Annotated in this window: 69 protein-coding genes and 1 other annotated feature (1 of these 70 only partly in view); of the genes, 67 read left to right on the forward strand and 2 right to left on the reverse strand. The window is 46.0% G+C overall.

The features are described from left to right. Positions 1-220: 220 nt before the first annotated feature. From H7T88_RS01565 to pssA, 8 genes are all read left to right on the forward strand, one after another. A complete protein-coding gene (locus H7T88_RS01565; protein ID WP_221786559.1) occupies positions 221-1405 on the forward strand; it encodes a GNAT family N-acetyltransferase in 1185 nt (394 codons plus the stop codon). A 496-nt stretch (positions 1406-1901) separates the two neighbouring features. Then, entirely contained in the window at positions 1902-2363 is a 462-nt protein-coding gene (locus H7T88_RS01570) for a CtsR family transcriptional regulator (protein ID WP_090924702.1), read from the forward strand. 31 nt (positions 2364-2394) lie between these two features. Next, complete coding sequence (mcsA, locus tag H7T88_RS01575; RefSeq protein WP_090924701.1) at positions 2395-2913, forward strand: protein-arginine kinase activator protein McsA; 519 nt, start codon at positions 2395-2397, stop codon at positions 2911-2913. A gap of 28 nt (positions 2914-2941) precedes the next feature. Then, a complete protein-coding gene (mcsB, locus tag H7T88_RS01580; RefSeq protein ID WP_154892124.1) occupies positions 2942-4012 on the forward strand; it encodes a protein-arginine kinase McsB in 1071 nt (356 codons plus the stop codon). A 195-nt stretch (positions 4013-4207) separates the two neighbouring features. Continuing rightward, positions 4208-6670, forward strand: coding sequence for an ATP-dependent Clp protease ATP-binding subunit (locus H7T88_RS01585; protein WP_090924699.1), 2463 nt, complete (start codon positions 4208-4210; stop codon positions 6668-6670). A gap of 303 nt (positions 6671-6973) precedes the next feature. Continuing rightward, positions 6974-8341: a DNA repair protein RadA gene (radA, locus tag H7T88_RS01590; protein ID WP_090924698.1), complete on the forward strand. Its 1368-nt coding sequence runs from the start codon at positions 6974-6976 to the stop codon at positions 8339-8341. A gap of 13 nt (positions 8342-8354) precedes the next feature. Continuing rightward, positions 8355-9431: a DNA integrity scanning diadenylate cyclase DisA gene (gene disA / locus H7T88_RS01595; protein ID WP_090924697.1), complete on the forward strand. Its 1077-nt coding sequence runs from the start codon at positions 8355-8357 to the stop codon at positions 9429-9431. Between the two features lie 41 nt (positions 9432-9472). Continuing rightward, on the forward strand, positions 9473-10204 hold the full coding sequence (gene pssA / locus H7T88_RS01600; protein WP_090924696.1) for a CDP-diacylglycerol--serine O-phosphatidyltransferase: 732 nt from the start codon (positions 9473-9475) through the stop codon (positions 10202-10204). 147 nt (positions 10205-10351) lie between these two features. Here pssA and H7T88_RS01605 read toward each other — a convergent pair whose 3' ends face one another. Then, positions 10352-10747 (reverse strand): nucleoside triphosphate pyrophosphohydrolase family protein, encoded by a 396-nt coding sequence (locus tag H7T88_RS01605; protein ID WP_090924695.1) that lies wholly within the window; start codon positions 10745-10747, stop codon positions 10352-10354. Between the two features lie 173 nt (positions 10748-10920). Here H7T88_RS01605 and H7T88_RS01610 point away from each other — a divergent pair, with 173 nt between their 5' ends. The 59 genes from H7T88_RS01610 to rpsI all read left to right on the forward strand — a co-directional run bounded on the left by H7T88_RS01610 (position 10921) and on the right by rpsI (position 54880). After that, positions 10921-12006: a PIN/TRAM domain-containing protein gene (locus H7T88_RS01610; protein WP_090924694.1), complete on the forward strand. Its 1086-nt coding sequence runs from the start codon at positions 10921-10923 to the stop codon at positions 12004-12006. Positions 12007-12108: 102 nt separating this feature from the next. Further along, on the forward strand, positions 12109-12801 hold the full coding sequence (gene ispD / locus H7T88_RS01615; protein WP_154892118.1) for a 2-C-methyl-D-erythritol 4-phosphate cytidylyltransferase: 693 nt from the start codon (positions 12109-12111) through the stop codon (positions 12799-12801). Then, entirely contained in the window at positions 12798-13274 is a 477-nt protein-coding gene (ispF, locus tag H7T88_RS01620; protein WP_154892117.1) for a 2-C-methyl-D-erythritol 2,4-cyclodiphosphate synthase, read from the forward strand. Before ispD ends, ispF begins: the two co-directional genes overlap by 4 nt. A 33-nt stretch (positions 13275-13307) precedes the next feature. After that, positions 13308-14762, forward strand: coding sequence for a glutamate--tRNA ligase (gene gltX, locus H7T88_RS01625; RefSeq protein ID WP_221786560.1), 1455 nt, complete (start codon positions 13308-13310; stop codon positions 14760-14762). A gap of 521 nt (positions 14763-15283) precedes the next feature. Beyond that, positions 15284-15937 (forward strand): serine O-acetyltransferase, encoded by a 654-nt coding sequence (gene cysE / locus H7T88_RS01630; RefSeq protein WP_090924690.1) that lies wholly within the window; start codon positions 15284-15286, stop codon positions 15935-15937. A 65-nt stretch (positions 15938-16002) separates the two neighbouring features. After that, positions 16003-17403, forward strand: a complete 1401-nt coding sequence (gene cysS, locus H7T88_RS01635) for a cysteine--tRNA ligase (protein WP_221786561.1) — start codon at positions 16003-16005, stop codon at positions 17401-17403. Beyond that, on the forward strand, positions 17400-17921 hold the full coding sequence (locus H7T88_RS01640) for a Mini-ribonuclease 3 (protein ID WP_260510659.1): 522 nt from the start codon (positions 17400-17402) through the stop codon (positions 17919-17921). Before cysS ends, H7T88_RS01640 begins: the two co-directional genes overlap by 4 nt. 51 nt (positions 17922-17972) lie before the next feature. Beyond that, a complete protein-coding gene (gene rlmB / locus H7T88_RS01645; RefSeq protein WP_090924688.1) occupies positions 17973-18719 on the forward strand; it encodes a 23S rRNA (guanosine(2251)-2'-O)-methyltransferase RlmB in 747 nt (248 codons plus the stop codon). 5 nt (positions 18720-18724) lie between these two features. After that, a complete protein-coding gene (locus H7T88_RS01650; protein WP_145336486.1) occupies positions 18725-19246 on the forward strand; it encodes an NYN domain-containing protein in 522 nt (173 codons plus the stop codon). Positions 19247-19418: 172 nt separating this feature from the next. Next, complete coding sequence (gene sigH, locus H7T88_RS01655) at positions 19419-20063, forward strand: RNA polymerase sporulation sigma factor SigH (RefSeq protein ID WP_024633601.1); 645 nt, start codon at positions 19419-19421, stop codon at positions 20061-20063. 310 nt (positions 20064-20373) lie between these two features. Then, positions 20374-20523, forward strand: coding sequence for a 50S ribosomal protein L33 (gene rpmG / locus H7T88_RS01660; RefSeq protein ID WP_072735843.1), 150 nt, complete (start codon positions 20374-20376; stop codon positions 20521-20523). Positions 20524-20544: 21 nt separating this feature from the next. Then, on the forward strand, positions 20545-20736 hold the full coding sequence (gene secE / locus H7T88_RS01665; RefSeq protein WP_024633600.1) for a preprotein translocase subunit SecE: 192 nt from the start codon (positions 20545-20547) through the stop codon (positions 20734-20736). 22 nt (positions 20737-20758) lie between these two features. After that, complete coding sequence (gene nusG / locus H7T88_RS01670) at positions 20759-21292, forward strand: transcription termination/antitermination protein NusG (RefSeq protein WP_024633599.1); 534 nt, start codon at positions 20759-20761, stop codon at positions 21290-21292. Positions 21293-21360: 68 nt separating this feature from the next. Next, positions 21361-21786 (forward strand): 50S ribosomal protein L11, encoded by a 426-nt coding sequence (gene rplK, locus H7T88_RS01675; RefSeq protein ID WP_017692062.1) that lies wholly within the window; start codon positions 21361-21363, stop codon positions 21784-21786. Between the two features lie 94 nt (positions 21787-21880). Continuing rightward, positions 21881-22573 carry a 50S ribosomal protein L1 gene (gene rplA, locus H7T88_RS01680; RefSeq protein WP_090924686.1) on the forward strand — a complete coding sequence of 231 codons (693 nt, stop codon included), beginning with the start codon at positions 21881-21883 and terminating at the stop codon, positions 22571-22573. Positions 22574-22641: 68 nt separating this feature from the next. After that, positions 22642-22788 (forward strand) — a sequence feature (ribosomal protein L10 leader region). Positions 22789-22811: 23 nt separating this feature from the next. Beyond that, positions 22812-23315 carry a 50S ribosomal protein L10 gene (rplJ, locus tag H7T88_RS01685; protein ID WP_090924685.1) on the forward strand — a complete coding sequence of 168 codons (504 nt, stop codon included), beginning with the start codon at positions 22812-22814 and terminating at the stop codon, positions 23313-23315. A 71-nt stretch (positions 23316-23386) separates the two neighbouring features. Continuing rightward, on the forward strand, positions 23387-23749 hold the full coding sequence (gene rplL, locus H7T88_RS01690; RefSeq protein ID WP_090924684.1) for a 50S ribosomal protein L7/L12: 363 nt from the start codon (positions 23387-23389) through the stop codon (positions 23747-23749). Positions 23750-23847: 98 nt separating this feature from the next. Continuing rightward, the gene (locus H7T88_RS01695; RefSeq protein ID WP_090924683.1) at positions 23848-24450 is read left to right on the forward strand and encodes a class I SAM-dependent methyltransferase; all 603 of its coding nucleotides are present in this window, start codon (positions 23848-23850) and stop codon (positions 24448-24450) included. A 411-nt stretch (positions 24451-24861) separates the two neighbouring features. Beyond that, complete coding sequence (gene rpoB / locus H7T88_RS01700) at positions 24862-28407, forward strand: DNA-directed RNA polymerase subunit beta (RefSeq protein ID WP_090924682.1); 3546 nt, start codon at positions 24862-24864, stop codon at positions 28405-28407. 112 nt (positions 28408-28519) lie between these two features. Continuing rightward, entirely contained in the window at positions 28520-32134 is a 3615-nt protein-coding gene (rpoC, locus tag H7T88_RS01705) for a DNA-directed RNA polymerase subunit beta' (RefSeq protein ID WP_154892114.1), read from the forward strand. A gap of 201 nt (positions 32135-32335) precedes the next feature. Then, positions 32336-32584, forward strand: a complete 249-nt coding sequence (locus tag H7T88_RS01710; protein WP_090924680.1) for a ribosomal L7Ae/L30e/S12e/Gadd45 family protein — start codon at positions 32336-32338, stop codon at positions 32582-32584. 150 nt (positions 32585-32734) lie between these two features. Further along, positions 32735-33157: a 30S ribosomal protein S12 gene (gene rpsL, locus H7T88_RS01715; RefSeq protein WP_017692070.1), complete on the forward strand. Its 423-nt coding sequence runs from the start codon at positions 32735-32737 to the stop codon at positions 33155-33157. 87 nt (positions 33158-33244) lie between these two features. Then, positions 33245-33715, forward strand: a complete 471-nt coding sequence (rpsG, locus tag H7T88_RS01720; protein WP_056697679.1) for a 30S ribosomal protein S7 — start codon at positions 33245-33247, stop codon at positions 33713-33715. Between the two features lie 48 nt (positions 33716-33763). Next, a complete protein-coding gene (fusA, locus tag H7T88_RS01725; protein ID WP_154960498.1) occupies positions 33764-35842 on the forward strand; it encodes an elongation factor G in 2079 nt (692 codons plus the stop codon). 94 nt (positions 35843-35936) lie between these two features. Next, positions 35937-37127 (forward strand): elongation factor Tu, encoded by a 1191-nt coding sequence (gene tuf, locus H7T88_RS01730; protein WP_090924678.1) that lies wholly within the window; start codon positions 35937-35939, stop codon positions 37125-37127. Positions 37128-37560: 433 nt separating this feature from the next. Then, on the forward strand, positions 37561-37869 hold the full coding sequence (rpsJ, locus tag H7T88_RS01735; protein WP_017692074.1) for a 30S ribosomal protein S10: 309 nt from the start codon (positions 37561-37563) through the stop codon (positions 37867-37869). 47 nt (positions 37870-37916) lie between these two features. After that, entirely contained in the window at positions 37917-38540 is a 624-nt protein-coding gene (gene rplC, locus H7T88_RS01740) for a 50S ribosomal protein L3 (RefSeq protein ID WP_090924677.1), read from the forward strand. A 25-nt stretch (positions 38541-38565) separates the two neighbouring features. Continuing rightward, positions 38566-39189 (forward strand): 50S ribosomal protein L4, encoded by a 624-nt coding sequence (gene rplD, locus H7T88_RS01745; protein ID WP_090924676.1) that lies wholly within the window; start codon positions 38566-38568, stop codon positions 39187-39189. Beyond that, positions 39189-39479, forward strand: a complete 291-nt coding sequence (gene rplW / locus H7T88_RS01750) for a 50S ribosomal protein L23 (protein ID WP_090924675.1) — start codon at positions 39189-39191, stop codon at positions 39477-39479. Before rplD ends, rplW begins: the two co-directional genes overlap by 1 nt. Positions 39480-39510: 31 nt before the next feature. Beyond that, positions 39511-40341, forward strand: a complete 831-nt coding sequence (rplB, locus tag H7T88_RS01755; protein WP_076292169.1) for a 50S ribosomal protein L2 — start codon at positions 39511-39513, stop codon at positions 40339-40341. A 71-nt stretch (positions 40342-40412) separates the two neighbouring features. After that, the gene (rpsS, locus tag H7T88_RS01760) at positions 40413-40691 is read left to right on the forward strand and encodes a 30S ribosomal protein S19 (protein WP_056697694.1); all 279 of its coding nucleotides are present in this window, start codon (positions 40413-40415) and stop codon (positions 40689-40691) included. A 35-nt stretch (positions 40692-40726) separates the two neighbouring features. Continuing rightward, entirely contained in the window at positions 40727-41059 is a 333-nt protein-coding gene (gene rplV / locus H7T88_RS01765; RefSeq protein ID WP_090924674.1) for a 50S ribosomal protein L22, read from the forward strand. Between the two features lie 15 nt (positions 41060-41074). After that, on the forward strand, positions 41075-41740 hold the full coding sequence (gene rpsC, locus H7T88_RS01770) for a 30S ribosomal protein S3 (protein ID WP_090924673.1): 666 nt from the start codon (positions 41075-41077) through the stop codon (positions 41738-41740). A gap of 2 nt (positions 41741-41742) precedes the next feature. Continuing rightward, positions 41743-42177: a 50S ribosomal protein L16 gene (rplP, locus tag H7T88_RS01775; protein ID WP_076292170.1), complete on the forward strand. Its 435-nt coding sequence runs from the start codon at positions 41743-41745 to the stop codon at positions 42175-42177. Next, positions 42167-42364, forward strand: a complete 198-nt coding sequence (gene rpmC / locus H7T88_RS01780; protein ID WP_017692083.1) for a 50S ribosomal protein L29 — start codon at positions 42167-42169, stop codon at positions 42362-42364. The genes rplP and rpmC overlap by 11 nt, the downstream gene beginning before the upstream one ends. Positions 42365-42412: 48 nt before the next feature. Continuing rightward, positions 42413-42679 (forward strand): 30S ribosomal protein S17, encoded by a 267-nt coding sequence (gene rpsQ, locus H7T88_RS01785; RefSeq protein WP_056697701.1) that lies wholly within the window; start codon positions 42413-42415, stop codon positions 42677-42679. A gap of 36 nt (positions 42680-42715) precedes the next feature. Next, positions 42716-43084, forward strand: coding sequence for a 50S ribosomal protein L14 (rplN, locus tag H7T88_RS01790; protein ID WP_024633579.1), 369 nt, complete (start codon positions 42716-42718; stop codon positions 43082-43084). A 41-nt stretch (positions 43085-43125) separates the two neighbouring features. Then, positions 43126-43479 carry a 50S ribosomal protein L24 gene (rplX, locus tag H7T88_RS01795; RefSeq protein ID WP_090924672.1) on the forward strand — a complete coding sequence of 118 codons (354 nt, stop codon included), beginning with the start codon at positions 43126-43128 and terminating at the stop codon, positions 43477-43479. A gap of 32 nt (positions 43480-43511) precedes the next feature. Next, positions 43512-44054: a 50S ribosomal protein L5 gene (rplE, locus tag H7T88_RS01800; protein WP_090924671.1), complete on the forward strand. Its 543-nt coding sequence runs from the start codon at positions 43512-43514 to the stop codon at positions 44052-44054. 74 nt (positions 44055-44128) lie between these two features. Beyond that, complete coding sequence (locus H7T88_RS01805) at positions 44129-44314, forward strand: type Z 30S ribosomal protein S14 (protein WP_013312154.1); 186 nt, start codon at positions 44129-44131, stop codon at positions 44312-44314. Positions 44315-44346: 32 nt separating this feature from the next. Beyond that, positions 44347-44745 (forward strand): 30S ribosomal protein S8, encoded by a 399-nt coding sequence (rpsH, locus tag H7T88_RS01810; RefSeq protein WP_090924670.1) that lies wholly within the window; start codon positions 44347-44349, stop codon positions 44743-44745. Positions 44746-44775: 30 nt separating this feature from the next. Beyond that, positions 44776-45318, forward strand: coding sequence for a 50S ribosomal protein L6 (gene rplF, locus H7T88_RS01815; protein ID WP_090924669.1), 543 nt, complete (start codon positions 44776-44778; stop codon positions 45316-45318). Between the two features lie 117 nt (positions 45319-45435). After that, positions 45436-45804, forward strand: a complete 369-nt coding sequence (rplR, locus tag H7T88_RS01820; protein WP_017692090.1) for a 50S ribosomal protein L18 — start codon at positions 45436-45438, stop codon at positions 45802-45804. A 27-nt stretch (positions 45805-45831) separates the two neighbouring features. Next, positions 45832-46329, forward strand: coding sequence for a 30S ribosomal protein S5 (gene rpsE, locus H7T88_RS01825; RefSeq protein WP_024633574.1), 498 nt, complete (start codon positions 45832-45834; stop codon positions 46327-46329). Positions 46330-46341: 12 nt separating this feature from the next. Continuing rightward, entirely contained in the window at positions 46342-46527 is a 186-nt protein-coding gene (gene rpmD / locus H7T88_RS01830; protein ID WP_090924668.1) for a 50S ribosomal protein L30, read from the forward strand. A 45-nt stretch (positions 46528-46572) separates the two neighbouring features. After that, on the forward strand, positions 46573-47013 hold the full coding sequence (rplO, locus tag H7T88_RS01835) for a 50S ribosomal protein L15 (RefSeq protein WP_090924667.1): 441 nt from the start codon (positions 46573-46575) through the stop codon (positions 47011-47013). Beyond that, on the forward strand, positions 47013-48311 hold the full coding sequence (gene secY / locus H7T88_RS01840; RefSeq protein WP_090924666.1) for a preprotein translocase subunit SecY: 1299 nt from the start codon (positions 47013-47015) through the stop codon (positions 48309-48311). Before rplO ends, secY begins: the two co-directional genes overlap by 1 nt. Before the next feature lie 90 nt (positions 48312-48401). Next, the gene (locus tag H7T88_RS01845; protein WP_090924665.1) at positions 48402-49046 is read left to right on the forward strand and encodes an adenylate kinase; all 645 of its coding nucleotides are present in this window, start codon (positions 48402-48404) and stop codon (positions 49044-49046) included. A gap of 3 nt (positions 49047-49049) precedes the next feature. Beyond that, on the forward strand, positions 49050-49802 hold the full coding sequence (map, locus tag H7T88_RS01850) for a type I methionyl aminopeptidase (RefSeq protein WP_221786562.1): 753 nt from the start codon (positions 49050-49052) through the stop codon (positions 49800-49802). Between the two features lie 10 nt (positions 49803-49812). Then, the gene (locus H7T88_RS01855) at positions 49813-50121 is read left to right on the forward strand and encodes a KOW domain-containing RNA-binding protein (protein ID WP_154960499.1); all 309 of its coding nucleotides are present in this window, start codon (positions 49813-49815) and stop codon (positions 50119-50121) included. A gap of 3 nt (positions 50122-50124) precedes the next feature. Further along, positions 50125-50340: a translation initiation factor IF-1 gene (gene infA, locus H7T88_RS01860; RefSeq protein WP_017692098.1), complete on the forward strand. Its 216-nt coding sequence runs from the start codon at positions 50125-50127 to the stop codon at positions 50338-50340. A 152-nt stretch (positions 50341-50492) separates the two neighbouring features. Next, positions 50493-50606, forward strand: a complete 114-nt coding sequence (rpmJ, locus tag H7T88_RS01865) for a 50S ribosomal protein L36 (protein WP_003333770.1) — start codon at positions 50493-50495, stop codon at positions 50604-50606. Between the two features lie 20 nt (positions 50607-50626). Continuing rightward, positions 50627-50995: a 30S ribosomal protein S13 gene (gene rpsM / locus H7T88_RS01870; protein ID WP_056697730.1), complete on the forward strand. Its 369-nt coding sequence runs from the start codon at positions 50627-50629 to the stop codon at positions 50993-50995. 19 nt (positions 50996-51014) lie between these two features. Further along, a complete protein-coding gene (gene rpsK / locus H7T88_RS01875) occupies positions 51015-51410 on the forward strand; it encodes a 30S ribosomal protein S11 (RefSeq protein WP_068537278.1) in 396 nt (131 codons plus the stop codon). Between the two features lie 136 nt (positions 51411-51546). Further along, positions 51547-52491 carry a DNA-directed RNA polymerase subunit alpha gene (locus tag H7T88_RS01880; RefSeq protein ID WP_024633566.1) on the forward strand — a complete coding sequence of 315 codons (945 nt, stop codon included), beginning with the start codon at positions 51547-51549 and terminating at the stop codon, positions 52489-52491. Positions 52492-52525: 34 nt separating this feature from the next. Next, entirely contained in the window at positions 52526-52891 is a 366-nt protein-coding gene (gene rplQ, locus H7T88_RS01885) for a 50S ribosomal protein L17 (RefSeq protein ID WP_017692102.1), read from the forward strand. Positions 52892-53051: 160 nt separating this feature from the next. Further along, entirely contained in the window at positions 53052-53825 is a 774-nt protein-coding gene (gene truA, locus H7T88_RS01890; RefSeq protein WP_090924662.1) for a tRNA pseudouridine(38-40) synthase TruA, read from the forward strand. Positions 53826-54030: 205 nt separating this feature from the next. Beyond that, positions 54031-54468: a 50S ribosomal protein L13 gene (gene rplM / locus H7T88_RS01895; RefSeq protein ID WP_024633564.1), complete on the forward strand. Its 438-nt coding sequence runs from the start codon at positions 54031-54033 to the stop codon at positions 54466-54468. 19 nt (positions 54469-54487) lie between these two features. Beyond that, positions 54488-54880, forward strand: a complete 393-nt coding sequence (gene rpsI, locus H7T88_RS01900) for a 30S ribosomal protein S9 (protein ID WP_090924661.1) — start codon at positions 54488-54490, stop codon at positions 54878-54880. A gap of 104 nt (positions 54881-54984) precedes the next feature. Here rpsI and H7T88_RS01905 read toward each other — a convergent pair whose 3' ends face one another. Further along, positions 54985-56076 carry the 3' portion of a site-specific integrase gene (locus tag H7T88_RS01905; protein ID WP_221786563.1) on the reverse strand. 63 nt of this gene lie beyond the right edge of the window, so the window shows 1092 of its 1155 coding nt (coding positions 64-1155); its start codon lies off the right edge, out of view; the stop codon is at positions 54985-54987.

The raw sequence follows: 56076 nt of genomic DNA on the forward strand, positions 1-56076 counted from the left end.
GGACGCCGCCAAGCAAAGAACCACTGCCGATGTAATTCGGTGGTGGTTTTTATTTTATATATTAAAATTCAGAAGACATTATGATTTAGGAGATGTGAACGTTACATCTCTTGTTTGACTTTAAAGGGAACCTCTGAGACACTCAAATGTAAGAAAAGGGCACAAGCAGCCTTTTGTACAGAATGAACTTACATTAGAAGAAAATGAGGTGCAGATTAGTATGGAACTTCGCAAATTAACGATCGACGATTATGAGGCTTGTATGGCGCTCTCCGAGTATGCTTTTCAATTTAAATTAACAGAGGATCAGTTAGAGAAGCGGCGCCAGGAATTCGCTAAGCATAATGTATTGGGGGTTTATGCGGATGGTCAGGTTGGAGCCAAGCTGCAGATTATTCCTTTTCAGACCTATATCCACGGAAGGTCCTTTGAAATGGGTGGAATTGCAGGTGTAGCGACTTGGCCGGAATATAGACGTAAGGGCTGGGTAGCAGGATTGCTGAAATACGCACTAGAAGAAATGAATCGGAATAAACAAAGTGTATCTTTCCTGCATCCGTTTTCGTTTTCTTTTTATCGAAAGTATGGCTGGGAAACCTATGTTGAATATAAGAAATACAAATTGTCTACGGCTCAACTGCCTGCCAAGCAACTGACACCAGGCACGATCAAACGTGGTAATGCTGAGCTTGCAGAATTGAAGCAGGTGTATGACGCTTATGCAGCGCGCTATAATGGGACTTTGAATCGTGATGATGCGTGGTGGGAAAATTCCGTTTATGTCAAAAAAGGAAGCCAGCGTGCTGTATACTATGATGAGGCAGGAGTGCCGCAAGGGTATGTCCTCTACGAAGTCAAGGAAAGTAAGTTTACCATCGGTGAGTTCATTCATTTGAATGAAGAGTCCAGACGAGGGCTTTGGACGTTCATTGCTAATCACGATTCCATGATTGACGAAGTAACTTTACAGGCACCTGCAAGTGATCTGCTTGCATTTCAATTGGACAATCCACGGATTGGGCAAGAGGTAGTGCCTTACTTTATGGCACGAATCGTGAGCGTGGAGCAGTTCATTTCGCAGTATCCTTTTGCCAGTCAAGACTCGCCCGTTCAGATTTGGCTTGACGTCGAAGATGCTTACGCTCCGTGGAACGAAGGTGTATGGGAATTAAACGTGGCGATGAACGGAACCGCTTCAATATGGAAAAAGGCAAAATCGGATGGCGAGGGTCAGCTAAATCAGCCGATTCGTCTTAGTATTCAATCCCTTTCAGCCGTGTTAATGGGTTATCGTAGACCCGCAGAGATGGCACAGATCGGTAGATTGGAAGGGCCAGTTAGCGCAATCCAAGCGCTGGAAAAGGCAGTTCCCAAACGCGAAACCTATTTGCTTGATTTCTTTTGAGCGATTATCTATATCGAGTACGACTTCATTCCAACAGATATGAAGCGCAATTGGAAGCAATGAGAACTTCTCCCGAGGTCCGGGAGAGGTTTTTTTGTGTCAGGCGAATATTTCGTGTAAAATCGTAAAAAATGAATAGTGCCCCCACTTGGCAAAACAGTAAAATATGCTATAATGTATATAAAGTCAAAGAAAGTCAAAGTCAACTCAAGGTTAAATACGCAGGATTATATTTCTGGAATACGTGCTATTTACCTATGATATGACGTTAGCTTTCTTACTGTTCTCTGATGAAAAGTACCGTAAGTCGGAACACATCATTGGAAGATCAAGGGGATATTCAAGGACCTTCGTGCTTCCTTTGTTCTCCTGTTTAACACTTGTATCAGCAAGATTCGCTGTTTCTCTGAGTGGTTAAATGGGTGGAGAAGGTGTACTCTGTGGGGGGCGTGTGGTCCTTATTGACTTAACGTTTCAGACAGTGGAGGATGATTGGATGCGTAATATCTCTGATATTATTGAACGATATCTGAAGGGTATTTTGCATGAAAGTCCCGAAGGAATGATTGAAATTCAGCGTAATGATCTGGCAGATCAGTTTTCATGTGTACCTTCCCAGATCAATTATGTCATCAGCACCCGTTTCACTCTTGAAAAAGGGTATCTCGTCGAGAGTAAACGTGGCGGTGGTGGATATGTTCGTATACAACGCATTGAATTACCTGCCCAATCGGCGCTGCACAACCATCTGCATCACAGTATCGGTGACGAGATTGGACAGACTGCTGCGGAAGGCTTGATTTATCAATTGGAAGAAGCGCGTTTTTTAAGTAAGCGGGAAGCCGGGTTGATGCGTGCGGCTGTGTCGAGAGAAGTTCTTATGGTCAAACTTCCTTACCGGGATCAAATTCGTGCCAGAATGTTGAAGGCAATGCTAATATCTTTGCTCGGTAAATGAAAACTATCGGGATCAAAGGAGGTACATCTATATGCTGTGCCAAGAATGTAACAAACGTCCGGCTACACTTCATTTTACGAAAATTGTAAATGGCGAGAAGACGGAATTTCATATTTGTGAATCATGTGCCCGAGAGAAGGGGGAGATGATTCCTGGAACAGCAGGAGGATTCTCTATTCACAACCTGTTATCAGGAATACTCGATTTTGATCCGGCAGGCAAAAGTTCAGGTGCTGCTCCTGCTAAAACGCTGCAATGTGAAGAATGTGGCATGACGTATGCTCAGTTCAGCAAAGTTGGTCGTTTTGGCTGCAGTTCCTGTTATAAATACTTTGACAGCCGTCTGGACCCTTTGTTCAAGCGAGTGCATGGTAGTACATCGCATGTAGGTAAAGTTCCTGCCAGAGCAGGCGGGCGTATTAAGGTGAAACGGCAAATTGCCGATCTGAAGCAAAATCTGCAGCAGAGCATTGCTCAAGAAGAGTTTGAAGAGGCCGCTCAGATTCGTGACCAGATCCGGGAACTTGAAAAAGAAATAGCTCAAGAGTAAAGTTTGTCATAAGTAGGAGGGAAGCATGATGCCTAATCTGCGTTTTACAGAGAAGGCGCTCAGTGACTGGATGCGCAGTGATGCAACTGATTCGGAGATCGTAATCAGCAGTCGTGTCCGGATCGCACGTAACCTTCAGCATATCCCGTTTCCAATGCTGGCTTCGAGTGAGCAATCGGAAGAGGTGCTGAATAAGCTGAGCGAAGTACTTCAGTACGATGACGTACACGCCTTTGGTGATTTTACTACACTCGATCTGATCGATATTGACGAACTCGACAAGCGTGTGCTGGTGGAAAAACATTTGATTAGTCCGAGTCTGGCGAATGAATCGACCAACGGAGCCGTAATTCTTAGTGAGGATGAGTCGGTAAGTATTATGATCAATGAAGAGGATCATTTGCGTATCCAGTGCCTCTATCCGGGGTTCCAGGTCAAAGAGGCCTGGGAGAAAGCTTCCGCTATAGATGATGCTTTTGAAGCGCACGTGGATTATGCGTTTGATGATCGCAGAGGGTATCTGACCAGTTGTCCAACCAACGTTGGAACAGGTGTCAGGGCATCGGTTATGATGCACCTTCCCGCATTGGTTATGACTCAGCAGATTGGCCGTATCCTCAGTGCCGTGTCTCAAGTGGGATTAACGGTGCGAGGGATTTATGGAGAGGGTAGCGAGGCAATGGGCAACTTGTTCCAGATTTCCAATCAGATTACACTTGGACAGACGGAGCAAGAAGTGATCGACAACCTCCACGGTGTTGTTTTACAGATGATTGGTCATGAGCGTACCGCAAGAGAACGGCTCATTACTGATTCCAGACTGCGTATTACGGATCGAGTGATGCGTTCATACGGGATTTTGTCTCATGCAGCGATTGTAGATACGAAGGAAGCAGCGCAACGTTTGTCGGATGTGCGGCTCGGCGTAGATCTTGGTTTGTTGGAAGGATTGTCGATTCCAGTGATGAATGAGTTGAATGTAATGACTCAGCCAGGGTTTTTACAAAAAACATTTGGGGATATGCGTACAGATGAGCGCGACATCTACCGTGCTCAGTTAATTCGTGATACGATCAATGCAGCTAAAAGTTCTGGTTAAACTTTCCTTTAAGCGTTAATATGGGTTTCATGCCGCATCTGCGGCTTTTATATAATAAGCTTCCATCTAGACTGAAGCTACCAATGATTTTATTCGCAGCATGGCTGCAAACAAAAGTGATATGAAGAATACGAAGGGGCATTCAAATAGAATGGAATCCCTCGTTTTATCCAAAACCATGGAGGTGCAGGAGATATGATGTTTGGAAGATTTACGGAACGGGCCCAAAAGGTGCTCGCACTCGCGCAGGAAGAAGCTGTCCGTCTCGGTCACAATAACATCGGTACGGAGCATATTTTGCTCGGCCTCATTCGTGAAGGTGAAGGCATTGCTGCCAAAGCACTGATCGGCCTGGGACTCGGATTGGAAAAAATTCAGGATGAAGTAGAAACGCTGATTGGCCGTGGCCAAGAGCAACCTACGAACATTGCATATACGCCACGTGCGAAAAAAGTAATTGAATTGTCGATGGATGAGGCGCGTAAACTCGGTCACACCTATGTTGGCACAGAACACATTCTTCTCGGATTGATCCGTGAAGGTGAAGGCGTTGCGGCACGTGTGCTCAATAACCTTGGCATCAGCTTGAACAAAGCACGTCAGCAAGTACTGCAATTGCTCGGTAGCAGTGAAGCAGTTTCCAGCCACAACGGCACACCTGCCAATGTAAGCACACCAACACTGGACAGCCTCGCTCGTGATTTGACGGCGTATGCCAGAGAGAATAACCTTGACCCGGTTATTGGCCGTAGCAAGGAAATTGAGCGTGTGATTCAGGTATTGAGTCGTCGTACCAAAAATAACCCGGTATTGATCGGTGAACCGGGTGTAGGTAAAACAGCAATTGCCGAGGGTCTTGCTCAAAAAATTATTGCAAACGAAATTCCCGAAACATTGCGTGATAAACGTGTAATGACGCTGGATATGGGTTCGGTTGTTGCTGGAACCAAATATCGTGGTGAGTTCGAGGATCGATTGAAAAAAATCATGGATGAGATTCGTCAGGCGGGCAACATTGTCCTGTTCATTGATGAGTTGCACACACTGATTGGTGCGGGTGGCGCAGAAGGCGCGATTGATGCATCGAACATCTTGAAACCGGCTCTTGCTCGTGGAGAATTACAGTGCATCGGTGCAACGACACTGGATGAGTACCGCAAATATATCGAGAAGGATGCTGCGCTAGAGCGTCGTTTCCAACCGATTACAGTGGATCAACCATCTCCGGAAGAAGCCATTCAAATTTTGCATGGTCTGCGTGATCGTTACGAAGCGCATCACCGTGTGAAAATTACGGACGAAGCGATTGTGCAAGCTGTCAAATTGTCGGATCGGTATATTACAGATCGTTTCTTACCGGATAAAGCGATCGACTTGATCGATGAAGCAGGATCAAAAGTAAGATTGAACTCCTATACGATTCCGCCAAACCTGAAACAATTGGAGAGCCGTCTGGAAGATATCCGTAAGGAAAAAGACGCCGCGGTTCAAAGTCAAGAGTTCGAAAAGGCAGCGGCACTGCGTGATACGGAACAAAAAATCCGTGAAGAGCTTGATACAACGAAAAATCAATGGAAAGAAAAACAAGGTCGTACCGATTCCGAAGTCACTCCGGAAGATATCGCTCAAGTGGTAGCCAACTGGACAGGAATTCCGGTGAACAAGCTGAAAGAAGAAGAGACACAGCGTCTGATGAATCTGGAGTCCATTCTTCATGAACGTGTAATCGGTCAGGATGAGGCTGTTAAATCGGTCAGCCGCGCCGTTCGCCGTGCACGTGCAGGACTTAAAGATCCAAAACGCCCAATGGGTTCATTCATCTTCCTCGGTCCTACCGGTGTAGGTAAAACCGAGCTGGCTCGTGCACTTGCTGAAGCAATGTTTGGTGATGAAAATGCCGTAATCCGGATTGATATGTCCGAGTATGGTGAGAAACACTCCACAGCACGACTGGTCGGAGCGCCTCCAGGTTATGTTGGATACGAAGAAGGCGGACAGTTGACAGAGAAAGTTCGTCGCAAACCGTACTCCGTTGTCCTGCTGGATGAAGTGGAAAAAGCTCACCCCGAAGTTTTCAACATCTTGTTGCAAGTGCTGGAAGATGGTCGTCTGACGGATTCCAAAGGCCGTGTTGTTGACTTCCGTAATACACTGATCATTCTCACATCCAACGTGGGTGCAGAAGCGATCAAACGTAATTCTACTCTTGGATTCACAGCTGTTGTGGATGCAGGTGCAGATTACGATAATATGAAGGGCAAAGTGATGGATGAGCTGAAGAAAAGCTTCCGTCCTGAGTTCTTGAACCGGATCGATGAAATCATCGTATTCCACTCGCTCGAAGAGAAACACATTGCTGAGATTGTTACTCTTATGAGTGAGGACTTACGTAAACGTCTTAATGAGTACGAGGTTGATTTTGAGCTCACAGATAACGCTAAGGCCTTCTTGGCGAAAGCTGGATTTGATCCTGCTTACGGTGCACGCCCACTTCGCCGGGCGATCCAGAAGCATATTGAAGACAAATTGTCTGAAGAGTTGCTTACAGGTAATGTGACTAAAGGGGATTCCTTACTCATCGACGAAGAGAATGGTGCATTGTCTGTAACGAAAAAGGAAGTAGCAGTTCCATCCAATGAGGAAATTGAAACAAAATAAATATGATGTATGTGGCTGAATGAATTCAGCTACCCGCATATATAGAACCTCATATATAGAACCTCCCTGGCTTTGGCCGGGGAGGTTTTTTTCGTATGTACGAATATATAAAGGGATGTGTGAAGATTTGATTGAGATGAAGCGATATTGATGAGGAACATGTGTAAAGTTTGCGATAATCCTTTACGAAAAATCTCAAACAATGGTAAACTTTTAGTATCCCTGTATGTCAGGCAATGAGTAAATTTTGTCGAATAATGCAAAATGCTGCTATAAAATAAAAAAATCAATAGGAGTGCTGAAGTGGCCAAAGTAAAAACTAAGTTTCAATGTACGGAATGCGGCTATGAAGCCCCCAAATGGTACGGGAAATGTCCTGGCTGTCAGTCCTGGAATTCGATGATAGAAGAAACTGAAACGGTAGTCAAAACACAAGGAAGAAATTCTCCTCTGTTTGACAGTAAAGATAAACCGCTTCCTATCATAGATATAGATAGCGGTCAGGAGCCGCGTGTACAGACTGGAATCGGTGAACTGAACCGTGTATTGGGCGGCGGCATTGTGCCAGGTTCGCTTGTTCTGGTGGGGGGCGACCCGGGGATTGGAAAATCAACGTTGATGTTACAGACTTCTCATGCGCTGACCCACTCGGGGCTACGCGTGTTATATGTGTCTGGAGAAGAATCCGTAAAGCAGACGAAGCTGCGCGCAGACCGTCTTGGTGCACTTTCGCCGGAGCTGTATGTGCTCTGTGAAACCAATATGGAGCGGGTTGAGGAAGCGGTGGATCAGATCCAGCCGCATTTTCTTGTCATCGATTCCATTCAGACCGTATATCTGCCCGAAGTTACCAGCGCACCAGGAAGTGTAGCACAGGTAAGGGAATGTACGTCCAGATTCATGCGGATTGCGAAAGGCCGAGGCATTGCAACGGTTCTTGTAGGGCATGTTACCAAAGAAGGTGCCATTGCTGGTCCGCGTATGCTGGAGCATATGGTGGACTGTGTGCTTTATTTCGAAGGAGAGCGGCATCATACGTATCGTCTCCTTCGTGCGGTGAAGAACCGTTTCGGTTCTACTAACGAGATTGGCATATTTGAAATGGGGGAAGATGGCCTTCGTGAAGTCGGTAATCCCTCCGAGTTATTTTTATCTGAACGTCCACTAGGGGTAGCTGGATCTACCGTTGTGGCGAGTATGGAAGGCACACGTCCGATGCTTGTAGAATTACAGGCTTTGATTTCAACGACCCACTTCCCTTCTCCTAGGCGGATGGCAACAGGTATCGACCATCATCGATTAAATCTAATTATAGCGGTGCTTGAAAAACGCATGGGTATGTTCCTGCAGACACAGGATGCCTATCTGAATGTGGCTGGTGGGGTGAGGCTGGATGAGCCAGCGGTCGATCTGGCTGTGGCAGTTAGCATTGCCTCCAGCCTGAGAGATGTGCCAACGAAGCCGGATGATGTCATCTTTGGCGAGATTGGACTGACCGGTGAAGTTCGTGCCGTATCCAGGGCAGAACAACGTGTGAAAGAAGCCGCGAAGCTGGGCTTCAAACGAGTTATTTTACCAGAAAAAAGCTTAAAGGGCTGGAAACATCCTCGCGGGATACAACTGATCGGTGTGAATACCGTGGCAGATGCACTAGCGGTTGCTTTAGATTAGGGGGCATAACAAGATGAAGGATTCAAGCCAACTGGACAATATGAATGATTTGTTAAGGCTGATCGCACCAGGTACACCTTTCCGCGAAGGTCTGGAAAATGTGCTACGCGCCAAGACGGGCGCACTGCTTGTTGTAGGATACAGCCCTGAAGTAATGGAAGTGGTGGATGGGGGATTTTCGATTAACTGTGATTTCTCCCCGAACTACCTGTATGAGCTTGCTAAAATGGACGGAGCCATTATTCTGAGTGAGGATTTGAAGCGGATTTTGTATGCCAACACACAGCTGATTCCGGACTCATCCATCTCTTCCTCAGAGACGGGCATTCGTCACCGGACAGCAGAGCGAGTGGCAAAACAAACGGGTAAGTTAGTTGTTTCCATCTCACAGCGCCGGAATATTATTACCCTGTATCAGGGAACACTTCGATATTCGCTTAAGGAAATCGGGGTGATTTTGACCAAAGCCAATCAGGCGATTCAAACGCTCGAAAAGTATAAAGCGGTGCTCAAGCAATCCCTTACGAATCTTAGTGCTTCCGAATTCGAGGAACTCGTTACGATTCCCGAGGTGGTTAATGTTATTCAGCGCACAGAAATGGTACTGCGGATCAAAACCGAGATTGAACGTTATATCGATGAGCTAGGTAATGAAGGAAGGCTCATTTCGATGCAAATGGAAGAGCTCGTGGGTACTACAGAGGAAGAAGCGTGGTTACTGTATAAAGACTATGCTCGTGATGACAGCGATGACAAGATTCGCGATATTATCGTGGGATTAAAAAGATTGTCGGACGATGAGTTGCTTGATGCACATCATATTGTACGGTTGCTTGGCTATCCTTCATCTGCGGCAACTTCTGAAGATTCGGTTGCCCCGCGCGGATATCGGGTATTAAATAAGATCCCTCGTCTGCCTAATGTAATTATCCATAACTTGGTAGATCAATTTGAGCAATTACCTCATGTCATCATGGCAACGATTGAAGAACTCGATGAAGTGGACGGCATTGGCGAGGTTCGTGCCCGCACCATCAAAGAAGGTCTCAAACGTCTACAAGAGCAGATGTTTATTGACAGACAGATGTAGAGATCGCTTATAACGGCTTTTTATGGATGAGGTGAAACAACATGTTAACCAGATTCATTCCAAATCTTTTTACCTTAGGTAATCTGTTTCTGGGTATGCTGGCCATTTTGCTGGCAATCAACGGAAAGTATAGCTCGGCCGCGATTATGGTTATCGTTGCGATGCTGCTCGACGGTCTGGATGGACGGGTGGCCAGAGCACTGAATGCACAAAGTGAATTCGGCAAGGAACTTGATTCCCTATCGGATATGGTTTCATTTGGTGCGGCGCCTGCGTTGATTATTTTCATGGTGTCTTTTCAGGATTCCATGCCGATCTTTGCCTGGATCGCAACGGCGGCTTTTCCGATCTGTGGTGCGATTCGTTTGGCGAGATTTAACGTGCGCCCGGGCATTCCGGGGTATTTCACAGGCTTGCCCATTCCCGCTGCAGGCGGTGTATTGGCTACGCTATCCCTGTTTCACAAAGATATCGGACCCATTAGCATGATGATTGCTACGTTGCTGTTGTCTTATCTGATGGTCAGCTCACTGAAATATCCCAATTTCAAAAAAGTCGGACTACCCCGCAAGGCGATCTGGATCGCTCCGTGGGTTGTGTTACTTGCGGTTGCACTGGCTGTTTTATTCCCGGATCAACTCTCCAAGCTGATTTTTATTCCGCTGGTGTTATATGCCCTATATGGCATGAGATACAGTGTAAGAACGGCAGCTTCTCGCAATCGTGCTAAGAAACGCAAGGACAAGAAATCATCGCGATCTTCTGACAACTAGAATGGTAGGGTACGTAAGTACCAACCACTCGGCAAACTCTAAGGTCCCTATGAGTTCAAAAAAAAGCACGTACATTTCCTAACAAGGAGTGTACGTGCTTTTTGCTTGTATTCTTTGATATATGACGAAGTAGCGGGGACGGATTAGCTAAGACAGATTAAACATCCCAAGCGTCGAACATTTCTGTGATTCGTGATTCACGACCTCTTCCATGTTGATGTCCAGCAGATTGCAAAGTGCAGACATATAGAACAGGTTCCGCCCCAATTCGGAGCTGATCACCTCTTTGCAATTCTCACACAATTCACCTTCCACATGCGTTTCCAGCAGGCCCTTGGCTTGAGAAATATCACTCTCGGGGGCATATTTCTGTTTGGTGGCGTGCAGCTCAATACAGCCGCATTCGGTAATGGCTTTGGACACAGCGCGGTTAACAGAGGCTCCGGCTTGTCCCGTTTTGGACAGTACATCAATCAGGCTGCGATGGCGCAGCAACAGTTCGGAAACTTGATCCTGAAAAGCCTGTAAACTTAGCGTACTCATTTTGCCACTCACCTCGGGATATGAATTGAATTCATTATATGCCAATAAAAGTCTCACTTTCAACTGATGAACACAACATTTCCAAAAACTTCATGCTGACGCGATTAGGTTTTCGATAATTGGATCATACTGGATATGAAAATGAAGAATGATTTGAGGAGGTGCAGGAACTCATGTGGAGAAAAGGCATTTTAACTTTTACTGGATTGTGCGGCGCATGGTTCGGGTACACGGCTTATCATCTGGCAGGCAAGTCCATTCCTTGGATGGCTGAATGGATTCAATCAGCGGGACTGCTGGGTGCGGGTGTATCAACACTGCTGGGAGCAGTACTTTTTATGTCCGTATGCACGATCGGTGGCACAATGATGGCCAACAGATTAAACAGTGGTATCGATTCTTTAGCCAGGATACCCATGAACGAGCTTGCTGCTGGCGCGGCAGGCATCGTGGCTGGACTGCTCGTAGCCTTACTGATGTATCCTTGCCTGGCTTGGCTCGGAACCGCAGGAGAGGTGCTGCAAGTGGCCCTCACGGTGATCGCTGCATATTCGGGTTATAGCTTGGCTATGGCCAAGAAAGACGATCTGGCGGCATTCTGGAAGTCAGGACGATGGGGGCACCCAGAGCCTGAAGAAGAGCGAAGAATGGAAGAACATAAAATTTTGGACACCAGCGTCATTATTGACGGCAGAATCGCAGATATCTGCAAAACCGGGTTCATCGAGGGCACGATTGTTATCCCGGAATTTGTACTGGAAGAGCTGCAACATATTGCAGACTCATCGGATCTGCTCAAACGCAACCGCGGGCGCCGTGGGCTGGATATTTTGAACAAAATCCAAAAGGAGCTTGATGTACAGGTATTGATCTACGAAGGCGATTTCGAGGAAATTTCCGAGGTGGACAGCAAACTGGTGAAGCTTGCCAAAGTATTACAAGGGAAAGTCGTCACCAACGACTTCAACCTGAATAAAGTCTGTGAACTCCAAGGGGTATCCGTACTGAACATCAATGATCTCGCGAATGCGGTGAAACCGGTTGTGCTGCCAGGTGAAGAAATTATGGTGCAGATTATCAAAGACGGCAAGGAGCACGGACAAGGCGTAGCCTATTTGGATGATGGAACGATGATCGTGGTTGAAGGTGGACGTGAGTATATCGGCATGATGATGGAAGTGCTGGTGACGAGTGTGCTGCAGACGTCTGCGGGACGAATGATTTTTGCCAAGCCGAAACTGTTGGAAAAAGCCCAATAAAAGCGGTATGATGGGTAGTGTATCGTTGTACGATGATGGATATCGAAAGAGATATGAATTGTTGCCCGGCGATAAACTGACAGACAAGGCAGGGATTGCGGCATGGATAAAGGGTGGGGCGTTGTCATTGTGGCGGCAGGCCGGGGAACCCGAATGGGAACGACCGAGAGTAAACAGTTTTTGCTGCTGCAGGACAAGCCCGTTTTCATACATACGCTTGAAGTATTTGCGGCTCTGGACGAGATCCGTGAGATGATTCTGGTTACAGGTGTTGCAGATGTTGAACGATGCCTGGAATGGGTAAAAGAATACCAACTGGAAACGCGTGTCCGCGTGATCCCCGGAGGGAAAGAGAGACAACATTCGGTTCATGAAGGCCTTCGGGCGCTCAGCACCGATGGGGTTCTCGTTCACGACGGGGTGCGTCCATTTGTGACCCGTGAGCAGATTAGAGAATGTATGGCTGCCGCCGAATCAGGCGAAGGTGCTGTGCTGGCTGTGCCGGTGAAGGATACGATCAAACAAGTGAATGCGGAAGGTATCGTTACAGCGACGCCGGATCGTAGCAGTCTGTGGAGCATTCAAACCCCGCAGGCTTTTCGTCTTTCTTCCCTGCTGGAGGCTTACCAATCCGCGGAACGTGACGGGTTTCTGGGGACGGATGATGCCATGCTGGCTGAGCGCCAGGGAATGTCGGTTAAGGTTGTGGAAGGCAGTTATACCAACATCAAACTAACAACACCGGAAGATTTACAGTATGCCGCGTTTTGGCTTGAGGGAGAGAAGAAGCGATGATACGTGTAGGACAAGGGTTTGACGTGCACCAATTGGTGGAAGGTAGACCGTGTATTATTGGCGGGGTAACCATTCCTTATGAGAAGGGGCTACTGGGTCACTCGGACGCAGACGTGCTGTTGCACGCAATCAGCGATGCTATTCTTGGCGCGCTGGCACTTGGGGATATCGGCAAGCATTTCCCGGACACTGATCCGGAATTCAAGGATGCAGACAGCTTGAAACTACTAGAGCATGTATGGCAACTTGTGAAGGATCGCGGCTATAAGCTTGGGAATATTGATTCAACGATTATTGCCCAGAAGCCAAAGATGGCACCGTATATCCCGCAGATGGCGGAAGTCATTGCTAAAGCGCTGGAAGCGGATGTGGCACAAGTGAACGTGAAGGCAACAACAACCGAGCAATTAGGTTTCCCTGGACGAGGAGAGGGAATTGCCGCTCAATCCGTTGTATGCCTGGTACGTGTGTGATATCATCAATCAATTAGAGACGGAGGGAATCATATGAGCACAGAAATTCGGGTGCGCTACGCACCAAGCCCAACGGGACACCTGCATATCGGGAACGCTCGTACGGCGCTGTTTAACTACTTGTATGCCAAACATAATAACGGAAAATTTATCATTCGTATCGAAGATACGGACGTGAAGCGCAACATTGCGGGCGGAGAAGAAAGCCAGCTGAAATACTTGAAATGGCTCGGCATCGAGTGGGATGAGAGTATTGATGTAGGCGGAGAATACGGGCCGTACCGTCAGACGGAACGTCTGGATCTGTATCGCAAATATACGCAGGAACTGCTGGACAAAGGGCTGGCTTATCGTTGCTACTGCACGGAAGAAGAACTCGAACAGGAGCGCGAGGAGCAGTCGGCTCGTGGGGAGACCCCGCGTTACTCCGGCAAACACCGTGACCTGACACCAGAGCAGATCGAGGCATTTGAAGCGGAAGGCCGCGTGGCGAGCATTCGTTTCCGTGTACCGGCAGATCACACATACACATTCAACGACATGGTTAAAGGTACAATCTCGTTCAACAGCAAGGAATCAGGCGACTTTGTCATTGTGAAAAAAGATGGCATTCCCACGTACAACTATGCCGTTGCCGTGGACGATCACTTGATGAAGATCTCCCACGTGCTACGCGGGGAGGATCATATCTCCAACACGCCGCGTCAGCTGATGATCTATGAAGCGCTTGGCTGGGAGCCGCCGCAATTCGGTCATATGACGCTGATCGTGAACGAAAACCACAAAAAACTGAGTAAACGCGATGAATCCGTAATTCAGTTTATTGAACAATATGATCAGCTCGGCTATCTGCCAGAAGCGATGTTTAACTTCATCTCCCTGCTTGGCTGGTCGCCAGAAGGGGAAGAAGAAATCTTCTCACAAGAGCAGTTGATCTCCATCTTTGATACGAAACGTCTATCCAAGAGCCCGGCCGTATTTGATACACATAAGCTGGCCCACTTGAATAACCATTACATCAAAAATGCGGACCCTGCACGAATTGCCGAGATGGCTATTCCGCATCTGCAAAAAGCAGGACGTCTACCTGCGGAGCTGTCATCTGAACAAAAAGAGTGGGCATATACGCTCGTACATCTCTATCAGGAGCAGATGAATGCGGCATCCGATATCGTGGAACTGTCCGAAGTGTTCTTCCGTTCCGAAGTTGAACTGGAAAGTGAAGGCGCTGCGGTACTTGCTGAAGAACAGGTTCCAACTGTGCTGAAGGCATTTGCAGATAAAGTACAGGCAAGTGATGAATTCACGCCAAGCAAAATGGCTGCTTTGATCAAGGAAGTGCAGAAGGAAACAGGCTTCAAGGGTAAACAGCTCTTTATGCCAATCCGCGTTGCTTTGACTGGACAGACCCATGGACGTGATCTCAATCAGACTATCGTGTTGCTGGGTCGTGACACTGTCATCGAGCGTTTGCTGGCACGAGTGTAAGTATTCATTGTTCAACTGATGCCATTCAATTCTGCTGGTTGTCAGTGCGAAGGCTTTTCGCTATAATAGCAACACAAGGTTGAATTGTCATAATACGTTCATATAGAACAGCAAAGACCGGGAGAAGTAAGCTGATCCGGACAGATCCAGAGAGGATGGCCCCGCGCGTGAACAGAGATTACATCTGCTCAGCGAGTGGTGGCTGCGAGTCATCCACTGTCCAGCAGTCTGAAATGCACCCGTGAGCTGCACCGTCGAATCCGGCCCCGCTTCTATTCATTGGATAGAGGAAAACGTCAGGATAGATGGCGACGACTGGTTCCCGTTACCGAGCCGCCAGAGGGCCCATTCCATTTATTCAAGAAGAGGAATGAGCCAAGCAGAGTGGGACCGCGACTAACGCCTCTGCAGCTTCGTGCTGCAGGGGCGTTTTTTGTCTAGCGAGTGCGCAAGTATACTACCAAGGAACACGCCGTCCGGCGAACCCGGAGGACGAGAACCGGAACAAGAGGGGAACGAGCATGTTCAAAAAGATCAGATCCGATATCCAGACGGTCTTTGAAAATGATCCGGCCGCCCGGAGTTGGTTTGAAGTCGTATTTACGTATTCAGGGCTGCATGCCATATGGGCCCATCGATTTGCTCACAATCTGTACAAACGAAGATGGTACTCGCTCGCCCGGTTCGTATCACAGGTTAGCCGGTTTATGACAGGGATAGAGATTCATCCTGGAGCTACGATTGGGGAACGTTTGTTCATTGACCACGGTATGGGCGTTGTTATTGGAGAAACCTGTGAGATTGGTGACGATGTCGTGATATATCAGGGAGTAACTCTTGGGGGAACGGGGAAAGAAAAAGGAAAGAGACATCCCACGATTGGTAATAATGTGGTTATCTCATCTGGCGCAAAGGTGTTGGGATCATTTCGTGTCGGGGATCAAAGCAACATCGGAGCAAACTCCGTTGTGCTGAAAGAAGTTCCTGCTAATAGCACGGTGGTGGGCATCCCAGGTAGAATCGTCAAACAGGATGGACGTAGAGTGGATCGTCTTAATCAACAATTGCCCGATCCGGTTATTGACTCTCTGCGCAGCATGCAGCGCGAGATTGAACGGCTGCAGGAAGAAGTGCGAACTTTGCAAAATACACGAGAATCGGAGAAATGCACATAACTCCATCGATCAACATAAACCATGGAATCAAGTAAAAGTAGTTTAGAATGAAAGGAAAAGTGACTATGACACTTCAGATTTATAATACGATGAGTCGCACCAAAGAGGAGTTTGTTCCACAAGAGCCTGGCAAAGTGAAAATGTATGTATGCGGGCCAACTGTCTATGACTACATTCATATCGGCAATGCACGTCCGGTGATCTTTTTCGACACGGTTCGTGGATATCTGGAGCAGATCGGACATGAAGTGAATTATGTCGTGAACTTCACCGATGTCGATGACAAACTCATTCGCAAAGCAGAGCAGCTGAGTACCGACGTTCCGCATGTGGCTGAAACATTTATTGCCGCGTATTATGCCGATCTGGAGGGACTCGGTATTCCTAAAGCGAGCAGTAATCCACGGGTAACGGAGAATATGCCGCTTATTATCGATTTTATCCGTGAATTGGTTGAAAAAGGTTTCGCATATGAAAATGGCGGTGACGTATATTATCGAACAGGAAAGTTCGAAAAATACGGTCAATTGTCGAAACAGAACTTACAGGAGTTGCAATTCGGTATTCGAATCGGTGTAGACGAGCGGAAGGAACACCCGGAAGATTTTGTGCTCTGGAAAGCAGCCAAACCAGGCGAGATCTTCTGGTCTAGCCCATGGGGGGATGGTCGTCCTGGATGGCATATCGAATGCTCCGCCATGGCAAGAGAATACCTTGGTGACACGCTGGACATTCACGGGGGTGGACAGGATTTGCAGTTCCCTCACCATGAATGCGAATGCGCACAGTCCGAGGCAATCACAGGCGCGCCTTTGGCGAATTACTGGATGCATAACGGTTTTATTCGTATTGATAATGAAAAAATGTCGAAATCCCTCGGCAACGGTGTTCTTGTAAAAGACCTGCGTAATCAGTACAAACGTGAAGCGATTCGTTACTTTATGTTGTCCACCCACTATCGTAACCCACTCAACTTCACAGAAGATACGATGGAACAGGCGCAAAACAGCGTGGATCGGATTGCGAATGCAGTAGGTAACCTGAGACATCGCCTAGGAGCTGTGTCTGTTAATCAGGAGGTTACACCGGAATTTTCAGCAAGGCTAGACCAGATTCGACAACAATATCATGAAAAAATGCAGGATGATTTTAATACACCGGATGCAATCACGGCGTTGTTCGAATGGGCAGCGGAAGCGAACCAGTTGTTGCAACAAGATGTGGTTAATGCTACTGAGATTCATGCATTGCTTGAACTATTTGGAGAACTTAATGCTGTGCTTCGAATCTATACAGACGTTGAACCAGAGCTTCTCGATGAGGACATTGAACGCTTGATCCAAGAGCGCGTGGAAGCGCGCAAGTCTAAAAACTGGGCGCGTGCAGATGAAATCCGTGATGAACTATCTGCTCAAGGGATTCTGCTGGAGGATACCGCACAGGGAATGAGATGGCGGCGCAAATGAGTGGAGAAAAAGAGAAGGTTTTGTCTGGTTCTGTCGAGCGGGCTGAACAGGCCGAGCAAATAGTAACTAGTAATCAGGTTAATGGACTTGAGGGGGGATGGTTCCCATATCCACCCTCAAGACCTGCACGATTGATCCCGCCAATCGCGCTGGCTTACATCGGTGATGCAGTATATGAGGTTGCCGTCAGACAGTATCTGTTATCCAAAGCGAACATGCGTCCTAACCATCTGCACCGTAGTGCAACCAAACTGGTATCTGCCAAAGCACAAAGCCGGATACTGACAAGTATTGAGGCTGAACTGACTGAAGAAGAGCAAGATGTTGTGCGGCAAGGGCGGAATGCCAAATCGGGCAGTGTTCCCAAGAATGCAGATGTGCTGGAGTACAGACATGCAACGGCGTTTGAATGTCTTGTTGGTTATCTGTATAGCAGTAGTCAGCACGATCGCATGATTCAACTGATCGGGCTGGGTATTGAGCTGGCGGAACAAGCATCTGCATCAACGTCAAAATAGCTTCAGGGTTGAAATATATATAACAAGCAATACAGAGAGGAACGAATGAGGATGGAAGAAGAATGGATTGCCGGTAAACACTCCGTAACGGAGGCGTTGCGATCAGGCCGGACCATTAACAAAATATGGATTGCTGATACAGCACAGAAACATTTGACGCAACCGATTATTGCGGAAGCCAAAAAACAGGGGATTGTCATTCAGCATGTGGACAAGCGCAAGCTGGACCAGACGGTTCCTGGTATTCAACATCAGGGTGTAGTTGCGCAGGCGGCGCCCTATGCCTATGCAGAGGTTGAAGATATTTTGGAAGCAGCCAAATCTAAAAATGAACATCCGTTTTTAATTTTGCTTGATGAGATTGAAGACCCTCATAATCTGGGTTCTATCTTGCGTACAGCGGACTGCACAGGAGCTCACGGCGTTATTGTTCCCAAACGGCGCTCAGCGGCTGTAACTGCAACAGTGTCTAAGACATCAGCAGGTGCAGCTGAGTATGTTCCAGTCGCTCGTGTAAGCAATCTGGCGCAGACGATTGATCGTTTGAAAGAAGAAGGCGTATGGGTTGTAGGTACAGATGTTACCGCGCGTGAAGGTGTATTTGGCAATGGAGTATTTACAGGGCCGGTCGCACTCGTCATCGGGAATGAAAATAAAGGTATGGGACGTCTTATTCGTGAGAAATGCGATGTGCTGGTCAAATTGCCTATGCAAGGCCAGATTAATTCCCTTAATGCCTCTGTGGCAGCTGGTGTTGTTATGTATGAGGTGCTTCGTGCTCGCCAAGAGCAGGAATAGATGATATGGCTGATTCCCGTGATGTGCTTCTTGTAGACGGGTATAACATGATTGGCGGCTGGCCTGAATTATCCAAACTAGCCGAAAGTGGATTGGAAGAAGCGCGGAACAGGCTCCTCTTTCGTCTTGCGGACTATCAGGCTTTCTCCGGTCGCCGAGTCATTGTTGTGTTTGACGCCTACCTTGTGCCAGGACTCGGTAAATCCTTTACACAGAGCAAAGTGGAAGTTCATTTTACAAAGGAAAAAGAGACGGCAGACGAATGTATCGAGAGACTCGTTCGGGAACTAAGCATGCGAAGACGCCAAATCTATGTAGCTACCAGCGATATGGTAGAGCAACATGTTATCTTTGGACAGGGAGCGTTGCGCGTATCTGCCAGAGAGCTGCTGATTGAAGTGGAACAAAATGAAAAGGAATTGCAACAACGGCTTGCAGAGGATCAGGCAAGATCAACCCGGAATACAATCGGGGGCAAATTAAGCCCGGATATTTTAAAGCAATTTGAACGCTGGAGACGAGGCTGACAGCAGGTTTCTTACAATTTTTTCAATATTGAAACTATTGACAATTATGTTATAGCTGTTCTTTTTTAGGGATGCCGTGGTTGACGGTGGGAGGTACCATCATATATACTGTTCGTATATTTCATAGAGTAGAGTAACGGGGTACCTTGCGTTGCAGCCGGAGGGATTGTCTGTGAGTGTCGACCTCAAAGATATCATGTTATCCAAGTATGATTACCAAAGTGACGAAGACATTGTCGAAGCGGTCCGTGAAGGCGAAAGCGAAGCGCTGGAGTTTTTGATCAACAAGTATCGCAACTTTGTACGCGCCAAGGCAAGATCTTATTTTTTGATCGGAGCTGACCGGGAAGATATTATTCAAGAAGGAATGATTGGCCTTTACAAATCCATTCGTGATTTCAAAGGGGACAAGCTAGCTTCGTTCAAGGCATTTGCCGAACTGTGCATTACGAGACAGATCATTACGGCGATCAAGACAGCCACACGTCAGAAGCATATTCCGCTTAATTCTTATGTATCTCTGGACAAGCCCATTTATGATGAAGAGTCTGATCGTACGCTACTCGATGTGATTTGTGGAACTCAGGTCAGTGATCCGGAAGAATTGATTATTAACCAGGAGGAGTTCGTAGGCCTGGAAGATAAAATGTCCGAGATTTTGAGTGACCTGGAACGTAAAGTACTGATGTTGTACCTAGACGGGAGATCTTATCAAGAGATTGCAGTGGATTTGGATCGTCATGTAAAGTCTATCGATAATGCATTGCAGCGTGTAAAGCGTAAACTTGAAAAGTACCTGGAAGTTCGAGATAATTGAACAAAGGTTGTCGTCGTTGATGAAAAAGGCTCGGTGTTTGAGTCTTTTTTTATTGTCTGTAGTTTATATTGTCAAGGTTTGATAAATACTAGTAATCGCTCGGTTCATACTGGAGCAGTGAAAAAATCAGAGATGAGAGATACGTTGCGTTTCGTGCGGAATTAATACCCAACGATGAAAGGTTATTCTTTCGTTGACATGCTTATACCCTTGTGATAAAGTGTTTTAGGTAGGCCTATTTTACGGCTTTTTTTTCAGGATCAATTTAGAGACTCTGCTTCAATGTGGAAGTCTTCGGGAGGTGTACATCATGCGGGTAATTATTACTTTGGCTTGTACGAACTGCAAACAAAGAAATTACACTACGACAAAAAACAAGCGTAATCACCCCGACCGCATGGAGATGAAGAAATTTTGCAAGTTTTGTAACGAGCAGACTTCTCATCGCGAAACCAGATAGTTTTTTGGAGGTGTAGTCGGCGTGAAACGTAGTTTCAAATCTCTGATTTCCTTTTTCTCTGAAAGCTGGGCTGAACTTAAAAAGGTTCGCTGGCCTAATCGTAAAGAGCTGACGAACTACACGTTAATTGTACTTGGTACTGTTGTGGTTATGACGCTGTTTTTTTGGGTCGTAGATATCGGCATCTCCGCTGTGATCGAAGCGATTATTTAAGAAGGGTCCCAGGTGGCTTGATATGGAAAAAAGATGGTACGTCGTTCATACCTATTCAGGGTATGAAAATAAGGTCAAAGCCAATTTGGAAAAACGCGTAGAGTCCATGGGCATGGAAGACAAGATTTTCCGCGTTCTTGTTCCGATGGAAGAAGAAGTGGTGAACAAAGACGGTAAGAAAAAGACCGTTATGCGTAAAGTTTACCCCGGTTATGTCTTGGTCGAAATGGTTCAGACGGATGATTCTTGGTATGTTGTTCGCAATACACCAGGTGTTACCGGCTTTGTCGGTTCGACAGGTTCCGGTTCCAAACCAACAGCCTTGTTGCCAGAAGAAGTGGAACAAATTCTGAAGCACATGGGTATGGTTGAACCTAAGCCTAAAATTGAATTCGATATTAAGGAATCCGTGCGTATTAAAGTCGGTCCTTTTGCGAATTTTGTGGGCTCCGTGGAAGAGATCTTGGTAGACAAGAGCAAGCTTAAGGTACACGTTAACATGTTTGGACGGGAAACGCCGCTTGAGTTGGAATACACCCAAGTGGAGAAGATATAGTTTCTTCAAGTTTCTTGTGGGAGGGCTGCGAGGCCCGTTAACCACTATTTTGCAAGGAGGTGTCTATCATGGCAAAAAAGGTAATCAAAATGGTAAAACTGCAGATTCCAGCAGGTAAAGCAAATCCAGCACCACCAGTAGGTCCGGCATTGGGTCAAGCAGGTGTCAACATCATGGCATTCTGTAAAGAATTCAACGCTCGTACAGCTGACCAAGCAGGATTGATCATTCCAGTTGAGATCTCTGTATTCGAGGACCGTTCCTTTACATTCATCACTAAAACTCCACCTGCAGCAGTTCTGTTGAAAGTGGCAGCGAAAGTTGAAAAAGGATCCGGCGAGCCGAACAAGAAAAAAGTTGCTACCGTTAAACGTGACGCGGTACGTCAAATCGCGGAAACAAAAATGCCTGACCTGAATGCTGCTGACGTTGAGTCCGCAATGCGTATGGTTGAAGGTACTGCCCGCAGCATGGGTATCACCATCGAAGACTAATTTTCACACGAAACATGGCTTCGTAAAGCCGGCCGATTCGCGGCCGGTCAATGTGGGAGGTATATCCGCTAAAACCACAAAGGAGGAATATAACATGGCTAAACACGGTAAAAAATACCTGGAAGCTGCTAAGCTGATCGACAGCGAAGCAACTTACGAGCCTTCAGAAGCTGTAGAGCTTGTGAAAAAGGCAGCTACTGCAAAATTCGATGAAACGATCGAAGCAGCAGTTCGTTTGGGCGTAGACCCTCGTAAGCAAGACCAGGCAGTACGTGGTGTTGTTGTCTTGCCACACGGTACAGGTAAAACACAACGCGTATTGGTATTTGCAAAAGGTGACAAAGCGAAAGAAGCGGAAGCGGCTGGCGCGGACTATGTTGGTGATGCAGACATGATCAACAAAATCCAACAAGGCTGGTTCGAATTCGACGTCTGCGTAGCGACACCGGATATGATGAGTGAAGTAGGTAAATTGGGCCGTCTGCTCGGCGGTAAAGGTCTGATGCCTAACCCTAAAGCCGGAACGGTAACTTTCGATGTAACTAAGGCTGTTCAAGAAATTAAAGCCGGTAAAATCGAATATCGTCTGGATCGTGCAGGTCAAATTCATGCACCGATCGGTAAAGCTTCTTTCTCTTCCGAGCAATTGAATGAGAACCTCAAAGCTCTCATGGATGCTCTGAACCGTGCTAAACCGGCGGCAGCTAAAGGTGTTTATCTGAAGAACGTAAGTCTTTCTTCTACGATGGGCCCTGGTGCACGCGTGAACGCAGCAGCTTTTAGATAAAATATTCTTGACAGGTTCGCCCTGTTCTGATATTCTATAAAAGTTGTGAGTCCGAGTGACTGACCGTTGACATTTGAATATGCTTGCCGTAGACAGTAGGTGCCATATGGCTTAATTTCCTACCGAGGTGTGATTATACAACTTGAACGATGCAAATCGGATGCGAGTATATATCAAGCCTTCGTGATTCTACGGAGGCTTTTCTTAATGGGATAAATTTGATCAGGAGGTGTACAGATTGGCAAACGCAAAAGTGATTCAAGCAAAACAAGAGTCCGTTGATGTTGTAACAGCAAAATTGCGCGAAAGCGTGACAACAGTTGTTGTTGACTACCGCGGATTGAACGTTGCCCAAGCTACTGAACTGCGCAAGCAGCTTCGTGAAGCCGGAATCGAATTCCAAGTGCTGAAAAACACATTGCTTCGCCGTGCAACTGCAGCAGCAGAATTGACAGAACTCGATAGCGTTCTGACAGGTCCTACTGCGATTGCATTCAGCGGAGAAGATGCTGTAGCTCCAGCCAAAATTCTGAACGACTTCGCGAAAAAGAACGATGCACTGAAATTGAAAGGTGCTGTCGTAGAAGGTCGTGTAATTGGAGAAGCAGAAGTTAAAGCGTTGGCAGAACTGCCATCACGCGAAGGTCTCCTCTCCATGCTCCTCAGCGTGCTTCAAGCGCCAGTTCGCAACTTCGCGCTTGCGGTTAAAGCTGTTGCAGACAAAGAAGAACAAGGCGCATAAGCTACTTGATCTGAATACTGCCTAGCAGTAATGAAATACAAAAAAATAAAATTATATATGGAGGTTCAATCATGAGTAAAGAGCAAATCTTGGAAGCAATCAAAGGCATGACTGTACTGGAACTGAACGATCTTGTTAAAGCAATCGAAGAAGAATTCGGCGTAACTGCTGCAGCTCCAGTAGCTGCTGTAGGTGGCGGCGCGGCTGCGGCTGAAGCTGAGCAATCCGAGTTTGACGTAATCTTGGCAAGCGCTGGCGCTTCCAAAATCAACGTTATCAAAGCGGTTCGCGAAATCACTGGTCTTGGCTTGAAAGAAGCTAAAGAAGTAGTTGACAACGCTCCAAAAGCATTGAAAGAAAAAGTTTCTAAAGAAGAAGCAGAAACAATCAAAGCTAAGCTTGAAGAAGCTGGCGCTACAATCGAAGTTAAATAATTTAGCTTATCCAAGCTGAATGAACAAAACAACAAACCCCTTGACTTATATCAAGGGGTTTGTTGCTGTAAATGTAACTATGGAAAGTGAGTGAGGGCATGTCCAATCATTATTATTCGGACAAACCACAAGTAGCGCATGACCGCAAGGCCGCAGAAGCGGTGCTTCGTGGGATCAGTCTGCGACTGGTGACGGATGCTGGTGTTTTTTCTAAAAACGGAATCGATTATGGCAGCAGAGTGTTAATTGATGCGATGGAACTGCCGTCAGGCGCTCATGTTCTCGATGTGGGATGTGGTTACGGGCCAATCGGGCTTACAGCAGCAAAACTTGTACCGGATGGGCATGTCACCATGATCGATATCAATGAAAGAGCGGTTGAGCTTTCCAAAGAAAATGCCAAAGGGAATGGCATTGTCAATGTTACTGTATTGCAGAGCAATCTACTGACTGAAGTAAAGAAGCGGGATTTCGACGTGATCTTGACTAATCCTCCGATTCGAGCTGGCAAAGAAACGGTTCACACGATCTTTGAGCAGGCGTATGATCATTTGAAGGTAGGCGGGGCGTTATGGATTGTCATTCAAAAGAAACAAGGGGCACCTTCTGCGAAAGCGAAGTTGGAATCGTTGTTTACACGAGTGGAAGAAGTGACGAAGGATAAAGGCTACCGAATCTTCAAAGCGTTGAAAGAAGAGTAGAGGGATTGAGAGATACATTCGAATTTGTAAAGTAAGCAGGGGATCATTTTTTTTGCAATAGGACTATTGACTTGAAATTCAAGGCGTGGTATAGTTGTAAAATGTCAGTATTAAGATGCCCTACTTGGCTTTAGCTAACTAAAAATGTCAACCTTTTTTTACGCCGAACCGGGCTTATTATGCCTATGTTTGGCGTATAATATGTACATTTTGGGCAAACTGGGGATAAGAATGATTTGGAAAGACATCCGCCGATCAAAGTTGCTCTTTTATCGAACGACATTTCGAATAAGGGCTTTTCTTTATTTGCGGGTGCATTGCTTTGCTCTGTATGTGTACCATTATAAGGTTACAAACAGAGGTTCGCAACGAAATTTTTAAAGTGAGTAGACATTGAGGGGTGAGTTTAAGTTGGCAGGACATCTTGTTCAATATGGTCGACGCACTCGGCGCAGTTATGCACGAATTAACGAGATACTCGAAGTTCCGAACCTGATTGAAATCCAACAGAAATCGTATGATTGGTTTTTGGAGGAAGGGTTGCGCGAAATGTTCCAGGATATCTCGCCGATCCAGGATTTTACAGGTAACTTGATTTTGGAATTTATCGATTACAGTCTCGGAGAACCGAAGTATACAGTAGACGACGCGAAAGAACGCGACGTTACTTATGCAGCACCACTTCGGGTGAAAGTCCGGCTCATTAATAAGGAAACCGGAGAAGTCAAAGAGCAGGAAGTATTCATGGGAGATTTCCCGCTGATGACCAGCACCGGCACATTTATTATTAATGGTGCTGAACGGGTTATTGTCAGCCAGTTGGTTCGCTCTCCTAGCGTTTACTTCAGTACCAAAGTAGATAAGAACGCGAAAAAAACGTATACCGCTACAGTAATTCCTAACCGCGGCGCTTGGCTGGAGCTGGAGATGGACGCGAAGGATGTTGTTTATGTCCGGATCGACCGTACGCGTAAAATTCCGGTTACGGTTCTCCTGCGTTCCCTTGGTTTTGGCACAGACGCTGAGATTCTGGATTTGCTTGGTAATGACGAATATATCCGTAATACTCTGGACAAAGACAACACGGATTCCACCGAGAAAGCTCTCATTGAGATCTATGAGCGCCTTCGTCCAGGCGAGCCACCAACGCTGGATAACGCGAAAAGCTTGCTCGTTGCTCGTTTCTTTGATCCAAAACGTTACGACCTTGCAAACGTAGGTCGTTACAAAATCAACAAAAAACTTCACATCAAAAACCGTTTGTTTAATCAGCGTTTGGCTGAATCTTTGATCGACGCTGAAACAGGTGAAATTATTGCAGAAGCAGGTCAGATGGTTGACCGTCGTTTGCTCGACGAAATCATGCCTCACCTGGAGAAAAGCGTTGGATTCCGCACATATCACGTGGGGAACGGTGTTTTGGATGCCAATGATATCCCGATGCAAACGATTGATGTGTTTTCACCAATTGAAGATGGTAAAGTGGTTAAGCTGATTGCCAATGGCGACATTGACAAGTCCGTGAAAAACATCACGCCAGCGGATATCATTTCATCCATCAGTTACTTCCTGAATTTGTTGCATGGCATTGGAAGCACGGATGATATCGATCACCTGGGTAACCGTCGTCTGCGTTCTGTGGGTGAACTTTTGCAAAACCAGTTCCGTATCGGTTTGTCCCGTATGGAGCGTGTGGTTCGTGAAAGAATGTCCATCCAGGATGCGAATGTCATTACACCACAGGCATTGATCAACATCCGTCCAGTCATCGCATCGATTAAAGAGTTCTTCGGTAGCTCCCAATTGTCACAGTTTATGGATCAAACGAACCCGCTGGGCGAGTTGACGCATAAACGTCGTCTGTCCGCACTCGGACCGGGCGGTTTGACTCGTGAGCGTGCCGGCATGGAAGTCCGTGACGTCCATCCATCCCACTATGGACGGATGTGCCCGATCGAGACACCAGAGGGACCAAACATTGGTTTGATCAACTCCTTGTCGACGTTTGCGCGTGTGAACGAATATGGCTTCATTGAAGCTCCATATCGTTGGGTTGATCCGAAGACTGGTGTTGTCACTGAGCAGATTGATTATCTGACAGCAGACGAAGAGGACAACTATGTTATCGCTCAGGCGAATGCGAAGCTGAACGAAGATAGCACTTTTGCAGAAGATGCGATCATTGTACGTTACAACAAACAGTCGGATAACATCCTTACGATGCCGAGTGAACGAGTAGACTACATGGACGTATCTCCTAAGCAGGTTGTATCCGTCGCTACAGCGCTCATTCCGTTCCTTGAGAACGATGACTCCAACCGTGCCCTCATGGGATCAAACATGCAACGGCAGGCGGTTCCACTCTTGATTCCTAAAGCTCCGCTTGTAGGAACGGGTATGGAACACAAAGCTGCGAAAGACTCCGGTGTATGTATTGTTGCCGATTACGACGGAATTATTGAACGTTCCTCTGCGAACGAGATCTGGCTTCGTCGTGTAGAAGAGGTTGACGGTCAAGAAGTCAAAGGCGATATCGTTAAATATAAATTACACAAATTTATGCGTTCGAACCAAGGAACATGCATCAACCAACGTCCGATCGTAAAAAGAGGCGCTGCTGTTAAAGCTGGCGACATCCTTGCTGATGGTCCTTCGACGGAAATGGGTGAACTTGCTCTTGGACGCAACGTAGTCGTTGCCTTCATGACATGGGAAGGTTACAACTATGAGGATGCGATCCTACTCAGCGAAAAACTCGTTAAGGAAGATGTATATACATCCATCCATATCGAGGAATATGAGTCGGAAGCTCGTGATACGAAGCTCGGACCTGAAGAGATCACACGTGATATCCCTAACGTTGGGGAAGAAGCGCTGCGTAATCTGGATGAGCGTGGTATTATCCGCATTGGTGCCGAAATTGCTGCTGGCGACATTCTGGTTGGTAAAGTTACACCAAAAGGGGTAACAGAGCTGACTGCAGAAGAACGCCTCTTGCATGCAATCTTTGGTGAAAAAGCACGTGAAGTACGTGATACATCTCTGCGTGTACCTCACGGTACCGATGGTATCGTGGTTGACGTGAAAGTATTTACCCGTGAAAACGGAGATGAACTGCCACCAGGTGTGAACCAACTCGTTCGTGTTTATATTGCTCAAAAACGGAAAATTTCCGAGGGTGATAAAATGGCCGGACGTCATGGTAACAAAGGGGTCGTGGCCCGTATCTTGCCGGAAGAGGATATGCCTTTCCTGCCAGACGGTACACCGGTTCAAATCGTTCTTAACCCGCTGGGCGTACCTTCGCGTATGAACATCGGTCAAGTGCTTGAAGTTCACTTGGGTATGGCAGCAATGCAGCTTGGTATCCACGTAGCAACACCTGTATTCGACGGGGCGAAAGAGTATGACGTCTTCGATACAATGGAAGAAGCAGGTATGCAACGTAATGGTAAAACCGTGCTGTATGATGGTCGTACTGGTGAAGAGTTTGAACGTGAAGTTACCGTTGGTGTCATGCACATGATCAAACTGGCACACATGGTTGACGATAAAATCCATGCCCGTTCCACAGGTCCTTACTCACTTGTTACGCAACAACCGCTGGGTGGTAAAGCCCAATTTGGTGGACAGCGTTTCGGGGAGATGGAAGTTTGGGCGCTTGAGGCTTATGGTGCCGCTTATACTCTGCAAGAAATCTTGACGGTTAAATCCGATGACGTTGTTGGTCGGGTGAAAACGTACGAGTCCATTGTCAAAGGCGAGAATGTACCGGAACCAGGTGTTCCTGAGTCGTTCAAAGTATTGATCAAAGAGCTACAAAGCTTGGGTATGGACGTTAAGATTTTGAGTGAAGATGAGCAAGAGATTGAAATGAAAGAAATGGACGATGAAGATGACGCTGCGAGCGATAAGCTCAGCCTCAACCTTGAGGGTACAGAGGTCGGAGCGGAATAATCGCTTCGGGCGCATGATGACCGGCGTTTTTCATCAGGCTCACGTCATGCTCCGGCTACAGCCGGGGCATGCGTAACCTAGAATACAGGAATTGGTTAAGGAGGGTTGCTCCTTGTTGGACGTCAACAATTTCGAATACATGAAGATCGGGCTTGCTTCCCCAGAGAAAATTCGTTCTTGGTCCCGCGGAGAAGTGAAAAAACCGGAAACGATCAACTATCGTACGTTGAAACCGGAAAAAGAAGGGCTGTTCTGCGAAAAGATTTTTGGCCCTACAAAAGACTGGGAATGCCATTGCGGTAAATACAAACGCGTTCGTTATAAAGGCGTTGTCTGTGATCGCTGTGGCGTTGAAGTAACACGTGCGAAAGTCCGTCGTGAACGTATGGGCCATATTGAGCTTGCTGCTCCGGTATCGCATATCTGGTACTTCAAAGGTATTCCGAGCCGTATGGGTCTCGCACTGGATATGTCTCCAAGATCTCTCGAAGAGATCATTTATTTTGCATCATATGTAGTAACTGATCCAGGAGAAACTCCATTGGAGAAAAAACAGCTGTTGTCCGAGAAGGAATATCGCAGCTACCGTGAAAAATACGGATACGGCTTCCAAGCAGGCATGGGTGCAGAAGCAGTTAAAAAATTGCTTCAAGACCTTGATGTGGAGAAAGAGCTTGAATTCCTGAAGGAAGAGCTTCGCACTGCACAAGGACAACGTCGTAACCGTGCAATCAAACGTTTGGAAGTGATTGAAGCATTCCGTAACTCTGGCAATAACCCAGAGTGGATGATCATGGATGTACTTCCTGTCATTCCGCCGGAACTTCGTCCGATGGTACAACTGGATGGTGGACGTTTTGCTACGTCTGACTTGAATGACTTGTATCGCCGTGTAATTAACCGGAACAACCGTCTGAAACGTCTGCTTGACCTGGGCGCGCCAGATATCATCGTGCAAAATGAAAAGCGGATGCTGCAAGAAGCAGTTGACGCCTTGATCGATAACGGTCGTCGTGGACGTCCTGTTACAGGTCCGGGTAACCGTCCTTTGAAATCCCTCAGCCACATGCTGAAAGGTAAACAAGGTCGTTTCCGTCAGAACTTGCTCGGTAAACGTGTTGACTACTCCGGCCGTTCCGTTATCGTTGTCGGACCTTACCTGAAAATGTATCAGTGCGGTCTGCCTAAAGATATGGCACTGGAACTATTCAAGCCTTTTGTGATGAAAGAGCTTGTGAATAAAGGGCTTGCCCACAACATTAAGAGCGCAAAACGTAAAGTTGAGCGTGTGAGTCCTGAAGTATGGGATGTTCTTGAAGAAGTCATCAAGGAGCATCCGGTTCTGTTGAACCGTGCCCCTACGCTTCACCGTCTCGGTATTCAGGCGTTTGAACCGATTTTGGTTGAAGGTAAAGCAATTCGTCTTCACCCACTCGTATGTACGGCATACAATGCCGACTTTGACGGTGACCAAATGGCCGTGCACGTTCCATTGTCTGCTGAAGCTCAAGCGGAAGCGCGTATCTTGATGCTTGCATCAGGTAACATTTTGAACCCGAAAGACGGTAAACCGGTTGTAACTCCTTCCCAGGATATGGTTCTTGGTTCGTACTATCTGACAATGGACAACAAAGAAGAGAAGGGTACAGGTATGGTTCTGCGTACAGTCAATGAGGCTGTATCTGCATACCAACGGGGTACTGCCGGACTGCATGCGCGTGTAGCTATTCCAGTTAAGGCGCTTGGTAAAACAAGCTTCACGGAAGAGCAACAAAAAGGTATGTTGCTGACTACGATCGGTAAAATTATCTTTAATGAAATTTTCCCGGCAACCTTCCCTTATATCAATGATGCGACTCGCGCGAACCTGTATCAAGGTACAGCCGATCATTCATTTGTTTATGAGAAAGGTACTGACTTGAGAGAGGCAATCATGAATGCTCCTCAAGCTGGCGGTGTCGGCAAAGAATACCTCGGTTCCATCATCGCTCGTTGTTTTGAAATTTATCATACAACCGAAACTGCGGTTATTTTGGATAAAATTAAACAACTTGGATTCACGTATTCGACGCGTGCGGGTATTACCGTAGCCGTGTCCGATGTTGTCGTTCCACCTGAGAAATTCGAAATTCTCAGACAGTCCGAAGATAAAGCTCAGATCGTTACGAACCAGTATCGTCGTGGTTTGATTACGAATGAAGAGCGCTATGACCGTATCATTGATATCTGGTCAAAATCCAAAGATGACATCACGGATATTTTGATGAAATCCATGGATCGTTATAACTCCATTATGATGATGGTTGACTCCAAAGCACGGGGTAACAAATCGCAAATCACTCAATTGGGTGGTATGCGTGGTCTGATGGCCAACCCGTCTGGTCGTATTATCGAACTCCCAATCAAATCGAACTTCCGTGAAGGTCTGACAGTACTCGAGTACTTTATTTCCACTCACGGTGCGCGTAAAGGTCTCGCGGATACAGCCCTGCGTACAGCCGACTCAGGTTACCTGACTCGTCGTCTCGTAGATGTAGCCCAAGACGTAATTGTGCGTGAAGACGATTGTGGTACAGATAAAGGCTTTACGGTTAGTCGTATCCAGGATGGTAAAGAGGTCATCGAAGATCTCTACGACCGTATTGAAGGCAGATACTGCTTCGAAACTGTTCGTCATCCGGAAACAAAAGAAATTATCGCTGGCCGCAATGAGTTGATCGACTCTGACAAAGCAGAAGCGATTATCAAAGCTGGCGTAACCAAATTGCAAATCCGTTCCGTTCTCAGCTGCCGTGCAAGTCATGGTGTCTGCAAGAAGTGTTACGGTCGCAACCTTGCGACAGGTAAACACGTGGAGATTGGTGAAGCGGTTGGTATCATTGCCGCACAATCCATTGGTGAGCCAGGAACACAGCTTACAATGCGTACGTTCCATACCGGTGGTGTAGCCGGAGACGACATCACGCAAGGTTTGCCTCGTATCCAGGAGTTGTTTGAGGCCCGTAATCCTAAAGGTCAAGCAACAATCAGTGAGATTGACGGTGTGGTTAAAGAGATTCGCGAAGCGAAAGACCGTCGTGAAATCGAAATTCAAGGTGAAGCAGAATCCAAAGTATACTCTGTTACTTACGGTTCCCGTGTTCGCGTAAGCGAAGGTATGGAAATTGAAGCGGGTGACGAGTTGACAGACGGTTCTATCGACCCGAAAGAAATGCTACGCATCAAAGGCGTACGTGGCGTACAGAACTACATTTTGCAGGAAGTACAGCGCGTATACCGTAACCAAGGCGTAGAAATCAATGACAAACACGTTGAAGTTATGATCCGTCAAATGTTACGTAAAATCCGTATCGTTGATGCGGGAGATACAACATTGTTGCCAGGATCATTTGTAGATACGCATGAGTACGAAAGAGCGAACAAAATTGCGATTCTGAGTGATAAAGAGCCAGCGGTTGCAAAACCAATCTTGCTCGGTATTACAAAAGCATCCCTTGAAACAGACTCCTTCCTCTCTGCGGCATCGTTCCAAGAGACAACACGTGTACTGACGGATGCAGCGATCAAAGGTAAAGTGGATCAGTTGCTCGGTCTGAAGGAAAATGTTATCATCGGTAAGCTGATCCCTGCTGGTACGGGTATGAACCGTTACCGCAGTATCAAATTTGCTGAGCCTGAAGATGGCCAATCTTCTGTAGAAGAACTGGAGCCAGTTTCGGTAGACTAATATAGATTTCCTCGTTCTGAGGAATTAAAGAATGTGTATGTCAGGAAGCGACGTTTGTAATATCCAAGCGGACGAATCCTGATGTACACAAACTTTATAAAAACTTTTTGGAATAGCATTGACAATGCTTGCGCTAGATGCTAATATATCAAAGGTGCGTGGGCAGCTGATTGTAATTGGTCCTATTCGGAGGAATGTATGATGTCTAATGAAAAAGGCTTGCAAGATGCTCATGTCAAGATTGGTACCAAACAGACCATGCGGACAGTGCAGACAGGAATGGCTTCAGAAGTCTATGTCGCAGAAGATAGTGATCCGCAGCTCACTTCCAAAATCATTGCTTTGTGTGAACAACACAATGTGAAGTACACGAAAGTGGACACAATGAAAAATCTCGGCAAAGCGTGCGGGATTGGGGTGGGAGCAGCGATGGCTGCTGTCGTAAAATGATACGGTAAGGAACGTTTTTGTCCGAGAACATTTAAGGATTCTCCAAGGCAAAAACTTTTCATTTGTCTTTTTATGAACCGCCTGGGTCTGTGGGCTTAGATAAAGGTTTGTAAAGAAACATGAATAATTGAGGAAGGGGGTGGCAATCACATGCCAACTATTAACCAACTGGTTCGTAAAGGACGTCAAGCAAAAGTTGAGAAGTCAAAATCACCAGCTTTGCAAAAAGGGTTCAACGCTTTGAAACGTGAATCCACTAACATCAGTGCCCCACAAAAACGTGGTGTCTGCACTCGTGTAGGTACAATGACTCCACGTAAACCGAACTCTGCACTTCGTAAATATGCCCGTGTTCGTTTGACGAACCGTCTCGAGGTAACTGCTTATATCCCGGGAATCGGACATAACCTTCAAGAGCACAGTGTGGTATTGATCCGCGGAGGTAAAGTAAAAGACCTTGCAGGGGTTCGTTATCACATCGTTCGTGGAGCTCTCGATACTGCAGGCGTGAACAACCGTATGCAAGCTCGTTCTAAATACGGTGCTAAACGTCCAAAAGCTAAAAAAGCCTAAATTACGATAAGCAGATTGCCTGAAAGCCTTCTGGCTTAGGTCTGGAAGGTGCAGGGACTGCTGAACAAGAAAGAAAGGGGGATATCCATGCCACGCAAAGGTCCAGTTACGAAAAGAGACGTGTTGCCAGATCCGGTATACAACTCCAAGTTGGTTACTCGTTTGATCAACCGCATCATGCTCGACGGAAAACGCGGTGTTGCTCAAAGCATTCTGTATAATGCGTTCAAGTTGATCCAAGAACGCACGGGTAATGACCCGATGGAAGTATTTGAGACAGCAATCAAAAATATCATGCCAGTCCTGGAAGTTAAAGCTCGCCGTGTCGGCGGTGCCAACTACCAAGTACCAATCGAGGTAAAACCAGAGAGACGTACTGCTTTGGGTTTACGTTGGCTCGTGAACTACTCCCGCAACCGCGGTGAGAAAACAATGGAAGAGCGTTTGGCGGCTGAGATCATCGACGCTTCCAACAACACAGGCGCTTCCGTTAAGAAACGTGAAGATACGCACAAAATGGCTGAAGCGAACAAAGCGTTTGCTCACTACCGTTGGTAGGATTCAGTTCACAAAAATAAACTTCAATTTTGAAGGGAGACCCATTTCATGGCTAGAGAGTTCTCCTTGAAAAATACACGTAATATCGGGATCATGGCTCATATTGATGCGGGTAAAACCACGACAACTGAGCGGATCTTGTTTTACACAGGACGTACGCACAAAATCGGTGAAGTTCACGAAGGCGCTGCGACAATGGACTGGATGGAACAGGAACAGGAGCGCGGAATTACGATTACTTCCGCTGCGACTACCGCTGCTTGGAAAGGTCACCGCGTAAATATCATTGATACCCCGGGACACGTTGACTTCACTGTTGAAGTTGAACGTTCCCTTCGTGTATTGGACGGAGCAGTAGGTGTATTCAGTGCGAAAGAAGGCGTTGAGCCTCAGTCTGAAACTGTATGGAGACAGGCTGACAAGTACGGCGTACCTCGTATCGCATATGTAAACAAAATGGATATCATCGGTGCTGACTTCTTGAACGTTGTATCTGACATGCGTGATCGCCTTCAAGCGAACGCTGTTGCGATTCAACTTCCAATCGGTGCTGAGAATGATTTCAAAGGTATCATTGATATCGTTGCTCAACGGGCTCATATGTATAAAGATGACCTGGGACAAGATATTGAAGAAACCGATATTCCTGCGGAATTCGTTGAGCAAGTTGAAGAACTTCGCAACGAATTGATTGAGCGTGTTGCAGAGCTTGATGAAGAACTTACAATGAAATATCTGGAAGGCGAAGAAATCACTATTGATGAGATTAAATCCGCTCTCCGTAAAGGTGTTGTAGATGTTAAGATCTTCCCAGTTATCTGTGGATCCTCATACCGTAACAAAGGTGTTCAACTGATGTTGGATGCTGTTATCGACTACTTGCCAGCTCCAGTTGACGTTCCAGCAATCAAGGGTCTCCTTGAGGATGGAACTGAAGCGGTTCGTAAGTCTTCCGATGAAGAGCCATTCTCTGCATTGGCTTTCAAAATCATGACTGACCCTTACGTTGGTAAATTGACATTCTTCCGCGTATACTCCGGTGTACTTCAATCCGGTTCTTATGTATTGAATGCAACTAAAAACAAACGTGAGCGTATCGGTCGTATCCTTCAAATGCACGCAAACAGCCGTCAAGAAATCACTGAAGTTTACTCCGGTGATATCGCAGCAGCTGTTGGTTTGAAAGATACAGGTACAGGTGATACACTATGTGATGAGAAACATCCGGTTATCCTGGAATCCATGAACTTCCCTGATCCGGTAATCGAAATCGCTGTTGAACCTAAAACCAAAGCTGACCAAGATAAAATGGGTGTGGCTCTCGGTAAGTTGACGGAAGAGGATCCAACTCTTCGCGCTCATACTGACGAAGAAACAGGTCAAACAATCTTGGCAGGTATGGGTGAGCTTCACCTTGATATCATCATCGACCGTATGCGTCGTGAGTTCAAGGTAGAAACTACTGTGGGTAAACCACAAGTAGCTTACCGCGAAACATTCCGTGCTCCAGCGCGCGTTGAAGGTAAATTCGTACGTCAATCCGGTGGTCGTGGTCAATACGGTCACGTATGGGTTGAATTCGAACCTCTCGAGCCGGGTACAGGCAGCCAGTTCGAAAGTAAGGTTGTCGGTGGTTCCGTACCAAGAGAATACATTCAACCTGCATTGTCAGGGATTGAAGAGCAAATGAAAAACGGCGTTATCGCAGGCTTCCCGCTTGTTGACGTTAAGGCTACTATCGTAGACGGATCTTACCATGATGTCGATTCCAACGAGATGGCATTTAAAATTGCCGGATCTATGGCGCTGAAAGCAGCGAAAGACAAATGTAGTCCAGTTCTGCTTGAGCCTATCATGAAAGTAGAAGTAACTGTTCCAGAAGAGTATATGGGTGACGTAATGGGTATGTTGAACTCCCGTCGTGGCCGCATTGAAGGTATGGATTCCCGTAGTGGAGCTCAAATCATCCGTGCTAAGGTACCTCTCTCTGAGATGTTTGGTTACTCTACAACTCTTCGTTCGGGTACTCAAGGACGCGGCGTGTTCTCAATGGAACTCTCCCACTATGAAGAAGTTCCTAAGAGCATCGCTGAAGAGATCGTTGCCAAAACAAAAGGCACCGAGTAGTTTTCTCACACTGAATGCTTGTGCTTGAAACCTGGTTTGAAGCACCGCATTCAGTGAAACATAAAATCATAAATTTTAAGGAGGCCACGTTCAAATGGCAAAGGCTAAATACGAACGTAATAAACCACACGTTAACATTGGTACTATTGGTCACGTCGATCATGGTAAAACAACTCTGACTGCTGCAATCACAACTGTATTGTCCAAAACTTACGGTGGTGCTGCTGTAGCATTCGACCAAATCGACAAAGCTCCAGAAGAGCGCGAGCGCGGTATCACTATCTCCACAGCACACGTTGAGTACGAAACTGACACTCGTCACTACGCTCACGTAGACTGCCCAGGTCACGCCGACTATGTTAAAAACATGATCACTGGCGCGGCACAAATGGACGGAGCTATCCTGGTAGTATCCGCAGCTGACGGCCCAATGCCACAAACTCGTGAGCACATCTTGCTCTCCCGTCAAGTAGGCGTACCTTACATTGTTGTTTTCTTGAACAAATGTGACATGGTTGAAGACGAAGAGTTGTTGGAACTGGTTGAGATGGAAGTTCGCGACCTTCTTAATGAATACGAGTTCCCAGGTGATGATACTCCAATCACTCGTGGATCCGCTCGTGAAGCTCTGCAAAACCCTGATGGTGAGTGGGCTCAAAAAATCGTTGAGATGTTCAAAGAAATCGACACTTACATCCCACTGCCTGAGCGTCAAACTGACAAGCCTTTCTTGATGCCTGTCGAGGACGTATTCTCCATCACTGGTCGTGGTACCGTTGCTACAGGTCGTGTAGAGCGTGGTACTGTTAAAGTCGGCGAAGAGATCGAGATCGTTGGTATCACTGAAGAAACTAAAAAATCCGTAGTTACGGGCGTTGAGATGTTCCGTAAATTGTTGGATTCCGCACAAGCGGGTGACAACATCGGTGCATTGTTGCGTGGTGTTGACCGTACTCAAATCGAGCGTGGTCAAGTACTTGCTAAACCAGCATCTGTTAAACCACACACAGAATTCACTGCTCAAATTTACGTTTTGACTAAAGAAGAGGGTGGCCGTCATAAGCCTTTCTTCACTGGATACCGTCCACAGTTCTACTTCCGTACAACTGACGTGACTGGTATCATCAACCTGCCAGAAGGTACTGAAATGGTAATGCCTGGTGACAACATCACGGTTACTGTTCAACTGATCTCTCCAATCGCGATCGAAGAAGGAACTAAGTTCTCTATTCGTGAAGGTGGACGTACAGTTGGTGCGGGTTCCGTAGCAACAATCCAAAAATAATTTGGCTCTTGCCAAATGAGTATAAGCAACAGTGTACTGGAACGAGTAACATTGTATTGTAACGAAGCTTCGGAAGAGTTCTTTATCCGACATCGGATAAAGAACTCTTTTATTATGTCAACGTTTCGGAACCTGCGTCATCTAAAATGAACAAGATTTATCTTATAGATTGATAGGTTAGGCAGCCTGGATATGAAGAAAAACATTGAGCTAAATTGAGTCGATTCTTTTGAAAAGATCAATTTAAATGTTTTTTTTAAATATGCTTGCAATATGCCCATCTTTTCTATATAATAATGAATGTTGTTCTTGTGACGTTGCGATGATGTGAGAGGTTACTGGCACACCCGGCCCCTTTGCCATGGGAGAGTGGCTAGAAAATTTTCACGGAGTATGTCCGATAAAAAATTGGGCGATAGAAGGAGGGACTAAAATGGCAAAGCAAAAAATTCGTATTCGTTTGAAAGCTTACGACCACAGAATTCTTGATCAATCCGCGGAGAAAATCGTTGAAACAGCAAAACGTTCGGGTGCAGGTGTATCCGGTCCGATTCCGCTTCCTACTGAAAAACAAATCATTACTATTCTTCGTGCGGTGCACAAGTATAAGGATTCTCGGGAGCAATTCGAACAACGCACTCATAAGCGTTTGATCGATATCGTTAACCCGACTCCACAAACTGTGGATGCCTTGATGCGCTTGGATCTACCGTCCGGTGTAGATATCGAAATTAAATTGTAATATATAGCAACAAACAAGACCACGTATAAAGGAAAAGAGGTGTCAACATGAAAGGTATCTTAGGAAAAAAACTTGGAATGACTCAAGTGTTTACCGCTGAAGGTAACGTAGTTCCAGTAACGGTTATCGAAGCAGGTCCTTGTGTTGTTTTACAAAAGAAAGATATTGAAAACGATGGCTACGAAGCAGTTCAAATCGGTTTTGCCGATAAGAAAGAGAAAAATGCTAACAAGCCAGAAGCAGGACACGCTAAAAAAGCGAATACTGCACCTAAGCGCTACGTTCGTGAGCTTCGCGGCATTAACATCGCGGAATATGAAGTTGGCCAAGAATTGAAAGCTGACATTTTCGCTGAAGGCGAGTTCGTTGACGTAACAGGTATTTCTAAAGGTAAAGGTTTTGCCGGCGTTATCAAACGTTGGGGACAAAGCACTGGACCTATGTCACACGGTTCGCGTTATCACCGTGGCCCAGGTTCGATGGGTTCGATCCAAGCTAACCGAGTTCCTAAAGGCAAACGCCTGCCAGGGCATATGGGACATGATACTGTTACAATTCAACGTCTTGAGGTTGTTAAAGTAGACGCTGAGCGTAATGTAATCCTCGTAAAAGGTTCTATTCCTGGACCGAAGAACAGCCTTGTAAGAGTCAAAGAAACGGTGAAAAAATAACCACTGAAGAAAGGAGGAACACAAAATGCCAAAAGTATCAGTTTACAATGTAGATGGTAGCCAAGTAGGTGAAGTTGAACTGAATGATGCGGTATTCGGTATTGAGCCGAATCAACACGTTCTGTACGATGCAGTTCTTATGCAACGCGCTTCTCTTCGTCAAGGTACCCACAAAGTAAAAGGACGTTCTGAAGTACGTGGCGGTGGACGTAAACCTTGGAAACAAAAAGGTACAGGTCGCGCTCGTCAAGGTTCGATTCGTTCTCCACAATGGAAAGGCGGCGGTATCGTATTTGGTCCGACACCACGGAGCTATGCGTACAAACTGCCTAAGAAAGTTCGCCGTCTGGCGATCAAGTCTGCTCTTTCATCCAAAGTGCAAGACAATGACATTATCGTTTTGGATGCTCTCGCGTTGAGCTCACCAAAAACAAAAGAGTTTGCAGCTATTTTGAACAATCTCAAAGTAGGTCGCAAAGCTTTGATTGTAGCTCCTAGCTATGATGATAATGTAGCTCTTTCTGCACGGAATATTCCGGGCGTGAAATTCGTAGCTGCTGATGGTATTAATGTTCTTGACGTGCTTTCGCACGACAAACTGATCATTACGAAAGAAGCAGTTCAGAAGGTAGAGGAGGTGCTCGCGTAATGAAAGATCCTCGTGATATTGTAAAACGTCCGATTATTACGGAACGTACTGCCGACATGATGAACGACTTGAAATATGTATTTGAAGTCGATATCCGTGCAAACAAAACCGAGATCAAAAAAGCGGTAGAAGCTATTTTCGGCGTAAAAGTGAAAAACGTGAACACACTTCGTGTTCCAGCTAAACCGAAACGGTACGGACGTTATTCCGGATATACAAGCGAATGGAAAAAAGCGTTTGTAACACTGACGCAAGACAGCAAATCGCTTGAGTTCTTTGAAACTGTATAATTGAAATCTTTGAAGTAAGGAGGGAAAACTAGTGCCAATCAAAAAGTATAAACCAACATCCCCGGCAAGACGGAACATGTCCGTTTCTACATTTGAGGAAATTACCACAGATAAGCCGGAGAAATCGTTGTTGGCCCCATTGAGCAAACAAGCAGGCCGCAACAACCAAGGTAAAATTACAGTTCGTCACCACGGTGGTGGACACAAACGTAAATACCGTATCATCGACTTCAAACGTACTAAAGATGGAATACCGGGCCGCGTTGCTACAATCGAGTATGACCCGAACCGTACTTCCAACATTGCATTGATTCACTATGCTGATGGTGAGAAACGTTACATCATCGCTCCTAAAGGTCTGAAAGTTGGAGATCAAGTATTCTCTGGTCCTGACGCAGATATCAAAATTGGTAACGCACTGCCGCTTGAAAACATTCCAGTAGGTACCGTTATCCACAACATCGAGTTGAAACCAGGTAAAGGCGGACAATTGGTTCGTGCAGCTGGTACAGAAGCTCAATTGCTTGGTAAAGAAGAAAAATACGTTTCCGTTCGTCTCTCTTCCGGAGAAGTTCGTCGTATTTTGAAAGTTTGCCGCGCAACAATCGGATCCGTTGGTAACCAAGACCACGAGCTTATCAAAATCGGTAAAGCCGGTCGTAGCCGTTGGTTGGGTCAACGTCCTGAGGTTCGTGGTGTGGTAATGAACCCTAACGATCACCCTCACGGTGGTGGTGAAGGTCGTGCTCCAATCGGACGTAAATCGCCAATGTCACCATGGGGTAAACCTACTCTTGGTTACAAAACGCGTAAGAAAAATAAAGCTTCTGATAAATACATCATCCGTCGCCGCACGAAGTAATACACACTGTGCATAACTTCGTGAGGCATCTACGGATGCATAAAAGCTATGTTTGAAGGGAGGATCTCCACATGAGTCGCAGTTTGAAAAAAGGGCCATTCATTGATGGCTACATGCTCAAGAAGGTAGAAGAGATGGAAGCATCAGGCAAGAAGAACGTTATCAAAACCTGGTCCCGTCGCTCTACAATTTTCCCACAATTCATCGGACACACATTTGGCGTTTACGACGGTCGTAAACACGTGCCAGTGTATGTAACTGAGGACATGGTTGGACACAAACTGGGTGAGTTCGCTCCAACCCGTACGTACAAAGGCCATACTGATGATGACAAGAAAACAAGAAGATAAATGAACATCTCTAATGTTTGAGAGGAGGTTACACAATGGAAGCAAAAGCACATGCTAAGTTTATCCGGATTGCTCCTCGTAAAGTTCAACTCGTTGTTGACTTGATTCGCGGCAAGCAAGTAGGTGAGGCGGTTGCCATTCTCCGTCACACTCCGAAATCCGCTTCTCCAGTTGTTGAGAAGTTGCTTAACTCCGCTATTGCGAATGCGGAACATAATTATTCTTTGGATGTTAATAACTTGGTGATCTCGCAAGCTTACGTAAACCAAGGACCAACGATGAAACGTTTCCGCCCTCGTGCAATGGGACGTGCAAGTCGTATTAACAAACGTACTAGCCACATTACTTTGGTGGTATCTGAAAAGTAGAAGGAGGGAAAACGTGTGGGCCAAAAGGTAAATCCAGTCGGACTTCGTGTCGGAGTTATCCGTGACTGGGAATCTAAGTGGTATGCAGGCAAAGACTTCGGCGATCTTTTGATGGAAGACGTGAAAATTCGTGAATTCCTGAAAAATAAATTGAAAGACTCCGCTATGTCTCGTGTTGAGATCGAGAGAGCGGCTAACCGTGTTAACGTAACGATTCACACAGCGAAACCAGGTATGGTAATCGGTAAAGGTGGATCTGAAGTTGAGAATCTTCGTAACCAAATTACGAAAATTGCTGGCGGTAAAAAAGTACACATCAACATCTCTGAAATTAAGAACCAAGACCTGGACGCGATCCTGGTAGCAGAAAGCATTGCACAACAATTGGAACGTCGTGTTTCTTTCCGTCGTGCTCTGAAACAAGCTATTCAAAGAACTATGCGCTCTGGTGCTAAAGGTATTAAAACTCAAGTAGGCGGACGTCTTGGCGGTGCTGAGATTGCACGTTCTGAAGGCTACAGCGAAGGAACTGTTCCACTGCACACACTGCGTGCTGACATTGACTATGGTACTGCAGAGGCTCATACTACTTACGGACGTATCGGCGTAAAAGTATGGATCTATCGTGGAGAGGTTCTTCCTACGGCTAAGAAACAAGCTGCTAAGGAAGGAGGCAACTAATCATGTTGGTACCAAAACGTGTAAAACACCGTAAGCAACAACGTGGACATATGAAAGGCCAAGCAAAAGGCGGAACTACGCTGAACTTTGGCGAATATGGTCTGCAAGCTACGGAACCGGCTTGGATTACGAACCGTCAAATCGAAGCGGCTCGTATTGCGATGACTCGTTACATCAAACGTGGTGGTAAAGTCTGGATTAAAATTTTCCCTGACAAACCAATCACTCAAAAGCCTCTCGAGGTTCGGATGGGTAGCGGTAAAGGTAACGTAGAAAAATGGGTTGCAGTAGTGAAACCAGGTAAGATCATGTTTGAACTTGCTGGTGTACCGGAGGATATTGCACGCGAAGCGATGCGTCTTGCCGCTCACAAACTGCCAATCAAAACGAAGTTCGTGAAACGTGAAGAATTGGGTGGTGAAGCAAATGAAAGCTAGTGAATTTCGCAACCTAACCTCTGCTGAAATCGAGCAAAAGATTGCCGGATTTAAAGAAGAACTCTTTAACCTCCGCTTTCAACTTGCTACCGGTCAGCTGGATAACCCGACTCGTATCCGTGATGTGCGTAAAGAAATAGCTCGTGCTAAAACGATCATCCGTGAAAGAGAATTGGGAATCGGTTAATTAGAGGTCGGATATACATTCCGTCCGTAATCAGGAAGGAGGCCAACAATGAGCGAAGAACGTAATGCACGTAAAGTTCAAACTGGTAAAGTTGTCAGTGATAAAATGGACAAAACGATTGTTGTTGCTGTAGAAACCTACAAAAACCACAAATTGTATCATAAACGCATTAAAGTTACTAAAAAGTTCAAAGCGCATGACGAAGAAAACACTGCGAAAATCGGTGACACGGTGAAAATCATGGAGACTCGTCCGCTTTCGAAAGATAAACGCTGGAGACTTACTGAAGTCGTTGAAAAAGCGGTTATCATCTAATTGCATGATCAGCATAGCTGGAAGGAGGAATACTAAATGATTCAACCATTTACACGTTTGACTGTAGCCGACAACTCCGGTGCGAAGGAACTGATGTGTATCCGCGTACTCGGCGGTACGGGACGTCGTACAGCTCAAATCGGTGATCTGATCGTTTGTTCTGTAAAACAAGCAACACCAGGCGGCGTTGTCAAAAAAGGTGATGTAGTTAGAGCGGTTGTCGTTCGTACGAAGCGTTCTGTACGTCGTAAAGACGGTTCCTACATCGGTTTTGATGAAAATGCAGCTGTTGTTGTAAAAGACGACAGAAGCCCACGTGGAACACGTATTTTCGGACCTGTTGCTCGTGAACTTCGCGAGAAAGATTTCATGAAAATCGTTTCCTTGGCCCCAGAGGTTATCTAATAGATTAAGCTCGTGATGTTTAGAAACAGGAGGTGTACGAAATGCCAAGAGTGAAAAAAGTTCTGGAATCCCATAACAACAAACTTCACGTTAAAAAGGAAGATACGGTTATGGTGATCAGCGGTAAAGACAAAGGTAAAAAAGGCCGTGTCATCGCTGCTTATCCTCGTGAAAACCGCGTCCTTGTGGAAGGTGTTAACATGGTGAAAAAACACCAGAAGCCTAACCAGCAAAACCCGCAAGGCGGCATTATCGAGAAGGAAGCTCCGATTCACGTTTCCAACGTGATGCACATCGATCCGAAGAGCGGAAAAGTAACCCGTATCGGTTACAAAGTTTTGGATAACGGTAAAAAAGTGCGCGTTGCAAAACGTTCCGGAGAAATTATCGACTAATTGAACCGAATGAGAAAGGAGGGCTATGATTCATGGCATCAAGAATGAAAGAACGTTACCTGCAAGAAATCGCTCCTGCTTTGATGCAGAAGTTTAACTATACAACGGTAATGCAAGTGCCGAAAATCGAGAAAATCGTTATCAACATGGGTGTGGGCGACGCTGTCCAAAACTCCAAAGTGTTGGATTCCGCAGTAAACGATTTGCAACTGATCGCAGGTCAAAAACCTGTAATCACTCGTGCGAAAAAATCAATCGCAGGATTCAAACTGCGTGAGAACATGCCTATCGGTGTGAAAGTAACATTGCGCGGCGAGCGTATGTACTACTTCCTCGATAAATTGTTCAACGTAACACTTCCACGTGTACGTGACTTCCGCGGTGTATCGAGCAAAGCGTTCGATGGTCGTGGTAACTACACTCTGGGTCTGAAAGAGCAATTGATCTTCCCAGAGATCGAGTATGATAAAGTAGACAAAGTCCGCGGTATGGATATTGTCATCGTAACAACGGCGAAAACAGACGAAGAGTCCCGTGAATTGCTTACGCAAATGGGAATGCCTTTCGTTAAATAATGTTGGCATAAACGTTCCGGGTGTCTGGAAAGACTCCCTTTTCTCCGAAATTATTTAGGAGGTGTCAGGCTAAAGTGGCAAAAACTTCGATGAAAGTTAAACAACAACGTACACCAAAGTTTAAAGTACGTGCTTATACACGCTGCGAGCGTTGTGGTCGTCCACATTCGGTACTGCAAAAGTTCAAAATTTGCAGAATTTGCTTCCGTGAATTAGCTTATAAAGGCCAGATCCCTGGCGTGAAAAAAGCAAGCTGGTAAAAAGTCCTGAACGGGAAGGAGGTTAACTCACAATGACTATGTCTGATCCAATTGCAGATATGCTTACTCGTATTCGTAACGCGAACACAGTTCGTCACGAAACGGTAGAAATGCCTGCTTCGACAATGAAAAAACAAATCGCCGATATCCTGAAGCGTGAAGGTTTCATCCGTGACGCTGAATATATCGAAGATAACAAACAAGGGATTATCCGTGTTTTCTTGAAATACGGTCAAAATAACGAGCGCGTTATCACTGGTCTGAAAAGAATCAGTAAACCAGGTCTTCGTGTTTACACGAAAAGCAATGAAGTACCTCGCGTACTTGGCGGCCTTGGAATCGCGATTATCTCGACATCCAAAGGTGTTATGACGGACAAAGAAGCTCGTCAATCGAAATCCGGCGGAGAAGTCGTCTGCTACGTTTGGTAATATAACGTCACAAGATAGGAGGTGCAACATATGTCTCGTATTGGTCGCAAACCAATTACAGTACCAAGTGGTGTAGACATCACTTTGGACAATACCGTTATCACGGTAAAAGGACCTAAAGGAACTTTGACTCGTGAACTTCACAAAGACATGAAGGTTACAGTTGAAAACAACGAAATTACAGTTGTGCGTCCTTCCGATAACAAAACTCACCGTTCTTTACACGGCACAACACGTAGCGTTGTCAGCAACATGGTGAGTGGCGTAACTGAAGGATTCGCTAAATCTCTGGAGTTGGTTGGGGTCGGATATCGTGCAAGCAAATCCGGAGATAAAATCGTTCTGAACGTTGGTTACTCTCACCCGGTTGAAATCACACCGGAAGCGGGAATCGAATTCGAAGTACCTTCGAATACGAAAATCATTGTTCGCGGTATCGATAAAGAGCGCGTAGGTGCTTACGCCGCTAAAATTCGTTCCGTTCGTGAACCTGAGCCGTACAAAGGTAAAGGTATTAAATATGAAGGCGAGCGTATCATCCGTAAGGAAGGTAAAGCCGGTAAGAAGAAATAAGATTTCTCTTACCGCCTTTTCGCGGCTTTCGGCTTGCTTGCTTCGTGTGTTTCTAATATACCCCGTGGCTTCTGCTTTGAAGCCAGCGAGGTAACCTGAAAGGAGTGAATCCCTGAGATGATTACGAAACCAGATAAAAACAAGGCTCGTCTGAAAAGACACCTTCGTGTTCGTAAGAAAATCCAAGGAACGGCTGCACGTCCTCGTTTGAACGTTTTCCGTTCTGGTAAACATATGTACGCTCAAATCATCGATGATGTAGCTGGTGTAACAATCGCTTCCGCGTCTACTGTAGACAAAGAATTGAGCACTGACATCAAAAATGGTGCATCTGTTGAATCTGCTCGTAAAGTTGGCGAACTCGTTGCTAAACGTGCAAAAGATAAAGGTGTTTCCAATATCGTATTTGACCGTAGCGGATATCTGTATCATGGTCGTATCGCAGCATTGGCTGAAGCGGCTCGTGAAGCAGGACTTGAGTTTTAAGATATTTTTCAAAAGGAGGTTAACGACTTGCGTGTAGATCCGAATACTTTGGAACTGTCTGAAAGAGTAGTAAACATTAATCGCGTAGCTAAAGTAGTAAAAGGCGGACGCCGTTTCAGCTTTAGCGCACTGGTTGTAGTCGGCGACGGCAACGGCTGGGTTGGAGCGGGTATCGGTAAAGCGGGCGAAGTACCTGATGCAATTCGCAAAGGTATTGAAGATGCTAAGAAAAACCTTGTACACGTTCCACTCGTAGGAACTTCGATTCCTCACTTGGTAACAGGTAAGTTCGGCGCAGGACGCGTTCTGTTGAAACCAGCATCTGAAGGTACTGGTGTTATCGCTGGTGGTCCTGTACGTGCGGTTCTCGAACTTGCTGGTGTAGGTGACATTTTGACAAAATCTCTGGGTTCTTCGAATTCCATGAACATGGTCAATGCGACTTTGGAAGGTTTGTCCCGTTTGAAGCGTGCTGAAGACGTGGCTAAACTGCGCGGAAAATCCGTCGAAGAGCTTCTGGGTTAGGAGGGAATTCTCATGGCTAAATTAGAAATTACCCTCGTCCGTAGCTTGATCGGACGTCCGGAGACGCAAAGAACAACTGTGAAAACATTGGGATTGCGCAAAATCAACAGCAAAGTGATCCAAAACGATAATCCTGCCATCCGTGGTATGATTAACAAAGTAAGTCACTTGGTAGCTGTAAAAGAAGTAGAAGCTTAATATACGGGTATACACCCACAAATCTTTAAGGAGGTGCAACGAACGATGAAGTTACATGAGCTTTCACCATCTCCTGGATCGCGTAAAGAACGCAAACGTGTTGGTCGCGGTCCAAGTAGTGGTACAGGTAAAACATCAGGTCGCGGTCATAAAGGACAAAACGCTCGTTCGGGCGGTGGTGTTCGTCCAGGCTTCGAAGGTGGACAAAATCCATTGTATCGTCGCTTGCCAAAACGCGGTTTCGTAAACCCAACTCGCAAAGAATATGCAGTTGTTAATATCGAAGACCTGAATAGTTTGCCTGCGGGTACTGAAGTAACTCCAGAATTCTTGATGACGAACGGCGTTGTTAAAAACGCTAAATCCGGAATCAAAGTCCTGGGTAACGGTGAAGTCACTGTGAAGCTGACTGTTAAAGCTAACAAGTTTTCTCAATCTGCGGTGGAGAAAATTGAAGCTGCCGGCGGTACAACCGAGGTGATTTAATGTTCAAGACCCTAAAGAATATCTGGCGGGTTGAGGATCTGCGCAAAAGGGTATTATTTACCCTTTTTGTACTGATCATTTACCGCATCGGCTCCTTTGTCCCCGTTCCGGGCGTTAACAAAGATGTGTTCGAAGCGACAAATTCTGCGGGTAAAGAAGTTTTTGGACTTCTCAATACGTTCTCGGGTGGAGCACTGTTCCAGTTCTCTATATTTGCTCTCGGGATCGTTCCTTACATCACTGCGTCTATCATAGTACAGTTGCTTTCCATGGACGTTATTCCTAAATTAGCGGAATGGGCAAAGCAAGGTGAACAAGGTAAGAAGAAATCTGCACAACTGACTCGTTATTTAACGATCGGGCTGGCATTGATTCAAGCGTTTGGTACGTCGATCGGATTCAACCGCTTGTACAATACAGACATGATTCCTAACGCTACGTTTGCAGATTATATCTTGATCGCAATTGTACTTACGGCCGGTACTTCATTCCTGATGTGGCTTGGTGAGCAGATCACCGAGAAAGGCATCGGAAACGGAATTTCGATTTTGATCTTTGCGGGTATCCTGTCAACAGTGCCTAACATTATCAAACAAACAATCGAGTCCGACTTCATCCAACCTGATCAATTGTTCATGAACATTCTTAAAGGTGTGATCATCGCGATTGTCATCGTGCTGATTATCATCGGGGTCATTTACATTCAACAGGCGATTCGGAAAATTCCTGTACAGTACGCAAAACGTGTCGTAGGAAACAAAATGTACGGTGGACAGAATACACATATCCCGCTGAAGATTAATGCAGCTGGTGTTATCCCTGTCATCTTCGCATCATCGCTGTTGATGTTCCCAACGATTATCGCCAACTTCTGGGCTAATCATGGTTGGGCACAGTGGATCGGTCAGAACTTGACTACACACAAACCTCTTGGTATGGTGCTGTATGTCGTGATGATCTTCGGATTCACATTCTTCTATACGTTCGTACAGATGAATCCACAGCAGATGGCTGATAATATGAAAAAGAACGGCGGTTACATTCCGGGTATTCGCCCAGGTAAAGCAACCGAGAAATATCTGACCCGTGTCATGACTCGTTTGACAATGGCCGGAGCCATCTTCTTGGCAGTCATTTCCGTTCTGCCTGTATTCTTAGGGGCACTTTCTGGTTTGCCTCAATCAGCGCAAATTGGAGGAACTTCCCTCCTGATCGTTATCGGTGTTGCGCTGGATACGATGAAGCAAATCGAAAGCCAATTGATCAAACGCCACTACAAAGGTTTTATCAATAAATAGGCAATAGGTTCCGGTTGAGTAAAGATTTACTTGCCGGCACCTATTGTGCTGTTTGTTGATGTAGGGTAGTCTTGGAGGGAGTGACATAACGTGAACATCCTATTCATGGGCCCTCCGGGGGCAGGAAAAGGTACGCAAGCAGACGTCATTGTGAAAGAGTTCGGTATTCCCCATATTTCAACAGGCGATGCATTTCGTCTTGCGATTAAACAGGGAACTCCCATTGGCCTGAAAGCCAAGGAATATATGGATCAAGGATTACTTGTACCAGATGATGTTACCATTGGCATCGTTGAAGAACGATTGCAACAGTCGGACTGCAGAGAAGGTTTCCTCTTGGATGGTTTTCCAAGAACCCTGTCTCAGGCAGAAGCGCTGGATGGCATCCTGGAACGACTGAACTCAGGTCTTGATCATGTGATCAACCTGAAAGTGGATCGCAACAAATTGCTGGCTCGTTTGACGGGTCGTCGTATTTGTAAAAACTGTGGTTCGACTTATCATGTCGTATTTAATCCACCAAAGCAGGATGGTATCTGTGATAAATGCGGCGGCGAGTTGTACCAACGCTCTGATGATAACGAAGAGAGCGTAGGCACTCGTTTGGACGAATATATCAACAAAACAGCACCACTCCTCACGTTCTACGAAACTAAAGGCCTTCTTCGTCAAATCGACGGAGAACAGGATATCGATCAAGTTTCTCAAGAAATCGTGTCCTTGTTGAGAGGTTAATTGATGATCATTGGTAAGTCCGAAACGGAACTGGGTTTGATGAGGGAAGCTGGGAGAATTGTTGCGGAAACGCATCGTCTCTTGGAAGAACACATTGTTCCCGGTATTACGACTGGTGAACTTGACCATATGGCTGATCAATTTATTCGCAGTCAAGGAGCTGTGCCGTCTTTCAAAGGTTATAACGGTTTCCCTGCCAGTGTGTGCGCTTCAGTGAATGAAGAGTTGGTACATGGATTTCCCGGCAAACGCAAGTTGAACGAGGGCGATATCGTTACGTTTGACATTGGCGCGCAGTACCAGGGGTATCATGGAGATTCTGCCTGGACCTATCCAGTTGGCCGTATTTCCGAAGAAGCTCGTCGTCTTCTGGACGTTACCGAGGCTTCATTATACGCAGGACTAGCGCTGGTAAAATCAGACGTTCGCTTGTTTACAATATCTCATGCAATTCAGAAATATATCGAAGATGAAGGGTTTTCCGTCGTTCGTGAATATGTCGGTCACGGCATTGGAGCGAATCTGCACGAGGAACCATCGATTCCGAACTATGGTCTTCCTGATCGTGGACCAAGGTTGAAGGCTGGTATGGTGCTAGCTATTGAGCCAATGGTTAACGCAGGCAGACGGTATGTCAAAACGTTGGAAGATAACTGGACTGTCGTTACAGCTGATGGATCGTTATGTGCCCACTTTGAACACACCGTAGCAGTTACACCTGAAGGTATGGAAATTTTCACAAAACTGAATGCGTAGGTGATTAGGCATGAACAATCCGTCGAATCCGCAGCTCGGTCAAATTGTGAAGATCCGTAAAGGCCGCAATGCGGACCAAGCCGCAGTAATTGTTGCTATAGAGGACAATAGGTTCGTATATATCGCGGATGGAGACAAACGAAAGTTTGACCAACCCAAGAAGAAGAATATTCTTCATCTTGAACTTCAACCGATGATTAGCAGTGAGGTTGTAAACAGTTTAAACGAGAGTGGTCGGGTGACAAACGGAAAGCTCCGCTATGCGGTTCATTCGTTTCTGGAATCCACCAACATTCAAGCTGAAGAGAAAGGAGACTGACTAATGGCCAAGGAAGATGTCATTGAAGTGGAAGGCACGGTTCTTGAACCGCTGCCGAATGCAACGTTCAAGGTTGAGCTTGAGAATGGTCATCAAATTCTCGCTCACGTTTCCGGTAAATTGCGGATGCACTTCATCCGTATCCTGACTGGAGACAAAGTAGTTGTTCAGTTATCGCCTTATGATCTAACAAAAGGTCGTATAACTTACCGTAAATAGTAGTAGACAGTTGCAATGAACTGTGAAGCTTATGAAGCGGGTTTTGCCCGGCAAAACTTGCGAAAGCTTCGAAGCCGGTTTTACAATAGTAGAACAAGGTCAATGCTTACGAAGAGGGTTTTGCTAAGCAGAACTTTGAGGAGGTAATTCACATGAAGGTAAGACCTTCGGTCAAGCCGATTTGCGAAAAATGCAAAGTCATTCGCCGCAAAGGGAATGTAATGGTTATCTGTGAAAATCCAAAACACAAACAAAAACAAGGTTAATGAAGGGGGTGTAGCGTAAAATGGCACGTATAGCTGGTGTGGATTTGCCACGTGATAAGCGCGTTGAGATCGCCTTGACTTATATTTTCGGAATCGGTAAAACGACTTCCCAGAAAATTCTGAGCTCTACAGGCATCAATCAGAACACTCGTGTTCGTGATTTGACGGAAGATGAAGTCAGCAAATTGCGTGAAAGTATCGACAAAGAGGTCAAAGTTGAAGGTGACCTGCGTCGTGAAATCTCTTTGAATATTAAACGTTTGACGGAGATCGGTTGTTACCGTGGAGTTCGTCATCGTCGTGGTCTGCCTGTTCGTGGACAACGTACGAAAACGAATGCTCGTACTCGTAAAGGTCCTCGTCGTACTGTAGCGAACAAGAAGAAATAATAAGGGGGGATAAGAGAAAATGGCTAAACCGAAAAAAGTCGTACGTACTAAACGTCGTGACCGTAAAAATATTGAATCTGGCGTGGCACATATCCGTTCCACTTTCAATAACACTATCGTTACTATTACGGATCCTCACGGAAACGCGATTTCGTGGGCAAGCTCCGGCGGCCTCGGATTCAGAGGTTCCCGTAAATCGACTCCGTTTGCTGCACAAATGGCTGCTGAGACTGCTGCCAAAGCTGCAATGGAACATGGGATGAAATCCGTTGAGGTTATGGTTAAAGGACCAGGCGCAGGCCGTGAAGCAGCGATCCGCTCTTTGCAAGCTGCTGGTCTTGAAGTTAACCTGATCAAAGACGTAACTCCAGTCCCGCATAACGGATGCCGTCCTCCAAAACGTCGTCGTGTCTAATGAGATTTGCCCCTGCGTGTGGTATACTTCCGGCACAATCTGCTAATAATGGTTGTTTAGGCATACTACTACATGTTTTCGCAAGAGAAGGTAAATGTTTCATAGAGGACCGACGTTTTGAAGGAGGGGTATTGCAGTGATAGAAATCGAAAAGCCGAAAATTGAGACGGTAGACGTCAACGATGATGGCACCTATGGGAAATTCGTAGTAGAACCGCTGGAGCGCGGATACGGTACGACGCTTGGAAACTCGCTTCGCCGAATCCTGCTCTCATCACTGCCGGGTGCGGCAGTGTCTTCGGTTCAAATCGATGGCGTTCTGCATGAATTTGCTACAGTTCCTGGCGTAATGGAAGATGTTACAGAGATTATCCTTAACCTGAAAGCTTTGTCGCTCAAAATTCATTCTGACGAGGAGAAAGTGCTCGAGATTGATGCTGAAGGCGAAGGAGCAATCACGGCTGGAGACATTCGTGCTGATTCCGATGTAGAAATCCTTAACCCGGATCTTCACATTGCTACGCTTGGACCAGGTTCGAGACTTCACATGCGTATTTTTGCCAATCGCGGTCGCGGCTACGTCCAGGCAGATCGGAATAAACGCGATGACCAGCCGATCGGCGTCATCCCTGTCGATTCCATCTTCACCCCGATCAGCCGCGTAAACTACGCTGTGGAAAATACGCGTGTAGGCCAAGTAACCAACTATGACAAGCTCACGTTGGAAGTTTGGACTGACGGAAGTATTCGTCCTGAAGAGGCTGTAAGCCTTGGCGCTAAAATTTTGACCGAGCATCTCATGCTCTTCGTGGGTCTTACAGACGAAGCGAAGGATGCAGAGATCATGGTTGAAAAAGAAGAAGACAAAAAAGAAAAAGTACTCGAAATGACGATCGAAGAGCTGGATCTCTCTGTTCGTTCCTACAACTGCCTCAAGCGTGCTGGTATTAATACCGTACAAGAGCTGACTACGAAAACGGAAGAAGACATGATGAAAGTCCGTAACCTCGGACGCAAGTCTTTGGAAGAAGTTCAAGAGAAGCTTGAGGAACTGGGTTTGGGACTACGTACAGAAGAATAGACAGCTGAGTGCTTGAAGTGAAGGAGGGAAAACAATGGCATACCAAAAGTTGGGCCGTAATTCCAGCGCACGTAAAGCTTTGTTCCGTGACCTGGTAACCGACCTGTTCTTATACGAGCGCATTCAGACAACTGAAGCGAAAGCAAAAGAGGTTCGCTCTATTGCTGAAAAACTGATCACTAAAGCGAAAAAGGGAGATCTTCATGCCCGTCGCCAAGTGGCAGCATATGTTCGCCGCGAAACTATCGATGGTGAGCAAGATGCAATCCAAAAACTGTTTAGCGAATTGTCCGGTCGTTACGCTGAGCGTCCAGGCGGATACACACGTATCCTGAAACTGGGACCTCGTCGTGGTGACGCAGCGCCTATGGTTTACTTGGAACTGGTAGACCGCGCGTAATACAGATGTGAGATGAGGAAAGGGGACAGAGTCCAAGATTCTGGATCAACCCTTTTTTTCTCTTCATTTCGGAATTCGTGCTGTAAATGAAGCTCCGTAAGGGGCTTCTTTTGCTGTTCGGGATAGGGTTATGTATAGTATGGAACAAAGGTGTGGTAATATGCGCAACTTATGTATGACGGTAACTTATGATGGAACGGCCTACTACGGCTTTCAAGTACAGCCAGGAGGTAATACCATTCAGGACCACCTTGAGGATGCTATTCGTGCGTTGACTGGTGAGACGGTGAAAATCACGGGGTCAGGTCGAACGGATGCAGGCGTTCATGCCCGCAGACAAATCTTCAATTTTCCTACAGCGTCCCAGATTCCGGTGGAACGTTGGTGTATTGCACTCAACTCCAGATTGCCATCTGACATTGTTGTTATTGATGCAATGGAGGTACCGCTAGATTTTCATTCTCGTTATGCAGCGAAAAAGAAAACCTATCGATATACGGTCAATGCAAACCAATTCCCGGATGTCTTTAACAGAAGACTGCAGCATCATCATCATGCCAAGCTGGACATCACTGCGATGGAAGAGGGCCTGCGTCATTTCATAGGCACATATGACTTTACTTCCTTTGCTTCACGCAAGTCTCAGAAAGAGAATCATGTGCGTTCGGTATACGAAGCATGGATAGAAGTGGACCGTTCAATGTGCAGAGACCATCCTCGCGATCAGGGTGTCATTCACATTTATGTGAGTGGTAACGGCTTTTTGCAACATATGGTGCGTATCATTGTAGGGACACTGCTGGAGGTCGGAGAGGGTAAACGGAAAGCCTCTGATGTGCCGGATATGATTGCTGCATGCAACCGTTCTGCTGCGGGACCAACTGCAGTTAGTTGTGGTTTAATGCTCTGGGATCTTGAATACAAAAAAGATTAAATTTGGTGAGTAAAAAGCTCAAATAATACTTGCGAATTAGTCTCCTATCATGTAATATAAAAGTTGTGTTTTCTTAATGGCTTTCCCACAGCCCCAATTAAGATGTTCACATCGCAACAACTATCCATCAACACCTAAAGTTATCACTTAACGAACGAAGATAAATGAAAAATGATGATTTTGAACATTTAAGGAGGAACTTTTCATGCGTACTACGTACATGGCGAAGCCTAACGAAGTTGAGCGCCAATGGCACATCATTGATGCTGAAGGCAAAACCCTCGGACGTTTGGCGAGCGAAGCAGCTGCTTTGATCCGCGGCAAACATAAGCCACAATTCACTCCACATGTGGACACTGGCGATTTCGTTGTTATCATCAATGCAGAGAAAATTGTATTGACTGGTAAAAAAATGCAAGGTAAAAAATACTACCGTCACTCGATGCACCCAGGTGGTTTGAAAGTAACTACTGCAGAAGAGATGGTTAAAAACAAACCTGAACGTATGTTGGAATTGGCTGTTCGCGGTATGCTTCCTAAAACTCGCATGGGCGAGAAAATGAAGCTGAGACTTAAAGCGTACAGAGGCACTGAGCATCCACACGCAGCACAAAAACCAGAAGTTTACGAACTTCGCGGTTAATTAAAAGGAGGACAGTTTCATGGCACAAGTACAATACTATGGGACAGGTCGTCGTAAACATTCGGTAGCACGTGTTCGCCTTGTACCGGGTGAAGGACGCATTGTCATCAATAAACGTGATATTAATGAATACTTTGGTTTGGAAACACTCAAACTGATCGTAAAACAACCACTGACTTTGACAGAAACGCTCACTAACTATGACGTTTTGGTTATCGCTCACGGTGGCGGAATCTCCGGTCAAGCCGGTGCGATCCGTCACGGTATCTCCCGCGCTCTGCTCAAAGCAGATCCAGAATACCGTGCATCCCTGAAAAAAGCAGGATTCCTGACTCGTGACCCACGTATGAAAGAACGTAAAAAATACGGTCTTAAAGCGGCTCGTCGCGCTCCTCAGTTCTCCAAACGTTAATATCCCTTATGTATCAAGGATTTACAGCCTCTGGCCTTATGGTCGGGGGCTGTATTATTTAGGAGTAATATCTGTTCGTGACCATATTCTGACCATAAAGTTTATCATAACTCATTCATGAAGGTAGCGAATTTGGCTGCTGTCTGTTCTTTGACTGTTCTTGTTACATGAGTATAGATGTTCATTGTCATCTTGATATCGGTATGTCCCAGACGTTCCTGGACTTCTTTTATGCTTGCTCCAGCTTCAAACAACAAGGAAGCATGTGTGTGCCTTAAGCCGTGCACCGTAATGGGGTGGAGGTCGTGTACACGGATAATCTCTTCTAATTTGTCATTAGGGTAGGCCAGTCTTAAAGGACTGCCATCATTGCGAATGAAAAGATACTCATTATTATCAAAAGATAAATTCACAACAGACGCTCTATTTCGCTCTGTATGCAGTTTTTTGATTAGACTTAGTGTGGTGTCGTCTGTGCTTATTAAACGCCTAGAAGCGGCTGTTTTGGAGGTCAGAGACATATGCTTACCATTTTCGAAGAATAAAGTTTTGTTGAGGTTTATTGTTTTTGCTTTAAAGTCAATATCTTTTCTTCGTAATGAGAGTATTTCCCCTTTACGTGCTCCTGTGTAAATTAAAGAATGAAACAGCACATAATCTTGGAGCGGGTATTCATCTTTCAGTATATTTAGAAATTGTTTAATCTCCGTTTTATCCCAAAAATTTCGTTCCTCTAGCTGTCCTTCATCAACTATGAACTCATTTTTATCTTTCGGTATGATTACACCTTTTATCGGATTGTGTGCAATGATTTCTTTAGAGATGGCATACTCGAAGATTTGATTCACATACATTTTCATGTTCTCTACAGATTTGATCTCCTTAGCGATCTGGTTAATCACTTCCTGACAATACATACTGTTGATATCCTTCATTCTCAGATTTCCAAAGTGAGGGAGAATGCGTTTTTTAAACTTAGAAACCACAGCTTTCCGGGTACTAGGCTTGTATGTGTTGGAGATTGTTTCGAACCACTGGCGATATACTTGCTCGAAAGTGACATACTTGTCCTCCGTTATATACGTTCCGTTGGCAATTTCCTGTTCAATTTTTGCTGCGTCCAATTGTGCCTCTTTCTTTGTCTTAAATCCTCGCTTAGTAGATTGTCTCTTCTTTCCTGTTGCAGGATCAATAGT

Origin of the sequence: Paenibacillus cucumis (ex Kampfer et al. 2016) (assembly GCF_019748695.1) — a bacterium.
Taxonomy (GTDB): domain Bacteria; phylum Bacillota; class Bacilli; order Paenibacillales; family Paenibacillaceae; genus Paenibacillus; species Paenibacillus polysaccharolyticus.

Excerpts from the sequence above, each read along its gene's own strand:
- rplW (WP_090924675.1), top strand. The coding sequence starts at position 39,189 with ATGAAAGATCCTCGTGATATTGTAAAACGTCCGATTATTACGGAACGT.
- rplN (WP_024633579.1), top strand. The coding sequence starts at position 42,716 with ATGATTCAACCATTTACACGTTTGACTGTAGCCGACAACTCCGGTGCG.
- H7T88_RS01610 (WP_090924694.1), top strand. The coding sequence starts at position 10,921 with ATGTGGAGAAAAGGCATTTTAACTTTTACTGGATTGTGCGGCGCATGG.
- rplP (WP_076292170.1), top strand. The coding sequence starts at position 41,743 with ATGTTGGTACCAAAACGTGTAAAACACCGTAAGCAACAACGTGGACAT.
- H7T88_RS01585 (WP_090924699.1), top strand. The coding sequence starts at position 4,208 with ATGATGTTTGGAAGATTTACGGAACGGGCCCAAAAGGTGCTCGCACTC.
- mcsA (WP_090924701.1), top strand. The coding sequence starts at position 2,395 with ATGCTGTGCCAAGAATGTAACAAACGTCCGGCTACACTTCATTTTACG.
- rplD (WP_090924676.1), top strand. The coding sequence starts at position 38,566 with ATGCCAAAAGTATCAGTTTACAATGTAGATGGTAGCCAAGTAGGTGAA.
- tuf (WP_090924678.1), top strand. The coding sequence starts at position 35,937 with ATGGCAAAGGCTAAATACGAACGTAATAAACCACACGTTAACATTGGT.
- H7T88_RS01710 (WP_090924680.1), top strand. The coding sequence starts at position 32,336 with ATGTCTAATGAAAAAGGCTTGCAAGATGCTCATGTCAAGATTGGTACC.
- rpsM (WP_056697730.1), top strand. The coding sequence starts at position 50,627 with ATGGCACGTATAGCTGGTGTGGATTTGCCACGTGATAAGCGCGTTGAG.
- H7T88_RS01570 (WP_090924702.1), top strand. The coding sequence starts at position 1,902 with ATGCGTAATATCTCTGATATTATTGAACGATATCTGAAGGGTATTTTG.
- map (WP_221786562.1), top strand. The coding sequence starts at position 49,050 with ATGATCATTGGTAAGTCCGAAACGGAACTGGGTTTGATGAGGGAAGCT.
- disA (WP_090924697.1), top strand. The coding sequence starts at position 8,355 with ATGAAGGATTCAAGCCAACTGGACAATATGAATGATTTGTTAAGGCTG.
- ispF (WP_154892117.1), top strand. The coding sequence starts at position 12,798 with ATGATACGTGTAGGACAAGGGTTTGACGTGCACCAATTGGTGGAAGGT.
- truA (WP_090924662.1), top strand. The coding sequence starts at position 53,052 with ATGCGCAACTTATGTATGACGGTAACTTATGATGGAACGGCCTACTAC.
- rpsG (WP_056697679.1), top strand. The coding sequence starts at position 33,245 with ATGCCACGCAAAGGTCCAGTTACGAAAAGAGACGTGTTGCCAGATCCG.
- rpsH (WP_090924670.1), top strand. The coding sequence starts at position 44,347 with ATGACTATGTCTGATCCAATTGCAGATATGCTTACTCGTATTCGTAAC.
- rplV (WP_090924674.1), top strand. The coding sequence starts at position 40,727 with ATGGAAGCAAAAGCACATGCTAAGTTTATCCGGATTGCTCCTCGTAAA.
- rpsL (WP_017692070.1), top strand. The coding sequence starts at position 32,735 with ATGCCAACTATTAACCAACTGGTTCGTAAAGGACGTCAAGCAAAAGTT.
- rpmC (WP_017692083.1), top strand. The coding sequence starts at position 42,167 with ATGAAAGCTAGTGAATTTCGCAACCTAACCTCTGCTGAAATCGAGCAA.
- H7T88_RS01565 (WP_221786559.1), top strand. The coding sequence starts at position 221 with ATGGAACTTCGCAAATTAACGATCGACGATTATGAGGCTTGTATGGCG.
- H7T88_RS01855 (WP_154960499.1), top strand. The coding sequence starts at position 49,813 with ATGAACAATCCGTCGAATCCGCAGCTCGGTCAAATTGTGAAGATCCGT.
- rpsI (WP_090924661.1), top strand. The coding sequence starts at position 54,488 with ATGGCACAAGTACAATACTATGGGACAGGTCGTCGTAAACATTCGGTA.
- cysS (WP_221786561.1), top strand. The coding sequence starts at position 16,003 with ATGACACTTCAGATTTATAATACGATGAGTCGCACCAAAGAGGAGTTT.
- rplA (WP_090924686.1), top strand. The coding sequence starts at position 21,881 with ATGGCTAAACACGGTAAAAAATACCTGGAAGCTGCTAAGCTGATCGAC.
- rplF (WP_090924669.1), top strand. The coding sequence starts at position 44,776 with ATGTCTCGTATTGGTCGCAAACCAATTACAGTACCAAGTGGTGTAGAC.
- secY (WP_090924666.1), top strand. The coding sequence starts at position 47,013 with ATGTTCAAGACCCTAAAGAATATCTGGCGGGTTGAGGATCTGCGCAAA.
- rpmG (WP_072735843.1), top strand. The coding sequence starts at position 20,374 with ATGCGGGTAATTATTACTTTGGCTTGTACGAACTGCAAACAAAGAAAT.
- rplC (WP_090924677.1), top strand. The coding sequence starts at position 37,917 with ATGAAAGGTATCTTAGGAAAAAAACTTGGAATGACTCAAGTGTTTACC.
- fusA (WP_154960498.1), top strand. The coding sequence starts at position 33,764 with ATGGCTAGAGAGTTCTCCTTGAAAAATACACGTAATATCGGGATCATG.
- ispD (WP_154892118.1), top strand. The coding sequence starts at position 12,109 with ATGGATAAAGGGTGGGGCGTTGTCATTGTGGCGGCAGGCCGGGGAACC.
- rplR (WP_017692090.1), top strand. The coding sequence starts at position 45,436 with ATGATTACGAAACCAGATAAAAACAAGGCTCGTCTGAAAAGACACCTT.
- nusG (WP_024633599.1), top strand. The coding sequence starts at position 20,759 with ATGGAAAAAAGATGGTACGTCGTTCATACCTATTCAGGGTATGAAAAT.
- rpsQ (WP_056697701.1), top strand. The coding sequence starts at position 42,413 with ATGAGCGAAGAACGTAATGCACGTAAAGTTCAAACTGGTAAAGTTGTC.
- rpsK (WP_068537278.1), top strand. The coding sequence starts at position 51,015 with ATGGCTAAACCGAAAAAAGTCGTACGTACTAAACGTCGTGACCGTAAA.
- rpsS (WP_056697694.1), top strand. The coding sequence starts at position 40,413 with ATGAGTCGCAGTTTGAAAAAAGGGCCATTCATTGATGGCTACATGCTC.
- rpsJ (WP_017692074.1), top strand. The coding sequence starts at position 37,561 with ATGGCAAAGCAAAAAATTCGTATTCGTTTGAAAGCTTACGACCACAGA.
- rplO (WP_090924667.1), top strand. The coding sequence starts at position 46,573 with ATGAAGTTACATGAGCTTTCACCATCTCCTGGATCGCGTAAAGAACGC.
- pssA (WP_090924696.1), top strand. The coding sequence starts at position 9,473 with ATGTTAACCAGATTCATTCCAAATCTTTTTACCTTAGGTAATCTGTTT.
- H7T88_RS01650 (WP_145336486.1), top strand. The coding sequence starts at position 18,725 with ATGGCTGATTCCCGTGATGTGCTTCTTGTAGACGGGTATAACATGATT.
- rplL (WP_090924684.1), top strand. The coding sequence starts at position 23,387 with ATGAGTAAAGAGCAAATCTTGGAAGCAATCAAAGGCATGACTGTACTG.
- H7T88_RS01695 (WP_090924683.1), top strand. The coding sequence starts at position 23,848 with ATGTCCAATCATTATTATTCGGACAAACCACAAGTAGCGCATGACCGC.
- rplQ (WP_017692102.1), top strand. The coding sequence starts at position 52,526 with ATGGCATACCAAAAGTTGGGCCGTAATTCCAGCGCACGTAAAGCTTTG.
- rpmJ (WP_003333770.1), top strand. The coding sequence starts at position 50,493 with ATGAAGGTAAGACCTTCGGTCAAGCCGATTTGCGAAAAATGCAAAGTC.
- gltX (WP_221786560.1), top strand. The coding sequence starts at position 13,308 with ATGAGCACAGAAATTCGGGTGCGCTACGCACCAAGCCCAACGGGACAC.
- infA (WP_017692098.1), top strand. The coding sequence starts at position 50,125 with ATGGCCAAGGAAGATGTCATTGAAGTGGAAGGCACGGTTCTTGAACCG.
- rplX (WP_090924672.1), top strand. The coding sequence starts at position 43,126 with ATGCCAAGAGTGAAAAAAGTTCTGGAATCCCATAACAACAAACTTCAC.
- mcsB (WP_154892124.1), top strand. The coding sequence starts at position 2,942 with ATGCCTAATCTGCGTTTTACAGAGAAGGCGCTCAGTGACTGGATGCGC.
- rplE (WP_090924671.1), top strand. The coding sequence starts at position 43,512 with ATGGCATCAAGAATGAAAGAACGTTACCTGCAAGAAATCGCTCCTGCT.
- cysE (WP_090924690.1), top strand. The coding sequence starts at position 15,284 with ATGTTCAAAAAGATCAGATCCGATATCCAGACGGTCTTTGAAAATGAT.
- H7T88_RS01605 (WP_090924695.1), bottom strand. The coding sequence starts at position 10,747 with ATGAGTACGCTAAGTTTACAGGCTTTTCAGGATCAAGTTTCCGAACTG.
- rplK (WP_017692062.1), top strand. The coding sequence starts at position 21,361 with ATGGCAAAAAAGGTAATCAAAATGGTAAAACTGCAGATTCCAGCAGGT.
- rlmB (WP_090924688.1), top strand. The coding sequence starts at position 17,973 with ATGGAAGAAGAATGGATTGCCGGTAAACACTCCGTAACGGAGGCGTTG.
- rpmD (WP_090924668.1), top strand. The coding sequence starts at position 46,342 with ATGGCTAAATTAGAAATTACCCTCGTCCGTAGCTTGATCGGACGTCCG.
- rplM (WP_024633564.1), top strand. The coding sequence starts at position 54,031 with ATGCGTACTACGTACATGGCGAAGCCTAACGAAGTTGAGCGCCAATGG.
- H7T88_RS01640 (WP_260510659.1), top strand. The coding sequence starts at position 17,400 with ATGAGTGGAGAAAAAGAGAAGGTTTTGTCTGGTTCTGTCGAGCGGGCT.